At 65.6% G+C, this 48,024-nt stretch carries 46 protein-coding genes and 1 pseudogene; 28 read left to right on the top strand and 19 right to left on the bottom strand.

The annotated features are described in order from the left end of the window. Positions 1-1,805: phosphogluconate dehydratase (gene edd / locus E8F12_RS00295; RefSeq protein ID WP_280323283.1), on the bottom strand; the 1,805-nt coding region annotated here is incomplete at its 3' end. A 360-nt stretch (positions 1,806-2,165) separates the two neighbouring features. Here edd and E8F12_RS00290 point away from each other — a divergent pair. The 3 genes from E8F12_RS00290 (at position 2,166) to E8F12_RS00280 (ending at position 3,388) form a co-directional block, all read left to right on the top strand. Continuing rightward, a complete protein-coding gene (locus tag E8F12_RS00290) occupies positions 2,166-2,294 on the top strand; it encodes a hypothetical protein (RefSeq protein WP_280323282.1) in 129 nt (42 codons plus the stop codon). 57 nt (positions 2,295-2,351) lie between these two features. Further along, positions 2,352-2,777 carry an organic hydroperoxide resistance protein gene (locus E8F12_RS00285; protein ID WP_280323281.1) on the top strand — a complete coding sequence of 142 codons (426 nt, stop codon included), beginning with the start codon at positions 2,352-2,354 and terminating at the stop codon, positions 2,775-2,777. A gap of 293 nt (positions 2,778-3,070) precedes the next feature. Then, the gene (locus E8F12_RS00280) at positions 3,071-3,388 is read left to right on the top strand and encodes a heavy metal-binding domain-containing protein (protein WP_280323280.1); all 318 of its coding nucleotides are present in this window, start codon (positions 3,071-3,073) and stop codon (positions 3,386-3,388) included. Between the two features lie 37 nt (positions 3,389-3,425). Here E8F12_RS00280 and E8F12_RS00275 read toward each other — a convergent pair whose 3' ends face one another. The 5 genes from E8F12_RS00275 to E8F12_RS00255 all read right to left on the bottom strand — a co-directional run bounded on the left by E8F12_RS00275 (position 3,426) and on the right by E8F12_RS00255 (position 11,009). Beyond that, entirely contained in the window at positions 3,426-5,864 is a 2,439-nt protein-coding gene (locus E8F12_RS00275; protein ID WP_280323279.1) for an MMPL family transporter, read from the bottom strand. An 18-nt stretch (positions 5,865-5,882) separates the two neighbouring features. Continuing rightward, complete coding sequence (locus E8F12_RS00270) at positions 5,883-6,932, bottom strand: YCF48-related protein (protein WP_280323277.1); 1,050 nt, start codon at positions 6,930-6,932, stop codon at positions 5,883-5,885. 63 nt (positions 6,933-6,995) lie between these two features. Continuing rightward, positions 6,996-8,354: a DUF1329 domain-containing protein gene (locus E8F12_RS00265; protein WP_280323276.1), complete on the bottom strand. Its 1,359-nt coding sequence runs from the start codon at positions 8,352-8,354 to the stop codon at positions 6,996-6,998. Between the two features lie 39 nt (positions 8,355-8,393). After that, on the bottom strand, positions 8,394-10,310 hold the full coding sequence (locus E8F12_RS00260; RefSeq protein ID WP_280323274.1) for a DUF1302 domain-containing protein: 1,917 nt from the start codon (positions 10,308-10,310) through the stop codon (positions 8,394-8,396). Between the two features lie 135 nt (positions 10,311-10,445). Continuing rightward, positions 10,446-11,009: an alpha/beta hydrolase gene (locus E8F12_RS00255; protein WP_280323273.1), complete on the bottom strand. Its 564-nt coding sequence runs from the start codon at positions 11,007-11,009 to the stop codon at positions 10,446-10,448. 369 nt (positions 11,010-11,378) lie between these two features. Here E8F12_RS00255 and E8F12_RS00250 point away from each other — a divergent pair, with 369 nt between their 5' ends. Then, on the top strand, positions 11,379-12,392 hold the full coding sequence (locus E8F12_RS00250; RefSeq protein ID WP_280323272.1) for an AraC family transcriptional regulator: 1,014 nt from the start codon (positions 11,379-11,381) through the stop codon (positions 12,390-12,392). A 407-nt stretch (positions 12,393-12,799) separates the two neighbouring features. Here the strand turns inward: E8F12_RS00250 and E8F12_RS00245 are convergent, their stop codons facing one another. The 10 genes from E8F12_RS00245 to E8F12_RS00200 all read right to left on the bottom strand — a co-directional run bounded on the left by E8F12_RS00245 (position 12,800) and on the right by E8F12_RS00200 (position 23,650). Further along, positions 12,800-13,810 carry a putative sulfate exporter family transporter gene (locus E8F12_RS00245; protein ID WP_280323271.1) on the bottom strand — a complete coding sequence of 337 codons (1,011 nt, stop codon included), beginning with the start codon at positions 13,808-13,810 and terminating at the stop codon, positions 12,800-12,802. Beyond that, on the bottom strand, positions 13,792-14,142 hold the full coding sequence (locus E8F12_RS00240; RefSeq protein ID WP_280289780.1) for a Rieske 2Fe-2S domain-containing protein: 351 nt from the start codon (positions 14,140-14,142) through the stop codon (positions 13,792-13,794). The genes E8F12_RS00245 and E8F12_RS00240 overlap by 19 nt, the downstream gene beginning before the upstream one ends. After that, a complete protein-coding gene (locus E8F12_RS00235; protein ID WP_280323270.1) occupies positions 14,139-14,807 on the bottom strand; it encodes a DsbA family oxidoreductase in 669 nt (222 codons plus the stop codon). The genes E8F12_RS00240 and E8F12_RS00235 overlap by 4 nt, the downstream gene beginning before the upstream one ends. Next, complete coding sequence (locus E8F12_RS00230) at positions 14,804-16,111, bottom strand: MFS transporter (protein ID WP_280323269.1); 1,308 nt, start codon at positions 16,109-16,111, stop codon at positions 14,804-14,806. The genes E8F12_RS00235 and E8F12_RS00230 overlap by 4 nt, the downstream gene beginning before the upstream one ends. A gap of 112 nt (positions 16,112-16,223) precedes the next feature. Then, positions 16,224-17,276 carry a 3-keto-5-aminohexanoate cleavage protein gene (locus tag E8F12_RS00225; RefSeq protein ID WP_280323268.1) on the bottom strand — a complete coding sequence of 351 codons (1,053 nt, stop codon included), beginning with the start codon at positions 17,274-17,276 and terminating at the stop codon, positions 16,224-16,226. Positions 17,277-17,344: 68 nt separating this feature from the next. After that, positions 17,345-18,193, bottom strand: a complete 849-nt coding sequence (locus E8F12_RS00220; RefSeq protein WP_280323267.1) for a TauD/TfdA family dioxygenase — start codon at positions 18,191-18,193, stop codon at positions 17,345-17,347. A gap of 14 nt (positions 18,194-18,207) precedes the next feature. After that, positions 18,208-19,188 (bottom strand): quinone oxidoreductase, encoded by a 981-nt coding sequence (locus tag E8F12_RS00215; RefSeq protein WP_280323266.1) that lies wholly within the window; start codon positions 19,186-19,188, stop codon positions 18,208-18,210. Positions 19,189-19,322: 134 nt separating this feature from the next. Beyond that, a complete protein-coding gene (gene sulP / locus E8F12_RS00210) occupies positions 19,323-21,092 on the bottom strand; it encodes a sulfate permease (RefSeq protein ID WP_280323265.1) in 1,770 nt (589 codons plus the stop codon). A gap of 182 nt (positions 21,093-21,274) precedes the next feature. Beyond that, positions 21,275-22,099: a polyphosphate kinase 2 gene (ppk2, locus tag E8F12_RS00205; protein ID WP_280323264.1), complete on the bottom strand. Its 825-nt coding sequence runs from the start codon at positions 22,097-22,099 to the stop codon at positions 21,275-21,277. Between the two features lie 156 nt (positions 22,100-22,255). Then, positions 22,256-23,650 carry a cytosine permease gene (locus tag E8F12_RS00200; RefSeq protein WP_280323263.1) on the bottom strand — a complete coding sequence of 465 codons (1,395 nt, stop codon included), beginning with the start codon at positions 23,648-23,650 and terminating at the stop codon, positions 22,256-22,258. A gap of 352 nt (positions 23,651-24,002) precedes the next feature. On the opposite strand from E8F12_RS00200, the gene E8F12_RS00195 reads away from it, so the two are divergent. From E8F12_RS00195 to E8F12_RS00140, 12 genes are all read left to right on the top strand, one after another. Beyond that, positions 24,003-24,488: a flavin reductase family protein gene (locus tag E8F12_RS00195; protein WP_280323261.1), complete on the top strand. Its 486-nt coding sequence runs from the start codon at positions 24,003-24,005 to the stop codon at positions 24,486-24,488. 404 nt (positions 24,489-24,892) lie between these two features. Then, on the top strand, positions 24,893-25,936 hold the full coding sequence (locus E8F12_RS00190; RefSeq protein WP_280323260.1) for an LLM class flavin-dependent oxidoreductase: 1,044 nt from the start codon (positions 24,893-24,895) through the stop codon (positions 25,934-25,936). A 67-nt stretch (positions 25,937-26,003) separates the two neighbouring features. After that, entirely contained in the window at positions 26,004-26,159 is a 156-nt protein-coding gene (locus E8F12_RS00185; protein WP_280323259.1) for a hypothetical protein, read from the top strand. A gap of 128 nt (positions 26,160-26,287) precedes the next feature. Next, positions 26,288-26,974 carry an isochorismatase family cysteine hydrolase gene (locus E8F12_RS00180; RefSeq protein WP_280323258.1) on the top strand — a complete coding sequence of 229 codons (687 nt, stop codon included), beginning with the start codon at positions 26,288-26,290 and terminating at the stop codon, positions 26,972-26,974. A gap of 5 nt (positions 26,975-26,979) precedes the next feature. After that, a complete protein-coding gene (locus E8F12_RS00175; protein WP_280323257.1) occupies positions 26,980-28,344 on the top strand; it encodes a cytosine permease in 1,365 nt (454 codons plus the stop codon). Between the two features lie 374 nt (positions 28,345-28,718). Further along, positions 28,719-29,309 carry an amino acid synthesis family protein gene (locus E8F12_RS00170; protein WP_280323256.1) on the top strand — a complete coding sequence of 197 codons (591 nt, stop codon included), beginning with the start codon at positions 28,719-28,721 and terminating at the stop codon, positions 29,307-29,309. A gap of 26 nt (positions 29,310-29,335) precedes the next feature. Next, entirely contained in the window at positions 29,336-30,169 is an 834-nt protein-coding gene (locus E8F12_RS00165; RefSeq protein WP_280323255.1) for an alpha/beta fold hydrolase, read from the top strand. After that, a complete protein-coding gene (locus E8F12_RS00160) occupies positions 30,166-31,647 on the top strand; it encodes an aldehyde dehydrogenase (RefSeq protein WP_280323254.1) in 1,482 nt (493 codons plus the stop codon). The genes E8F12_RS00165 and E8F12_RS00160 overlap by 4 nt, the downstream gene beginning before the upstream one ends. Before the next feature lie 11 nt (positions 31,648-31,658). Next, complete coding sequence (locus E8F12_RS00155; protein WP_280323253.1) at positions 31,659-32,144, top strand: flavin reductase family protein; 486 nt, start codon at positions 31,659-31,661, stop codon at positions 32,142-32,144. Between the two features lie 82 nt (positions 32,145-32,226). Continuing rightward, complete coding sequence (locus E8F12_RS00150; protein WP_280323252.1) at positions 32,227-32,616, top strand: carboxymuconolactone decarboxylase family protein; 390 nt, start codon at positions 32,227-32,229, stop codon at positions 32,614-32,616. An 83-nt stretch (positions 32,617-32,699) separates the two neighbouring features. Beyond that, a complete protein-coding gene (locus E8F12_RS00145) occupies positions 32,700-33,452 on the top strand; it encodes a GntR family transcriptional regulator (protein WP_280323251.1) in 753 nt (250 codons plus the stop codon). A gap of 4 nt (positions 33,453-33,456) precedes the next feature. Further along, positions 33,457-34,020, top strand: a complete 564-nt coding sequence (locus E8F12_RS00140) for an NUDIX hydrolase (protein WP_280323250.1) — start codon at positions 33,457-33,459, stop codon at positions 34,018-34,020. 104 nt (positions 34,021-34,124) lie between these two features. On the opposite strand, the gene E8F12_RS00135 is transcribed toward E8F12_RS00140, so the two are convergent. Beyond that, on the bottom strand, positions 34,125-34,418 hold the full coding sequence (locus tag E8F12_RS00135) for a DUF1330 domain-containing protein (RefSeq protein ID WP_280323249.1): 294 nt from the start codon (positions 34,416-34,418) through the stop codon (positions 34,125-34,127). Between the two features lie 80 nt (positions 34,419-34,498). Here E8F12_RS00135 and ribBA point away from each other — a divergent pair, with 80 nt between their 5' ends. The 5 genes from ribBA to E8F12_RS00110 all read left to right on the top strand — a co-directional run bounded on the left by ribBA (position 34,499) and on the right by E8F12_RS00110 (position 39,915). After that, positions 34,499-35,608, top strand: a complete 1,110-nt coding sequence (ribBA, locus tag E8F12_RS00130) for a bifunctional 3,4-dihydroxy-2-butanone-4-phosphate synthase/GTP cyclohydrolase II (protein WP_280323248.1) — start codon at positions 34,499-34,501, stop codon at positions 35,606-35,608. Between the two features lie 358 nt (positions 35,609-35,966). Continuing rightward, positions 35,967-36,992, top strand: coding sequence for a polyamine ABC transporter substrate-binding protein (locus E8F12_RS00125; protein WP_280323246.1), 1,026 nt, complete (start codon positions 35,967-35,969; stop codon positions 36,990-36,992). Then, on the top strand, positions 36,977-37,936 hold the full coding sequence (locus E8F12_RS00120) for an ABC transporter permease (RefSeq protein WP_280323245.1): 960 nt from the start codon (positions 36,977-36,979) through the stop codon (positions 37,934-37,936). The genes E8F12_RS00125 and E8F12_RS00120 overlap by 16 nt, the downstream gene beginning before the upstream one ends. A gap of 3 nt (positions 37,937-37,939) precedes the next feature. Then, positions 37,940-38,749 carry an ABC transporter permease gene (locus tag E8F12_RS00115; RefSeq protein ID WP_280323244.1) on the top strand — a complete coding sequence of 270 codons (810 nt, stop codon included), beginning with the start codon at positions 37,940-37,942 and terminating at the stop codon, positions 38,747-38,749. A 17-nt stretch (positions 38,750-38,766) separates the two neighbouring features. Next, on the top strand, positions 38,767-39,915 hold the full coding sequence (locus E8F12_RS00110; protein WP_280323243.1) for an ABC transporter ATP-binding protein: 1,149 nt from the start codon (positions 38,767-38,769) through the stop codon (positions 39,913-39,915). Between the two features lie 172 nt (positions 39,916-40,087). Here the strand turns inward: E8F12_RS00110 and E8F12_RS00105 are convergent, their stop codons facing one another. Further along, complete coding sequence (locus E8F12_RS00105) at positions 40,088-40,372, bottom strand: hypothetical protein (RefSeq protein ID WP_280323242.1); 285 nt, start codon at positions 40,370-40,372, stop codon at positions 40,088-40,090. A 318-nt stretch (positions 40,373-40,690) separates the two neighbouring features. On the opposite strand from E8F12_RS00105, the gene E8F12_RS00100 reads away from it, so the two are divergent. Continuing rightward, a complete protein-coding gene (locus E8F12_RS00100; protein WP_280323241.1) occupies positions 40,691-40,831 on the top strand; it encodes a hypothetical protein in 141 nt (46 codons plus the stop codon). Between the two features lie 390 nt (positions 40,832-41,221). On the opposite strand, the gene rfaH is transcribed toward E8F12_RS00100, so the two are convergent. Next, positions 41,222-41,725 (bottom strand): transcription/translation regulatory transformer protein RfaH, encoded by a 504-nt coding sequence (gene rfaH / locus E8F12_RS00095; protein ID WP_280323240.1) that lies wholly within the window; start codon positions 41,723-41,725, stop codon positions 41,222-41,224. A 541-nt stretch (positions 41,726-42,266) separates the two neighbouring features. Between rfaH and E8F12_RS00090 the strand changes: the two genes are divergently transcribed. From E8F12_RS00090 to E8F12_RS00065, 6 genes and pseudogenes are all read left to right on the top strand, one after another. Continuing rightward, the gene (locus E8F12_RS00090; RefSeq protein ID WP_280323239.1) at positions 42,267-44,153 is read left to right on the top strand and encodes a phage tail sheath C-terminal domain-containing protein; all 1,887 of its coding nucleotides are present in this window, start codon (positions 42,267-42,269) and stop codon (positions 44,151-44,153) included. Positions 44,154-44,166: 13 nt separating this feature from the next. Further along, entirely contained in the window at positions 44,167-44,685 is a 519-nt protein-coding gene (locus tag E8F12_RS00085; protein ID WP_280323238.1) for a phage tail protein, read from the top strand. Positions 44,686-44,693: 8 nt separating this feature from the next. Further along, entirely contained in the window at positions 44,694-45,428 is a 735-nt protein-coding gene (locus tag E8F12_RS00080) for a hypothetical protein (RefSeq protein ID WP_280323237.1), read from the top strand. After that, positions 45,428-46,264 carry a hypothetical protein gene (locus tag E8F12_RS00075; protein ID WP_280323236.1) on the top strand — a complete coding sequence of 279 codons (837 nt, stop codon included), beginning with the start codon at positions 45,428-45,430 and terminating at the stop codon, positions 46,262-46,264. Before E8F12_RS00080 ends, E8F12_RS00075 begins: the two co-directional genes overlap by 1 nt. 2 nt (positions 46,265-46,266) lie before the next feature. Continuing rightward, positions 46,267-47,436, top strand: coding sequence for a Pvc16 family protein (locus E8F12_RS00070; RefSeq protein WP_280323235.1), 1,170 nt, complete (start codon positions 46,267-46,269; stop codon positions 47,434-47,436). Next, positions 47,433-48,024: pseudogene (locus tag E8F12_RS00065) on the top strand (ATP-binding protein); the annotation flags it as partial. The gene E8F12_RS00070 and the pseudogene E8F12_RS00065, both read left to right, overlap by 4 nt.

Genomic DNA, 48,024 nt, shown 5'->3' with positions numbered 1-48,024 from the left:
CGGGTGAAGGCACTGGCGCCCTGCTCCGCCGTGCTGAACGCCTCGCGCATGAAGGCGAACAGCTCGCGGCCGGTGCCGACGTTGGCCTCCAGGTCCCAGCGTGCCGGTTCGCGGGCGGCGAACTCGGCGGCATCCACCTGCAGCTCCAGGGTCCCGGCGCGGCCGTCGACGCGGAGGATGTCACCATCGCGCACCCGCGCCAGCGGGCCGCCGTCGAAGGCTTCCGGGCAGACGTGGATCGCCGCCGGGATCTTGCCCGAGGCGCCGGACATGCGCCCGTCGGTGACCAGCGCCACCTGGTAGCCACGGTCCTGCAGCACGCCGAGGAAGGGGGTCAGCTTGTGCAGCTCGGGCATGCCGTTGCTGCGCGGGCCCTGGAAGCGCATCACCGCCACCAGGTCGCGGTCCAGTTCGCCGGCCTGGAACGCCTCGGCCAGCGCCTGCTGGTCATGGAACACCCGCACCGGCGCTTCCACCACCTGGTGCTCGGGCGCCACCGCGGAGACCTTCATCACCCCGCGGCCGAGGTTGCCGACCATCACCCGCAGGCCGCCCTCCGCCGAGAACGGGTTCGCCACCGGGCGCAGGATGCTCGCGTCGAGGCTCTGGCCGGCACCTTCGCGCCAGACCAGCCGGCCGTCCTCGAGGAACGGCTCCTGGGTGTAGCGGCGCAGGCCGCGGCCCATCACGGTGTTGACGTCCTCATGGAGCAGCCCGGCGTCGAGCAGCTCGCGCACCAGGAAGGCCACCCCGCCGGCGGCGTGGAAGTGGTTGATGTCGGCCGTGCCGTTCGGATAGACGTGGGCCAGGGTCGGCACCACCGCGGACAGCTCGGCCATGTCCTGCCAGGTCAGCTGGATGCCGGCCGCCTGGGCGATCGCCGGCAGGTGCAGGGTGTGGTTGGTGGAGCCGCCGGTGGCGTGCAGGGCCACCACCGCGTTGATCAGCACGCGCTCGTCGACGAGCTCGCCGAGCGGCAGGAACTGCCCGCTCTGTTTGGTCAGCCGGGTGACCTGGCGCGCGGTCTCCACGGTCAGCGCCTCGCGCAGCGGGGTGTTCGGGTTGACGAAGGAGGCGCCCGGCAGGTGCAGGCCCATGATCTCCATGAGCATCTGGTTGGTGTTGGCGGTGCCGTAGAAGGTGCAGGTGCCGGGGCTGTGGTAGGCCTTCATCTCGGATTCGAGCAGCTCGTCGCGGCTGGCCTTGCCCTCGGCGTAGCGCTGGCGCACCTCGGCCTTGTCCTTGTTCGACAGCCCGGACGGCATCGGCCCGGCGGGGACGAAGATCGACGGCAGGTGGCCGAAGCGCAGCGCGCCCATCAGCAGGCCGGGGACGATCTTGTCGCAGATGCCAAGGAACAGCGCGGCGTCGAACATGTTGTGCGACAGCGCCACCGCGGTGGACAGCGCAATCACCTCGCGGCTGGCGATGCCCAGCTCCATGCCCGGCTCGCCCTGGGTGACGCCGTCGCACATGGCCGGCACGCCGCCGGCCACCTGCCCCACCGAGCCGATCTCGCGCAGGGCCTGGCGCAGCTTCTCCGGGTAGTCCTCGTAGGGCTGGTGCGCCGAGAGCATGTCGTTGTAGGCGGTGACGATCGCCACGTTGGCCGAGTCCAGCAGGCGCAGGCGCTGCTTGTCGCCGCCGCCGCAGCCGGCCACCCCGTGGGCGAAGTTGGCGCACTGCAGCTTGCCGCGCTGCGGGCCGTCGCTGGCGGCCTGCTGGATCATGGCCAGGTAGCGCGCGCGGGTGGCGCGGCTGCGCTCGACCACACGCTCGGTGACTTCTAGTACTCGGGGATGCATGGTTCGACTCCAGGTAGCGGCTTTGTTTTTATATAAACCACAATACTGCCACCGACAGCTTTAATTCACTAGGAGAAGGCAGATTTTTTGTTATTACAACAACAAAACAACCCTACCCTTGCTCTCTCCATATAGACCATGGCCAGGAGAAAGGCGCGCAGCATAGCGCCTGTCCGTCCTCGCCTCACCTTCCCGCAAGGTCAACGGGCATCGGCTTATGACCAAAATTGCAACTTATTAGTGCGAAATCTTCTAATAAATATCTTGCGCGCAAAATAACAAATCACTAAATTTCGCTTCACCAACTTACTTAGCGCACAAAACATTAACGAACAAACCAATTAGCACAGGAGAGTCGCCATGAAAGCCCTGATCACCTTCACCGCCGTCCTCGCGTTTTCCTCCGCCAGCTTCGCCGCGCAAGGCAAGCCGGACAGCAGCCGCAGCGGCGCGCTGTACCCGGAGTGGCTGATTCATCACGACGGCTGATCCACGACCCCGACCACCCAATCACACCACGCGAATCCCACTGAAAGGAAAAACATCATGAGCATTGAAAACGTTCTCTACCGCGCCTACGCAGAAGCCACCGGTGGCCGTGACGGCCGCGCCATCTCCTCCGACGGCGTGCTCGACGTCAGCCTGGCCACACCCCGCGAACTGGGCGGTGCCGGCGGCGAAGGCACCAACCCCGAGCAACTGTTCGCGGCCGGCTACTCGGCCTGCTTCCTCGGCGCCCTGAAGTTCGTCGCCGCCCGCGACAAGCACAAGCTGCCGGCGGACACCTCGATCGAAGGCGTAGTCGGCATCGGCGCCATACCCACCGGCTTCGGCATCGAAGTGGAACTGCGCATCGACCTCCCCGGCCTGGACCGCGAGGAAGCCCGCGCGATCGTCGACAAGGCCCACATCGTCTGCCCGTACTCCAACGCCACCCGCGGCAATATCGACGTCACCCTGACGCTGGTCTGAGTCGCCACAAACCAGACGGCGGGTGTCCCGAAAGGGGCACCCGCCGTTGGCGTTCGTGTGGACCATATACGGATGCAATCCGGGAAAAATCCCGGCCATTCCCCGGATTTCATCCGGGATACATGACTGTGGGGGCGAATTCATTGGCTAAGCAGGCCGCTGGCCTGCCCTGCAAGCTCCATGGGGTCTGCTGCGCAGCCCTTAGCGATTGAAATCGCCCCCACAAGGTCTGGCCTACCTCTGTCCCGGCAAGGCTATCCTTGCCTCCTCATCCCTCTATGCAGGAGCGCAGCATGATCCTCTCCACCACCCCCACCCTCGAAGGCAAGTCCATCCGCGATTACAAGGGCATCGTGGTCGGCGAAGCCATTCTCGGCGCCAACGTGTTCCGCGATCTGTTCGCCGGCATCCGCGACATCATCGGCGGCCGCTCGGGCGCCTACGAGAAGGAGCTGGCCAAGGCCAGGGAAATCGCCTTCGAGGAATTGTCCGAGCGCGCCGAGAAACTCGGCGCCAACGCGGTGGTCGGCATCGATATCGACTATGAGGTGGTCGGCCAGAACGGCAGCATGCTGATGGTGAGCATCAGCGGCACGGCAGTGGTGATCTGAACGAGGCGCCCGCCCCGGTCGGGGCGGGCACCTGCCATCAGGCCTTGCGGTCGTTCAGCAGGAAATGGGACAGCGCGGGGATCAGCAGCAGTGCGCCGAGCATGTTCCAGAGGAACATGAAGGTGAGCAGGATGCCCATGTCGGCCTGGAACTTGATCGGCGACCAGGCCCAGGTGATCACCCCTGCCGCGAGGGTGATGCCCACCAGGCCCACCACGCGACCGGTGAAGGACACGGCCTTCTTGTAGGCCTCCGCCAATGACAGCCCCTCGCGCTGGAACTGCAACTGCACGCTGAGCAGATAGAGCGCGTAGTCCACGCCAATGCCCACGCCGAGGGCGATCACCGGCAGGGTGGCCACCTTCACGCCAATGCCCATGGCCACCATCAGCGCCTCGCAGAGCACCGAAGTCAGCACCAACGGCAGGATCGCCACCAGGGTCGCGCGCCAGCTGCGGAATGTGATCAGGCAGAACAGGCTGACGGCGGCATAGACGAAGAACAGCATGGTCCTGTTGGCCGAGTGCACCACGCTGTTGGTGGCCGCCTCGATACCCGCGGTGCCGGCGGCGAGGAGGAACTGGCGGTCCGGCTCGCTGTGATCGGTGGAGAAGCGCTCGGCGATGGCGGCGACTTCCGCCAGCGTCTGGGCCTTGTGGTCCTTGAGGAAGGCGATCACCGGCATCAGCGAGCAATCGGTGTTGAACAGCTCCGGCGTGTTCACCGAGGCCTGCTGGGCGGCGTAGTTGAGCACGTCCTGGTTGCGCTGCAGGCTGAGGAACTTCGGGTTGCCCTCGTAGGTGCCGGCGGTGATCTGCCGCACGGCGTTGGTCAGCGACACAGTGGTCTGCACGTTGGGATGCTGCTGCAGAGCCCAGGCCAGGCGATCGGCCTGCACCAGGGTCTGGTAGTTCAGGCAGCCTTCGGCCGGGGTCTTCACCATCACCGCGAACAGGTCGCTGGACAGCGCGTAGTGGCTGGTGATGTAGGCGTTGTCGCGGTTGTAGCGGGAGTCGGCGCGCAGCTCGGGGGCACCGGCATCGAGGTCGCCGATCTGCAGCTGCAGGCTGACGGCGAAGCCGCCCACGCCCATCAGAGTGGCCACCCCCACCGCCGCCAGGGCCCAACGCCGTTCGGTGAAGCGGTCGAGGAAGTCCCAGATGCGACCGAAGCCCCGGTGCGCGGCGGCATTGTTGTCAATGCGCAGCGCGCGTTCGGCAGCCTTGGCGCCGACGCCGACATAGGACAGTGCCACCGGCATCAACAGCAGCGAGGTGAAGATCAGCATGGCGACGCCAATGCTGGCGGTGATGGCCAGGTCCTGGATCACCGGGATGTCGATCAGCAACAACACGGCGAAGCCGACGGCATCGGCCAGCAGTGCGGTGACCCCGGCGAGGAACAGGCGGCGGAAGGTGTTGCGCGCGGCCACCTGGCGGTGGGTGCCGCGGCCGATGTCCTGCATGATGCCGTTCATCTTCTGGGTGGCGTGGGACACGCCGATGGCGAATATCAGGAAGGGCACCAGGATCGAGTAAGGGTCGATGGCGTAGCCGAGCCAGGCAACGATACCCAGCTGCCAGACCACCGCCAGCAGCGAGCAGAGGATCACCAGCAGGCTGCTGCGCACGCAGCGGGTGTAGGCCAGGATGATGAAGAAGGCGGTGACCACGGCCATGCCAAAGAACATCATCACGCGGATGAGGCCGTCGATCAGGTCGCCCACCAGCTTGGCGAAACCGATGACACGGACCTTGATCGCGCCCTGCCCTTCCTCGCCCGAAGCCTGGGCCTGGCGGTCACCGGCGTACTCGAAGCGCAGGCGGAACTTGTCTTCCAGGGTGCGCGAGAACTGGTGGTAGTCCACGCCCTTGGCGCCGGCCGCGGCCTGGTCGAGCAGCGGCACCACCAGCATCGTGGATTTGAAGTCGTTGGCCACCAGGCTGCCGACTATCCCGGCACGGGCGATGTTCTGCCGCAGCTGTTCGATGCTCGCCGGTGAACCGTCGTAGCCGTCGGGCATCACCGGGCCGCCCTGGAATCCTTCCTCGGTGACTTCGGTCCAGCGCACGCCGGGCGCCCAGAGGGATTTCATCCAGGCGCGGTCGACGCCCTCGGTGAGGAACAGCTCGTCGTGCACCTGCTTGAGGGCATCGAGATAAGCCGGGTCGAAGATGTCGCCCTGGGTATTCTCCACCACTATCCGCACGCTGTTGCCCAGACCGCGCAGGGCTTTGCGGTTTTCCAGGAAGTTCTGGATGTAGGGGTGTCCCTGCGGAATCATCTTCTCGAAACTGGGGCGCAGTTCGAGGCGCGTGATGGCCATGTAGCCCAGCAGCATCGTGACCAGCAGGATGCCGACCATGAACGGCAGGCGGTGGTTGAACACCATACGCTCCAGCAGGTTGCCGCTGCGCGTATCGAAGTCATTGAGATCCTGGATAACTGGCATCACGCCTTCTTTCATGCCGCCCATGTCGGGTTCGCCTCTCTCTTATTCTTGTTTGCCAGGGGCCAGGGGCCGCTGACTCAGACCACGGGCGCCGACCAGCAGCAACTCGCCATCGGACACCAGGGCGCCGTAGACCGGGGTGCCGCGAGCGATATCCAGGGATTGGAAGGTCGCCCCCGCATCACGGCTGGACAGGACCTGGCCGGCCTGGCCGAACAGGTACAGGCGCCCCTCGGCATCGCGGGCGGATGCGGTGATGCTGGTGTTGATCCCGGTGTTTACCGGCGTCCAGCTGGCGCCGCTGTCGGTGCTGCGGAAGGCGTGGCCGCGCAGGCCATGCACGAGAAGCAGGCCAGGCTCGGCGCTGATGCCGAAGAAGCTGCCCTGGTAGGGCGAGGCCAGCGCCTGGAAACGTTCGCTGTCGTCGCCGAGCCGCAGGAGCAGGCCTTGCTCGCCGGCGATGAACAGGTCCTGTCCGTCGCTGGCGATGGCGTTGAGGTGATAGCCGGACGGATTGTCGCTGCGATCAGCCCAGGGCTCCCAGCTCTGGCCGCCGTCACGGGTACGGAAGATCAGGTTGAAGGCGCCGACCACGAAACCGTTGCGCTCATCGCTGAACCAGAGGTCGAGGAAGGGCTTGTCGGCTCCCTCTGCCTCGATCCGCTTGCCCTCTTCCAGCCACTGTTCGGCGTCGGGCCGGGCACTGTAGTAGTCCTGCATCAGGCGGCCGAGCTGGCGGCCGTCGAGCTGCTTCCGCCAGGTGCTGCCGCCATCGCTGCTGTGCAGAACCACGCCGTCATGCCCCACTGCCCAGCCGTGGCTCGGCGTGGGGAACTGCACGGCGTTGAGGTCGGAGCTGACCGGCACGCTGGCTTGGTTCCAGCTCTTGCCGCTGTCATCGGAATACAGGATGTGGCCGCGCTGGCCGACCGCGACCAACCGCTGGCCCGCTCTAGCCAGGTCGAGTAACGAGCTGTGCACAGCCAGTTCGCTGCGCTGCGCCGGCAGGTCGAGCACATCCACCAGGGGCGCGGCACCACAGCTTCCGGCCGCCAGGGACAGGCCCAGGGCGATGAACTTGAACAAAAACATGGGGCGTCCTCAAAAAAGGGGGTTGCCGCCCCCACTCTCGGAAGGGGCGGCAACCAGCCTGGCTCAGCGAATGCCGGCGCCAGCCAGGGACTCGGCCGTCCACTGGGCCTTGGTCAGCGGATCGATGTAGTGGATGCCGCCGTACGGGCCGACGACTCCGTTGATGTTGTAGGAGTTGCCCACCAGGTCGTAGATCACGAAGGGCGTGGTGTCCGGGACCTGCTTGTCGTAGCTCTGGCTGAGGAAGGCGAAGGAGCCGCGATAGATCTGGCCACGGGCGTCGTACTGGTCGGACGCCAGGGCGACCCAGCTGTCCTCGTCCAGGTAGAAGCGGCGCTTGGCGTAGATGTGACGGGCGCCGGCCTTGAGCGTGCCCTCCACCACCCAGACGCGGTGCTTCTCCCAGCGCACGTAGTCAGGCGACAGGTGGTTGGGGGTGGTCAGGGATTTCGGGTCCTGGGCATAGGTCAGCTTATAGGTGTTGTAGGGCACGACCATGTCCTGCTTGCCCACCAGCTTCCAGTCGTAGCGGTCCAGCGCGCCGTTGAAGACGAACACGTCGTCGTAGGTGCCGGCGCCGGCGGTACCCGGGTTGGGCGTGTCGTAGGCCAGGCTCGGCGCCAGCTTCACGCGGCGCTGGCCGGGCAGGTACTGCCAGGCGCGGCGCGGTTGCTCGACGGCGTTGGCGGCATCCTTGAGCATGATCGCCTCGCCGGCGCGGCGAGCCGGGCCGGTGTATTGCAGCTTCATCTGGTAGTAGACGCCCGAGCTGTCGATGGTTTTCGACAGGTCCTCGTAGATCGGGTAGTTGATGAACGCCTGGCCGGTGGTGGCCAGGGTCGCCACGCCAGCGGCATCGACGTTCCAGGAGTCGTACTTGGAGTTGATGGTCACGCCCTGGTAACGCAGCAGGTGGTTCCACATCGCCTCGGCGCCCGATTGCGGGATCGGGAAGGGCACACCCGGCAGCACGTTCTCGATGGCCAGGCCGCCGTTGCTGGAGCTGGCGCCGGTGGCGTTCTTCACCGCGTTGTCCAGCACGCCCTGGGGCATAGCCACGGTACGGTGGGTCGGGAAGACATCGATGCGGAAGCCCGGATAACGCTTGGCCAGCTCTACCGTCGTGGCGCTGAGCATGCCTTTGTACTGGTCGACGTTCTTGCCGTCGATCACCAGCACTGGTTTCTCGCTGGCGAAGGGGTCCGGGCGCATGCTGTCGCCCGACTTGAAGCCGGCCGGCGCGGTGGTCAGGCCGCCCTCGTAGGCGGGAATGGAGCCATCGGCGCTAGCGGCCTTCTCAGCGCCCACCAGGGTCAGGCTGCTGCCCAGCTTGGCCGCCTCGGCGGAGGATACGGCTGCATGAGCGGTACCAGCCATGGCCACCGCGAGGGAAGCCGCCATCAGGGTTTTCACGAATTTCATCTTGTAACTCTCCTGCTCGGGTCTCGAGCGAAGCGGAATTTAGAAGGTGGTCTTGAGGGTCAGGTAAACCGCGCCACGGTCTTCCGTGGTAGCCCCGCCGCCGGAGAAGGAGGAGTAGCCCCCGGCGAAGCAGGTGTAGCGCTGCGTGGCGTCCAATGCGTTGGGTGTGGAGCCGTCAGTGGCACCGTTTTCACACTTCTCGGCATCGCCGAAGGAGTCCACGTACTTCAGGTCGACGAAGTACTGGTTGTAGATCGCCGCGCCGACACCCACCGAGTAGGTGCCGGTGTCCTCGGCGCCGCCGCCCTGGACCGGGGAAACGCCGTCCAGGCCGACGTTGACCGACATCGGGGCGGAGAGGTCCACGCCCGGGAACACCTGGTACCAGGTCGGCGTGAAGTTGACCGCCAGGCCCCAGTTGTCGCGGGTGGGCTTGTCGATACCGCGGTAGGTGCTCTTGCCCTTGTAGAGCGCCTCGTTGTCGCCATCGAGCTCCAGCAGGTTGCTGTAGTACAGCTCGCCGAGCAGGGTCGCCGCGTCGAACACCGGCGTATCGCCGATGGCCATCAGGCCGTTCAGGGTCCAGTGCAGGGTGTCGCCGGTGGCGCTGAGGCTATCGCCGTCACTGGGCACGTCGGTGATCACGCCAGTCCCCGGAACGCGGGGCGGCAGCAGGCCGAGGCCCGCCGCCAGGCCACCGTTGCCGGGAGCGCTGAGGATCGCCGGGATGCTCGCCAGCGGCATGTTGTGGCGCACGTTCAGGTCGCTGGCCACGCTGATGCCGGCGATCTCCTTGGACAGGCTCAGGCCGAAGATGTCGATGTCGTCGCCATAGGCGAACTTGTAGTTGGTGGTGCGGATGGAGTTCTGCACGTTGGCGATGGGGCCGTTGGCGCCGCGCGCCGTCAGCCCGGTGCCATCCAGCACGGCCTGCGGAAGGATTTCCGAGGTGTTGCGGTAATACGCGCCGAGGGTGCCGTCCAGCCACTCCGGCGACCACTTGAGCATCAGGCCCCAGTCGCCGCGCTTGTCCGGGGTGATGTCATGGCCACGCCGGATGGTGGTCAGGGTCCCGCTCGGCCCCGCCAGCCCCGGGCCACCGGTGTGGCCGAGGAGGAAGGACTGCGCTCCATCGCCCACCAGGTCGGAGCTGCCGTAGTAGGTGCCAGCCTCGGGCAGGCGGGCGTTATCCCATTCCAGGAAATACTGCGCGGCCACCGTCAGCTCGGGGTTGATGGTGAATGAGGTGGAAATCTGGTTACGCGGGACGAACAGCTCTTTGGCTTCGGTACCCGGCGCGGCGGACAGCTTGGCCAGGTCCAGGCCGGACTGGCCGTAGCTGATCCCGTGCACCGGGTTGAGGATGGTCTCGCCCCAGTAGACGTTGTGCTGGCCGGCCTTGATGCTGAACATCGACTCGTCGCCCACCTCGGTGCTGTAGAACACAAAGGCGTCGAGGATTTCGCCGGACGGGCCGCTGTAGTAGCGCTGGGCATAGTTGCTCAGGTGCGGGCTGCCGAACGCAGGGTTTGTGGTGCTGGGCTGGCCGACGATGGTCGAGAAGGCATCGTTGCCGTTGACGAAGGGGTTGGAGTTGGAGCCCGTGTTGTCATAGGCCTTGTCGTACCAGCTGGCGGCACTGACGCGGAACCCCATGCTGTTGCGATAGATCACATCCAGCTCGGTCAGCAGGTCGACACGGTTGGTGATGTTGGTGCCGGCCTTGCGGAAGTTGTAGTCGCCGTCGTTGTTGTTCGGCGTGCGCAACATGGTCTTGTCCGCACTCTCGGTGCGTACGCCATAGTTGTACTTCACGGTGTTGTCGAAACGCAGGGCCCAATCCGGATTGCCGGTGTCGAACTCGAAGGCCTGCACGCTCGGCACTCCCATCCCGGCGGCAATGGCCGAGGCGAGCATGCACCTGCGCAGGTTCAGCTGGTGGTTATTGTTTTTCATGCGTTGGCTCCGCTTCTTGTTGTAATGGCTGCAGCAACTCTAGTTCGCGCTCCCTGCTCTGGCTGCGCGTAGCCGGTTGCATGGCTACGCGCTCAGCTCGCCGGTCTCCCTGGCTGAATTCGTTGGAATCTCGCCTCAGCGATCCAGCATCTGGATCAGCTCATGGGCACCCGGCCATTCGCCGAAGCCCGATGCCGGGTTGAGGTGGCCGACAGGGCCGAGCTCGGCCACGCTGCTCTCCCAGTCCGAGGCCATGCGGCGCACCGCCTCGAGGCTGGCCAGGTGATCGTCGTCGCTGGCGCATACCAGGCTGGGGAACGGCAGCTGCTTGCGCGGCAGGGGGGTCCAGCCGTTGGCGCTGAGGGACTCGGGGGTCGGATAGTTCGCCGGCCAGGTGGCGTCGAGGTCCGGCGGGGTCGCCAGCAGCGCACCTTTGATCGGCCGGCTGTAGCGGGCCGCCCAGTGCACCACCATGAGCACGCCGGCGCTGTGGGCGACGATGATCACCGGCCCGTCGATCTGCTCCAGCTCGCGCTGGATGGCGTCGACCCTGGCGGCAAGGCTCAGCTTGTCGTGCTCCAGCGGCGGTACGGTGCGCACCTTGGGCAGTTGCTCGGCCAGGAGGGTCTGCCAGTGCTCGGGCACGTGGTCTCGCAGGCCGGGAACAATGAGGATGGTTGTGCTGTTGTTGTTGGTCACGTCATCACCCTGTTGCGTGCGATGGGATCGCCATCGCGGCTTTAGGAACTTGGTGATGCAAACAGTAGAGGTGCAAGGGAGGAGTCGCTTTTCATAGGGCGTCAGCAGCTTCGCATTTCATGACAGGGTCGCCCTGCCCGGCCAGACGGCCCTCCCGGCGGCCATGCCCGCCGTCCGTGGCGTGGGCCGATTTTCAGGAATTGGCTTTACTTCCATCTGGCTTGGTTGAGGAATGAGGCCGGCGTTGTCATGAAAGACAAATTCTAAGACCATCATCGGCGTATTCTTCACTTCGCTTTCTGCGACAAAATAACAACCGTGACCGGTGTCTGCGGCACTTACCGGCACAACAACAGCGTGGCGATCGATATGACACCAATGGTTCGCGCAGCGGCCCTGACCAACTACATCGAAGTGTCCGAGCACCTTGGACTCAACCCACAGCAACTCCTGCGTCAGGTGGGGCTCAGCAAGACCCTGATCGACAATCCCGATCAGCGCCTGCCGACTTCCGCCGTCGCCGCCCTGCTGGAGGAGTCCGCCCGCGCCGCCAACTGCCCCACGTTCGGACTGCGCATGGCTGAGTCGCGCCAGCTGTCGGATTTCGGCGTAATCAGCCTGCTGCTCTCCCACCAGCCAACCCTGCGCGACGCGCTGGACATCATCGTGCAGTACCGCCATCTGCTGAACGAATCGCTGGCGCTCTACGTGGACGAAGTGGGCAAAACGGTAATCCTGCGGGAAGAGATCATCACTGACACGTCGGCGCCCATGCGCCAGGGCATGGAGCTGGCCATCGGCGTGCTGTTTCGCATGTGCAGCGCCCTGCTGGGGTCGAACTGGCGCCCGCTGAGCGTGAACTTCAGCCATGACGCCCCGCCGGAACTGCAGCTGCACCGACGCGTGTTCGGCTGCAAGGTGGAATTCGGCAGCGAGTTCAACGGCATCGTCTGCCACGTCGCCGACCTGGACAAACCCAACCCCCTGGCCGACCCGGCCATGGCACGACATGCGCAGCGCCTGGTGGAAACCCTTCCCGGTGCCGCACGGCAGTCGACGCTGAACGATGTGCGCAAGGCCATCTACCTGCTGCTGCCCATGGGCCGCTCCACCATCGAGCAGATCGCCCAGTCCCTGGGGATGAACGTGCGGACCCTGCAGCGGCGACTGGAGGACAGCGAGTTGACCTTCTCCGACCTGATCAACGAAGCGCGGCGCGACCTGGTGCTGCGTTACATGGAAAACCCGCGATATAGCCTCAGCCGCATCGCCGATCTGCTGGGCTACTCGGTGCCCAGCTCCTTCACGCGCTGGTTCACCACCCAATTCGGCATGGCCCCCGCCGCCTGGCGGCGGGAGCATCAGGTCAAGCCCGAGGAGTGATGAAGGACCAGCGCAGACTCGTCCTCCCAAGGGTGGACCACGCTTCACCGGTCCACCATCTGCGCTCGACCCTCGCCACGTCCGGTGGACATGAAAGGCGATGTCCACCCTACGTAATCGAAGCATCAGGGCAGTACGACGTGCCACGGCGGCTTCGTGGTGATCCCATAAAAAAAAACCGCGCCAGAAAGCTCGTCCTAAGCTTCGGCGCGGTGAAAGCCCGCTGTGGCAGGCATCGATGACCCCTCACGGGAGTACCGCAGGATGGGCCGGGCAGCGCTCCGCACGTGCAGCCATGCCCATCGCTTGAAAAAAAACGCCGCGCCATGGAACCCGACGGTAAAAGAGTTCCCGCGCGGCTAAAGGCCTTACTCACGTAAGGCGTCGATTACCCCAACCACAGGGTTCTAGAAGCCCCAGTGCAGCATCGCCAGCACCAGGGCAGCGAGGAAGGCCGTCTCCCCCACCATCAACAGAATCGGTTTGATGCCCACCGACGCCAGCTCCTTGAGCTGGGTCTTCATGCCCAGGGCACTGATGGCGATCACCAGGCACCAGCGCGACAGTTCGTTGCCGGCCTGCTGCACCGCAGGGGGGATCACGCCCGTGCTGTTCGTCGCGGCGAGGACCACGAAGCCCACGGCGAACCAGGGCAGCAGCGGCGGCCGCTTGCTGCCGGGCTCGGCGCCACGGGCGCGGGTGATCAGGGCGGCGCAGAGGATCACCGGGAGCAGCATGGCCACGCGCATCAGCTTGACCACCGTGGCGCTGTCACCGGTCTCCGGCGACATGCTGTAGCCAGCGCCGACCACCTGGGCCACGTCATGGATGGTGCCGCCGATGAACAGCCCGGCGTGCAGCGGCGAAAGGCCGAAGGCCTGGGCGATCATCGGGTAGAGGATCATCGCCAGGGTCGAGAGCGCCGACACGCCGATGACGGTGAACAGCGTCGCCCGCTCCTTCTTCTCATGGCTGGGCAGCGCCGCCGCCAGGGCCAGGGCCGCCGAAGCGCCACAGATGGCCGTGGCGCCCCCGGTGAGCAGGCCGAACAAGGTGTTGAAGCCCATGGCGCGGGCCGCGACGATGGACACCAGGATGGTCACCACCACCAGCGCAACCACCATGGCCACCGGCTGCCAGCCGAGGGAGGCGATCTGCTCCAGGGTGATGCGGATGCCGAGCAGCGCCACGCCCACACGCAGCACTTCGCGGGCGGTGAATTCGATGCCCGGCTTGCACACGCCATCGGCCGCCAGGAAGTTGACCGACAACCCCAGCAGCAGGGCGAAGAGCATCACCGGCGCGCCGTAGTGCTCGGAGAGAAAGGTAGCCGCCGCGGCGACCATGGCGCTGACGATCACGCCGGGCATCAGTACCCGGCTGCGCGATCCCAGCGTGCTTATTGCAGTTGCGTACATTGGGAAGATTCCTGGGCCCTGGGCCGGGATAGATCGATGAAGCAGCGGCCCTGGCGTTGCTCCAGGGCATAGGTGGCGACGCCGAAGCCGCTCACGCCGGGAACGCAGCCACTGGCCAGGTCGAAACGCAGGCCGTGGGCCGGACAGCGCAACAGGCGCCCTTCCAGCTTGCCGGTGAACAGCGAGGCGCCGTTGTGCGGGCAGCTTTCGTCAATGACGTAGAGGCTGCCGTCCTGGTTGAACAGCACCAGGGATTTCTCTTCGAGACGGATCAGGCTGCGACCGCCCACCGGCGGTATTTTCTCCGCCGGGATTTCCACCAGGCGAGTCATGCCAGGCACTCCGCAACCGGCATCGCGGGCTCCAGGGCGCGCTGCAGCTGGGCAAGGATCAGCCACGGCGGCTGAGCGCCGACCAGGGGAATACGCTGGTCGATGACGAAGGAAGGCACGGCCGTGCCGGCCAGGTCCGCGTCATCAGCCACATAGGGGCGGCCGTCGTCGAACAGGGCGCCTTCCAGGCGACGCTCGTTGTAGCCGCAGGACCGCGCCAGGCGCAGGAGCAGCTCCCCTTGCCCGATGTCGTAGCCCTGCTGGAAGTAGCTGGCGAACAGGCGCTCCAGCAGGCTGTTCAGCTGCCGGGCACTGCCCTGCTCCGCGGCGAGCGCCAGGAGGCGGTGGGCATTGGCCGTATTGGGCATGACCTGGATCTGTTTCAGGTCCAGGTTCACCCCGGCGTGGGCCGCCGCTTCCCGTACCTGGGCCTGGCGAGCCTGGACCATCTCCGCACTGCCCAGACGCTTGAGGTAGAACGCTTCGAACGGCACCCCTTCGGCCGGCAGGTCGGGCAGCAGCTGTACGCCCTTCCACCGGAGCCGTACGGGAACGTCCGGCCGGCTGCGGGCCAGGGAGCTCAGGGCCTTTTCCAGGTTGCGCTTGCCGATCAGGCACCAGGGGCAGATGAAGTCGAACGTCATCTCGATGAGCAGCGGTTTCATGGGTGGCCCTCGTCTTTCATCAGCGGCGCCAGTTTCTGGATATCCCGGTGGTAGTGGCGCTTGGCATGGAAGAACACCAGGGCCGCGGCGATGCTGATCAGCGGCACCAGCTGGAAAGCGCGGTCCAGACCCATGGCGTCGGCGAGAACACCGGTGACGTAGGGGCCGGGCGCCAGGCCCAGCAGGTTGTTGGCCAGGGTCAGGGTGGCGAAGGCGGTGCCATGCACCGAGTAGTGCGTGAGGTTGGCCACCATGGCGCCGGCCGGTCCGGAGGTCCCGGTGGCGACCAGCATGCCGAACGCGATGACCACCAGCTGCGGCAGGCCGGGCGCCATCTGGAAGGCCAGGGACAGCAACAGGCAGCTGATCAGGCAGTAGGCGATGGCCAGGACGATCTTGCGGTCGGGAGAGTTGCGGCACAGGCGGTCGCTGAGGATGCCGCAAAGGATCATGCCGGCGCCGCCGGTGAGGACGATGATCGCCGAGACCACGCCGGCCTTGTCCGTGCCCATCTGGTAGTAACGGTTCAGGTAGCTGGGGAACCACACCATCACGGCAGCGCCGACGAACAGTTGCAGGCCGCTGCCGATATAGGCGCTGATCACCGAACGGCTGGCGAAGAGCGTCTTCAGCGGGCGACGGCAGGAACGCCCATCAGCGGCAACCGCCGCGCTGCGGGCCGGGCGGCCAATCAGGTTCTGCTTGACCACCAGGGGATAGAGGAGCGCCAGGACCAGGCCGAAGACCGCCATGCCGGCGAAGGACCAGCGCCAGCCCAGGTGCTCGGCGAGTATGCCGCCGAAGGCCATGCCCAGCACCGAGCCGAACATGCCGCCGGCCATGAAGGCACCGGTGAGGGTCGCACGCATGCTCTTTGGGAACACCGAGAGCACCACGGCAATGCCGACGCTGCCATAGGCCGCCTCGCCTACCCCGACGAAGAATCGGGCCACGAACATGTGCTGGTAGTTTTCCGCCAGGCCGCAAGCCAGGGTCGCCAGGCTCCAGAGCATGGCCATCAGTGCCAGGCTCTTGACCCGGCCGAAGCGGTCGGCCAGCAGCGACAGGGGGAAAGTGAGCAGGCCGACCATCAGGGCGACTATGCCGCTGAGCAGGCCGAGCTGGGAGTCGCTCAAGGCCCATTCGGTCTTGAGCAGCGGGAAAACGGCGTTGAGTACCTGCCGCGACATGTAGTCGGAAATCAGCAGGCCGAACGTCAGGGCGAATACCACCCAGGCGTAGTTGCGGGAGATGTTGACGGCCGAATCATCGAAATCGGCGGTGGCTGCGGTATGGAAAGCCATGGCAATACCTGGGTTCTGTGCGTCTTGTTGTTCTTGTCACGCTAGCTGGCGGAGCGACGGATCGCCGCTCCGCCCGAGCCGGCCTTGTGGGCCGGCCCTTTGCTACGTAAGGTCAGGCACGCAGGGGAACGTGCTTCTGGCCCGGCTGGCGGTTGGGCGCCATGCCGTTCATGCGCAGGGTTTCTTCCACATCCTTGTATTGCACGCCGATCTTGTAGATCTCGCGCGCTTCCTTGCCAGAGGCGATCTCGCGGCCCAGTTCGTGGGCGATGCGTACCGTCTGCTGGATCTGCTGCACCGAGGTGAAGCGCTTGCCGTGCTGGTCGATGATGGTGTCCTCGATGCCGACACGCGGGTGCAGGCCCATGGCCAGGGCCATGGTGTTGAAGGGCAGCACGTTCTTCAGCAGCGACTCGGCGGTGAGGGTGCCGCCGTTCGGTGCGCGGTGGATGAAGTTGAAGAAGTTGAACGGGTTGGGGCCGTCGAAGCCGCCGCCGATGCCGATCCAGGTCAGGTTCAGCGGGCCCTTGTAGACCCCCTTGCGCACCAGGCGCTCGAGGGTTTCCAGGGCGTGCATGCCGGTCAGCTGGAAGTGCGGCTGGATGCCGGCGGCCTGCAGGCGCTTGAGGTGCTCCTCGACCCAGGCCGGGCCGGCGGGAACGGTCATCTCGCTGTAGGCGGCCTGGTAGAGCGGGTTCTCCAGGGAGGTGCCCTTCAGGTACTCCGGATAGAGCAGCTCCATGATGTTCATCTGGGTGGTGTTGATGGCCACGGTGACCTGGTCCGGCTTCGGGGTCAGCTCGGCCAGCATGTGGCGGGTGTCGTCGGACAGCCACTTGGCGGCTTCACCATCGGATTCCGGAGCGAAGGAGATCGAACCACCGACCTGGATGATCATGTCCGGCACCGCTTCGCGTACACCGGCGATCAGCTCGTTGAACTTGGACAGGCGCTTGGAACCCTTGCCGTCCAGCTCGCGCACATGCAGGTGCAGAACGGTGGCGCCGGCTTCGTAGCACTCCACGGCCTTCTGCACCTGCTCGTCCATGGTCACCGGGATGTCTTCGGGGAAGTCTTCCGGCATCCACTCGGGGCCGTAGGGAGCGACGGTGATCACCACCTTTTCCATGTTTTCGGGGTGCAGGGAATCGTCCAGGAATTGCATGAGAATGTCCTCGGTCTGTATTTGTTCTGGAACCTGGCCGGGTCAACCCCGGCCGGGCGGGTCGGTGGTCAGAAAGGCTTGTCGCCGATGATCCCGGCGCGCTCCATCTTGCGATGGCACGGTGGGTAATCCATGACGGCGTAGTGCTGGGTGGAGCGGTTGTCCCAGATCGCCATGCTGTTTTTCTTCCAGCGCCAGCGCACCTGGTACTCCGGGATGTAGGCCTGGCTTACCAGGTAGCGCAGCAGGTCACTGCTGCCCATGGTGTGATCCTGGCCGTAGCGAACGCGATCGGGCGTGTGGAAGTTGGTGAAGTGGGTGGTGAAGGCATTGACGAAGAGCACCTTCTCACCGGTTTCCGGGTGGGTGCGCACCACCGGGTGCTCGGCGTCGGGGAACTGGGCCTTCAGCGCCAGACGCTTCTCGATCGGCATGGCCGCGCCGAAGCTCCACTCGATGCTGTGGCGGGCACGAAGGCCCTCGATGCGCTCCTTGACGTCAGCCGGGAGCTTCTCGTAGGCCAGCGCCATGTTGGCCCACATGGTGTCGCCACCCACCGGCGGGCACTCCACGCAGCGCAGCACGCAACCCATGGGAGGCGCTTCACGCCAGGTGGCATCGGTGTGCCAGGCGTTCTCGTAGCGGTCGTTGGGCTGGTCCGGATTCTTGTAGATGCGCACCAGGCCAGGGTTCTCCGGATCGCTACCGGCCACCGGGTGGTCTTCCAGCTCGCCGAATCGACGGGCAAAGGCCACGTGGTCGGCGCGGCTGATGTCCTGGTCGCGCAGGAACAGGACCTTGTGCTGGAGCAGGAGCTGGCGGATCTCCGCAAAGAGATCGTCGCTGCGGGCGGCATCGCCCAGGTTCACACCACTGATTTCGGCGCCGATGGCACAAGTTAATTGTTCTACTTTCATGGCCAGCCCCATCCTCAGATGACGAAAATCGACGAACCGGTGGTCTTGCGCGACTCCAGGTCGCGATGGGCCTGCACCGCATCCTCCAGCGCGTAGTGCTGGTTGATGTCGATGCTGATGCGGCCGCTGCCGACGTGGTCGAACAGCTCCCCGACCAGCTCGGCCTTCTCGGCCGGGTCAGCGATGTAGTCGGCCAGGGCCGGACGCGTGACGAACAGCGAGCCTTTCATCGCCAGAAGCACCGGATCGAAGGCCGGGATAGGACCGGAAGCGGTACCGACGCAGACCAGCAGGCCGCGGCGCTTGAGCGAGTCCAGGGAGGCCATGAAGGTGTTCTTGCCGACGCTGTCGAATACCACGTCGACGCCGCGGCCGCCGGTCAGCTCGCGAACGCGCTTGGCGATGTCTTCATCGCTGTAGTTGACGACATGGTCGCAACCATGGGCGCGGGCGACTTCCGCCTTGGCTTCGGAGGACACAGTGCCGATCACGGTCAGGCCGAGCAGCTTGGCCCACTGCGAGACGATCAGACCCACGCCACCAGCGGCGGCGTGCAGGAGGATGCTGTCGCCTTCCTTGAAGTCATGGATGCGGCGCATCAGGTAGGCCGAGGTCAGCCCGCGCATGGTCATGGCGGCCGCGGTCTCGAAGGAGATGGTCTCGGGCAGGCGGATCAGCGGCGCTGCCGGCACCAGCCGCTCGGTGCTGTAGGCGCCGAGGGTGTTGAGGAAACCGGTGTAGGTGACACGGTCGCCGAGAGTGACATTGGTCACGCCCTCGCCCACCGCCACCACCACGCCGGACGCCTCGACGCCGATGCCATTGGGCAGCGGAATGGGATAGGTGCCATTGCGGAAGTAGGTGTCGGCGTAATTCAGGCCGACGGCAACGTGCCGGAGGCGGACTTCGCCGGGGCCCGGGTCCCCGACTTCGACCTCTTCGTAGCGAAGCACTTCCGGTCCCCCGGCTTCATACATGCGGACGGCTTTGGCCATGCCTTTTCTCCAATCTTCGTTCTTGTGGTCGGGTCACGGACCCATGGATTGGACTCTAGGCACCTGCCCTCGCGCATGCTTCACATCGCACGACAGCGGCTTTTCATTTCATGACAGGGAGTGCGGCCGCCTCCTTACGGGGTCCAGTCCACCCCGTGCGCTTCGAGGTAGGCATCGACCGCGGCCCCCACCGTGGGGTGGAAGACGTCGTGACCCAGCGACTCGAGCAGGCCGAAGCGCTCCAGCTTGTCCTTGACCGGGTCTTTCATCTCGGCGAAATGCAGCTCGATCCGCGCCTCGCTCAGGGTCCGCTGAAGCTCGGCGAGCATGTCCGCCGAGGTCACGTCGACACTGGTCACCGGCTCGGCGGCAACGACGAGCCGCCTGACCGACATCGGCGACTGCTCCAGCGCCTCCAGCACAGACTCCTGAAACCACTCGGCATTGGCGAAGAACAGCGGCGCGTCCCAGCGGAAGAGCACCAGCCCCGGCACCCGCCGCGCCTGGGGATAGCGCTGGATATCGTGATAGCCGCGGATACCGTCCACCCTGCCCAATACCGCGAAATGCGGGCGCCAGCCGTCCCAGAGAAACTCGATTACCGCGACCACCACGGCGATGCAGATGCCAGGCACCGCGCCGAACGCGGCCACCCCCACCAGGCAGGCGACGGACAGCCAGAACTCCCAGGGCTGGATACGGTAGATGCGCCACAGATCCTTGAACTCGAACAGTCCGATGGCCGCGGCGATCACCACGGCGGCCAGCGCGCTGCTGGGCAGATGGCGCAGCAGCTCGGGGGCGAAGAGCAGCAGCAGGGCCACGCCGCACGCCCCGATGACGCCACTGAGCTGGGTCTGCGCGCCGGCCGCCTCGGCAACCGGTGTGCGGGATGAGCTGCTGCTGACCGGGAAGCCCTGGAAGAAACCGGCCGCCAGGTTGGCCGCCCCCAGGCCGATCATTTCCTGGTTGGGGTCGACGTAGCTTCCGGTCCTGGCCGCGTAGGTGCGGGACAGCACGCTGGTATCGGCAAAGGAAACCAGGGCGACGGCGCATCCGCCAAGGATCACCGAACCCAGCTCCACCGGCGTTATCCAGGGCAGGACGAACGACGGCAAGCCCTGGGGCAACGAGCCGAGGACCTTGACCCCGGCGCCACCGCCGAGATCGAGCAGGCCGACCGCCAGGGTCGCCGCCACCACTGCGATGAGGATACCCGGCAGGCGGGGGTAGCGCTTGAGCAGCAGGATCGCCACCAGTGTGCCGCCCCCCACCGCGAAGGTCGTCCAGTTGGCCTTACCGGCAAGCAGGGCCTCGGCCAGGCCGCGGATATCGCGCAATGGCCCTTCACTCTTGACGGAGATATCGAACAGCTTGGGCAACTGGCTGATCAGCACGGTGAGCGCGATGCCGTTCAGGTAGCCGTAGCGAATCGGCTTGGACAGGAGTTCGGTGATGAACCCCAGCCGCAGCAAGCCGGCCAGGATGCACACCAGTCCCGACACCACCGCCATCATGCTGGCCAGCACCACGGCGCGTTGCGGATCGCCATTGGACTGCGCCAGCACCACGGTGAGGATTACCGCCACCAGGGCGGAATCCGGTCCCAGCACCAGGATGCGGCTCGGGCCGAACAGGGCGTAGACCAGCAGCGGCACTATGGTGGCGTACAGCCCGTAGATGCCCGGCACCCCCGAAGCCTCGGCATAGGCGATGCCCACCGGCACCAGCATGCTGGTCAGCACCAGCCCGGCCACGAGGTCGCGCGCCAGCCAGTGCGGCTGGTACTGATGCAGGAGTTGCAAGCCCGGCAACCAGCGCCGCCAGGCGGAAGCGCCAGCGGAACGCGCACGCGCCACTCGGCCAGGTTCGGACTTGAGGCGGGTCGGGTCGTCGTCGCTCATGCTGGCCTCATCAAGGCGATGGTGGCGCTCCCTGGGGGCGATGGAACGGGACGATGCAACACTTCCAGGCGGCCATCGTCAGGAGCACCTTGCGCATCACCGCCAGGGTGATGGAAACGCTCGCTGCGAAGCGCCGCCTGGCCTTGGGAGCCGTCCAACGCTCGCCGGTAGCGGCTGCGCTATCAGAAGCGCTCCTCGACCATCTTGAAGGGATAGGGCACGGCCTTGTACTTGCCGATCTTCCCACGCTTGGGCAGCGCCACCTTCTGGTCGTGGGTCAGGTCCTTGTAGGGAATCTGCTTGAGCATGTGGCTGATGATGTTCAGCCGCACCCGCCGCTTGTCCTCGGAGCGCGCCATGTACCAGGGTGCCCAGGAAGTATCGGAGGCGGCGAACATCTCGTCGCGAGCGCGGGTGTAGTCATCCCAGCGGGCATAGGACTTGAGGTCCATGGGTGACAGCTTCCACAGCTTGCGCCCGTCCTTGATGCGGTCCTGCAGGCGCCGCGTCTGCTCTTCGGCGCTCACTTCCAGCCAGTACTTCAGCAGGATGATCCCGGACTCCACCATCAGCTTCTCGAGCAGCGGCGTCACCGCCAGGAACTTGCGCGACTGATCCTCGGTGCAGAAACCCATGACCCGCTCGACGCCGGCGCGGTTGTACCAGCTGCGGTCGAAGATCACCACTTCCCCGGCGGCCGGCAGGTGCGTCAGGTAGCGCTGCGCATACATCTGGGTCTTTTCGCGATCGGTGGGCGCGGGCAGCGCCACCACGCGGAACACCCGCGGGCTGACTCGCTCCGTGATGGCCTTGATGGTCCCGCCCTTGCCGGCGCCGTCGCGCCCTTCGAAGACGATGCAGACCCTGAGCCCCTTCTCCACCACCCACTGCTGGACCTTCACCAGCTCCACATGCAGGCGCTTGAGTTCGCTTTCGTACTCCTTGCGGCCGAGTCTTTCCTGTTCCGCCGCCTCGTTGGCGGCTGCCTTCGTCTTGCCCTTTGCCATGACCCACTCCCTCGCAGAGAAATCCCGATCACTAAAAGCTAGCTGACGGATTTCGATTTGCAGGGAAGCACGCGTCCCCTGGTCGGCAGTCCCCCAAAAAGCAAAGCGCCCCGCCTGCAGAACAGGTCGGGGCGCAATGAGCGGAAAGCCTGGGCGTCAGTCGGCCATGCGCAGCGCGCCGACCGGCTCCTTGCCGCGAGTGGCCAGGCAGTAATAGAGCGGACAGGTCACCAGCAGCCCCACCAGCCAGGACAGGTCCACGCCCTCGATGTAATTGGCATAGGGCCCGACATAGAGCGCGGTGTTGGCGAAGGGCAGTTGCACCAGGATGCCAAGGAAGTAGGCGGTGATCGCATGCGCGTTGAAGCGCCCATAGATGCCGCCATCGGCGCTGAAGATCGAGGCAATGTCGTAGCGGCCGCGCTTGATCAGGTAGAAGTCGATCAGGTTGATCGAGGCCCAGGGCACCAGGACCAGCAACAGCGCCAGGATCAGACCGATGAAGTGGGAGATGAAGTTGGCCGAGGCGACCAGCGCCATCAGGCAGCTGCCGGCCAGCACCACGGCGGAAAGGACCACCCGCACGCGGATGCTCGGCGTCCAGCCGCCGGCGAAGGTCTGGATCGAAGTGACGATGGACAGCACCGCGCCATACAGGTTGAGGGCGTTGTGGCTGATGATGTTGAGCAGGAACAGCAGCATCAGGACCGGGCCGAGCACGCCGGTGGCCTGCTTCACCGCAGCCATGGCCTCGGTGCCTTCCGGCGTCGCCAGCACGGCCACCGCACCGAAGCTGAAGGACAGGATGGTGCCCAGGCAGGCACCGAAATAGGTGGCCCAGAACGGCTTGGCGATGCCAATGCTGGCCGGCAGGTAGCGCGAGTAGTCCGACACGTAGGGCGAGAAGCTGATCTGCCAGATGACACCCAGGCAGATGGTGGCCAGGAAGCCCGACAGGTTGAAGGCGCCACGGCTGAAGAAGTCCGCCGGCAGCTCGCTGCAGAAGATCCAGGCGAAGCCGGCCAGCAGCGCGCCGCCCATCACCCAGGTGCCGATGCGGTTCAGGGTGTGGATGAAGCGATAGCCGATCACCCCGATGGCGGTGGCGCTGAGGGCGCCGATGATGATCGCCGCCGGCAGCGGCACGGTGGGGGCGATGCCATGGATCGACTCGCCCGCCAGGACGATGTTGGAGATGAAGAAGCCGACGTAGATGATGGCGGCGAAGAACACGATCAGCAGCGCGCCGTAGCGGCCGAACTGGCCACGGCTCTGGACCATCTGCGGGATGCCCATCTGCGGCCCCTGGGCCGAGGCCAGGGCGATGAAGACACCGCCGATCATATGCCCCAGCACTATGGCCAGCAGACCCCAGAAAAGGTCGAGGTGGAATACCTGGACCACCATGGCCCCGGTGACGATCGGCAGCGGCGCGATATTGGTGCTGAACCAGAGGGTGAACAGGTCGCGGGCCCTGCCGTGGCGTTCGGCGGGCGGCACATAGTCGACGGTATGGTTCTCGATCAGCGTCTGCTGGGTATTCTCGGACATCGTCTTGCCTTGCTTATTGTCTTTGTAAGGAAAGCCACGCGGGCCTGTGCATTCGGGCTTGTGGAAAGGCGACAGCCGCCCGATATCGCGGCACCATATTATGGTATTCCAAGACTCAGACAAGGATTTTTTCCGGGTATCAGATGGGCGACGACTGCTGCCATCACTAGCTGAATCGTTCAACCAGACCACCTGAACGCCCCGTAATTACTGGGCTTCAACGAGAAGATCAACGTTCGTCGGCTGGCGTTCAACCACCGAAAATTAGTGCTTGCAATGACAATATTACGGTATACCATCAGACGCAAATGTGCTGCCGGTCGCAGCCAGGCCACACCGATAGGTACCCGAAATGATCGACACCAATGCCTACAAACAAGTCATGGGCTCCTTCCCCTCCGGCGTCACTGTCATCACCACCCTGGATGACGACGGCCAGATCGTCGGGCTGACCGCCAGCGCCTTCAGCTCCCTGTCCATGGACCCGGCCCTGGTGCTGTTCTGCCCCAACTACAGCTCCGACTCCTATCCGGTGCTGATCAAGAGCAAGCGCTTCGCCATCCACCTGCTCTCCGCCGACCAGCAGGGCGAGGCCTACGCCTTCGCCAAGAAGGGCAAGGACAAGGCCCAGGGCATCGAATGGAGCCTGAGCGAACTGGGCAATCCGATACTGGCCAATGCCACCGCCATCATCGAATGCGAGCTGTGGCGCGAATACGAAGGCGGCGACCATGCCATCCTGGTAGGCGCCGTGAAGAACCTGATCGTCCCCGAGCAGCAAGTGACCCCGATGATCTACTGCCGCGGCAAGATGGGCGCCCTGCAGGCGTTTGCCTGACACCCGGTTCATGTGGGCTGTGTGAGCCCCCTCATGGGGGCTTTTTTTTGTGATTCCCAAGGGCAGACCTGCGGCCTGCTCTGCGATTGAAATCGCCCCCACAAGGAGGCTGCCACCTTCGGCGCGGATTCCGCTTTTCCTGTGGGGGCGAATTCATTCGCGAAGGGCTCCGCAGCAGCCCCTGCGCGCTATCCAGCCCCTGGTGCTGCGCTCGGTCGCCCTGGCTACCGTAGTGTCTGTCAGAAACACCTTGCAGATATTCCATATTATGGTATACCAATATCCAGCAAGCCGCCCAGCCCGTCCGCGGACGCTGGCGGAGTCACCCCAGAGGGCGTGCGACGCACGCCACACAGCATCCGGCCGGTCCCTGGCCCGACAGAAAAAGGTTCGAGGTAAGCGACATGAAATTCTCTTTGTTCGTGCACATGGAGCGCTATGACGAGCAGGTCAGCCACCGCCAGCTCTTCGAGGATCTGACCGAACTGACCCTGATGGCGGAAGCCGGCGGTTTCAGCACCGTGTGGATCGGCGAACACCACGCCATGGAGTACACCATCTCGCCGAGCCCCATGCCGCTGCTCTCCTACCTGGCCGCCCGTACCAGCACCATCCGCCTGGGCGCCGGCACCATCATCGCGCCCTTCTGGCACCCCATACGCGTGGCCGGTGAATGCGCGCTGCTGGACGTGATCAGCAACGGCCGCATGGAAGTGGGCCTGGCCCGCGGCGCGTACCAGTACGAGTTCGACCGCATGGCCGGCGGCATGCCCGCTTCCTCCGGCGGCCAGCACCTGCGCGAAATGGTGCCGGTGGTCAAAGCCCTGTGGCAGGGCGACTACGCCCATGAAGGCGAAATCTGGAAGTTCCCCACCTCCACCTCCTCGCCGCGCCCGATCCAGCAGCCCGGCCCGCCGATCTGGATCGCCGCCCGCGACCCGGATTCGCACAACTTTGCGGTGAAGAACGGCTGTAACGTGATGGTCACCCCCCTGATGAAGGGCGACGAGGAAGTGGTGGACCTGAAGAACAAGTTCGAGGCCGCCCTGGCCAACAACCCCGAGGTGCCGCGCCCGCAACTCATGGTGCTGCGCCACACCCACGTGCACAGCGTGGAAGACCCGGAAGGCTGGAAGGTCGGCGCCGCCGCCATCTCGCGCTTCTACCGCACCTTCGATGCCTGGTTCGGCAACAAGGAAACCCCGGTCAACGGTATTCTCCAGCCGAGCCCGGAAGAGAAGTTCAAGGACCGCCCGGAATTCGAACTGGAGAACATCCGCAAGAACACCATGATCGGCACCCCCGAAGAAGTCATCGCACGCATCCGCCACTACCAGGAGCTGGGCGTGGACGAGTTCAGCTTCTGGGCCGACAACAGCCTGTCCCACGCCGAAAAGAAGAAGTCCCTGGAACTCTTCATCAAGCACGTGGTGCCGGCGTTCAACTGAGTCATCGCTGCACGTGGCCGGATCGGGCGATCCGGCCACGCTTCCCATGAAGATGGTCGACAGCCCCATGAACCAAGGCCTGATCACCTGCAACGCCCAACCACTGCCCGGAGCCGCAATGGCTTACCTGCGCGGCAAGTGGACACCTGCGCACGTTCACCTGAAACGCCTGCGCGCCTCTGTCTCGGCCAAGCAGAACGGCTTCTGGCAGATAGTCTCCTGAGCGACTCTCCCCGCTGAACTCACCTGGCAGCCGGCTCGATCCCTCGAGCTCCCGGCCCTGGCATCTGGGCATTTTGGGTGCCATGGCGCGGGCTGCCGGCATTTTCCGCACAAGAACAAGAGTTGCCCATGAGAAACGATATCGCCTACCTGATCATCGACATGCAGCAGGAGGATGGCTTCCGCCTGCATGACATCGAGAACGTGATCGACAACAGCGCCGCCTTGATCGCCTCCGTGCGCTCCGCCGGCATTCCCCTGATCTACACGCGACATATCAACGATGCAGAGGCCACCGACCTGCCGCCCGGCGAGCCGCTGGACGCCAACGGGCGCCCGGCCAGCTATTGCGCAGGGACCCGCCAGGTGCAAATCCTTCCGCGCCTGGCGCCACAACCTGGCGACTGCGTCATCGACAAGCCGCGCTACAGCGCCTTCCACCGCACCGACCTGGACGCTCAGCTGAAACGCCTCGGGATAGGCCGTTTGATGATCTCCGGCGTGCTAACCGACGCCTGCGTCCTGGCGACGGTGCTCGACGCCTTCGCCCTCGGCTACCGGGTCGACCTGATAGTCGACGCCTGCACCACCACCACCCGCGCGGCGCACTACGCCGCACTGCTGATCCTGGCCAACTGGGTCTACGCCATCGAACTGTTCGCCACCGAGCAGTACCTGCGCGCCTTGCGTGGCGAGCCGTTCACATCCTGCCGCCCGCAGGTGCCGGACCAGTTCGCCCACCAGCCCACGCAGTTCGTCGAAACCATCGCCCTTTTTGAATCCAGCCTCGGCCTGCAGCGCCGGGATCAGGAGTGACCGCCATGAACGTCGAGAAACGCAGCATCGATTTCATTCCCGAAAGCGAGCGCTACGGCAAACCCGGCTCGCTGTTTTACATCTGGTTCGGCGCCAACATGAACATCACCACCATCGCCTCCGGCGTGCTGCCGGTGGTCATCGGCCTGAACCTGTTCTGGAGCGCCATGGCGATCATCCTCGGCTCGCTGATCGGCGCCCTCTTCATGGCTTCGCACTCGGCCCAGGGGCCGAAGCTCGGCATCCCGCAGATGATCCAGAGCCGCGCCCAGTTCGGCGTGATCGGCGCCGTGCTGCCGCTGCTGTTCGTGATGCTCATCTACCTGGGCTTCTTCGTCAGCAACACCTTGCTGGCCGCCCAGGCCATCGAATCGGTCAGCCCCCTGGGCGGCGACGGCAACATCTACCTGATCGGCGCGCTGTGCTTCGTGGTGGCGCTCTACGGCTACCGGTTGATCCACCGCCTGCAGAAAGTGCTGTCGATCCTCTCGATCCTGGTGTTCCTGGTCGCCACGGCGCTCGCCCTGGGCCTGCCAATCCCCGCCGGGCAGTGGTCGCCGGCCGGCTTCTCGCTGTCCAAATTCCTGGTGGCGGTGAGCATCGCCGTCACCTGGCAGCTCTCCTATGCTCCGTATGTGGCGGACTACTCGCGCTACCTGCCGGGCAGCACGCCCATGTCCCGGGTGTTCTGGTTCAGCTACGCCGGCACCGTGGCCGGCGGGGCCTGGATGATGATCCTCGGCGCCATGCTCAGCGTCGCCATCGGCGGCTTCGCAGGCAACGTCGGCAGCCACCTGGCGCAGTTGTTCGGACCTGGCGCGATACTGCTGTTCGCATTCATCGTCTATGGCCAGGTGGCGATCAACGTGTTCAACCTCTATGGCGCATTCATGTCCACGGTGACGGTGATCGAGCCATTCGCGCGCCTGCGGGTCACGCCTCTGGTCCGGGGGCTGTTCATGCTGGCCATCAGCATCATCGCCACCGCCCTGTGCACCATCAGCCAGGAGGACTTCATCGCCTTCTTCCTCAACTTCATCTTCTTCATGAGCTACTTCCTCATCCCCTGGACCGCCATCAACCTGGTGGACTACTACTGCCTGCGCAAAGGCGACTACTGCGTGCCCGACATCTTCGACATGGACGGCCGCTACGGCCGGGTGAACCTGGTGGCGTGCGGCAGCTTCGTGCTGGCCATCCTGCTGGAAGTACCCTTCATGAACACCACCCTCTACGTCGGCCCCGTCGCCAATGCCCTGGATGGCATCGACTTGGCCTGGGTGGTGGGCCTGCTCGTACCGGCGATCACCTACTACGGGCTGATGCGACGCAAGGGCGCAAGCGCGACTGAACGGTCCCTGGCGCAGTAGTCGCACAGGCACCTGCCCAGGGTGGAACTGCCGTTGTGGGGGCGAATTCATTCGCGAAGGGGCGCACAGCGCCCCCATTGGAACCGTCGGACGGACCTGCGGCCCGATTAGCGAATGAATTCGCCCCCACAGGAAAGGCACCTGACTCTGCCTCCCCCTTTATGCCCTAACGGAATTTCGTATTACGGTATTCCATGTTTTCCCTTATCCTTCGCGCCCCCGCCGCGCGCCATGCGCGGCATGTCTGGCCTTCCTTCTCCCCTCCACGACCTTCCGTCGCCAAGCCCCGCCCTCCCCAGGCAGCTGGCTCTTGCATATTCAATATTATGGTATACCATCAGACAGCAAGAAGATTCCCCAACCAGGAGAGCCCAATGAGTTTCGAAATCCGCAAGATCGTCAGCTACGTCGAAGAGACCTTCATCGAGGGCGGCAAGGCCACCGACAAGCCAGTGACCATGGTGGGCCTGGCCGTGGTGATCAAGAACCCCTGGGTCGGCCGCGGTTTCGTCGAGGACCTCAAGCCCGAGATCAAGGCCAACTGCTCCGACCTCGGCGCCATGATGGTCGAGCGCCTGACTGCCGCCATCGGCGGTGCCGCGAAGATCGAAGCCTATGGCAAGGCCGCCGTGGTCGGCGCCGATGGTGAAATCGAACACGCCTCCGCCGTGATCCACACCCTGCGCTTCGGCAACCACTACCGCCAGGCGGTGAATGCCAAGAGCTACCTGAGCTTCACCAACAAGCGCGGCGGTCCGGGCACCTCGATCCAGATCCCGATGATGCACAAGGACGACGAGGGCCTGCGCTCCCACTACATCACCCTGGAAATGCAAATCGAGGACGCACCGCGCGCCGACGAGATCATCGTTGTGCTGGGCGCTGCCGACGGTGGCCGCCTGCACCCGCGCATCGGCAACCGCTACATCGATCTGGAAGAACTGGCCGCCGAGCAGGCCCAGTGATCCCGAGGCCCGTGCAGGAGCGATCCATGATTCGGCTCACCGCTGAACGCACCCCGGCCGGCACCAGCTATCTGGCGACCGGCCAAGGCCACCCCGTGGTACTGATCCACGGCGTGGGCCTGAACAAGGAAATGTGGGGAGGCCAGATCGTCGGCCTCGCTCCGCACTTCCAGGTCATCGCCTACGACATGCTCGGCCACGGCGCCAGCCCGCGCCCGGAACCGGGCACCGGACTGGCCGGTTATGCCGCGCAGCTGAAGGAGTTGCTCGACCACCTGCAATTGCCGCAGGCCACGGTCATCGGCTTCTCCATGGGCGGCCTGGTGGCACGGGCCTTCGCCCTGCACTTCCCGCAGCAACTGGAAGGTCTGGTGATACTCAACAGCGTGTTCAACCGCAGCGCCGAGCAACGCGCCGGAGTGATCGAACGCACCCGCCAGGCCGCCGAACACGGACCGGACGCGAACGCCGAGGCGGCCCTGTCGCGCTGGTTCAGCCGCGAGTACCAGGCGGCCAACCCGGCGCAGATCGCCGCCATCCGCCAGACCCTTGCCAGCAACGACCCGCAGGGCTATCTGACTACCTATGAGCTGTTCGCCACTCAGGACATGTACCGCGCCGATGACCTCGCCGGCATCCAGGTGCCGACCCTGGTCGCCACCGGCGAGCTGGACCCCGGCTCGACGCCCGAGATGGCCCGGCAGTTGGCCGAACGCATTCCCGGCGCCCAGGTCGCGGTGCTCGACGAGCAGCGCCACATGATGCCGGTGGAGTCGCCGCGCCTGGTCAACCAGGTGCTGCTGGACTTCCTCCACCAGGCGCAGACTATCCAGAACACGACAAAGGGGATCGTCGCATGACCCTCGCACGCTTCCAGATGTGCATCGACGGCCAGTGGGTCGATGCACTGTCCGGCAAGACCTTCGAAAGCCTCAACCCGGCATTGGCCGAGCCCTGGGCGGAGCTGCCCGACGCCGATGAAGCGGATGTCGAGCGCGCCGTGCAGGCCGCCCAGAAGGCCTTCGAGAATCCGGCCTGGCGCGGCCTTTCCGCCACCGCGCGGGGCAAGCTGCTGCGCCGCCTGGGTGACCTGATTGCCGAGAACAAGGAGCACCTGGCCCAGCTGGAAAGCCGCGACAACGGCAAGCTGATCCGCGAGACTCGCGGCCAGGTCGGCTACCTGCCGGAATTCTTCCACTACACCGCGGGCCTCGCGGACAAGCTCGAAGGCGGCACCCTGCCGCTGGATAAGCCCGACCTCTTCGCCTACACCGTGCACGAACCGCTGGGCGTGGTGGCCGGGATCATCCCCTGGAACAGCCCGCTCTATCTGACTGCGATCAAGCTGGCCCCGGCCCTGGCTGCGGGCAACACCATCGTGCTGAAACCCTCAGAACACGCCTCGGCAACCATCCTCGAACTGGCACGCCTGGCGCTCGAAGCCGGCATTCCGGCGGGCGTGGTCAACGTGGTCACCGGCTTCGGCCCGACCACCGGCGCGGCGCTGACCCGCCATCCGCTGGTGCGCAAGATCGCCTTCACCGGCGGCGCAGCCACCGCCCGCCACGTGGTACGCAGCAGCGCGGAGAACTTCGCCAAGCTGTCCCTGGAACTGGGCGGCAAGTCGCCCAACATCATCTTCGCCGACGCCGACCTGGACAGCGCCATCAACGGCGCCGTGGCCGGCATCTACGCGGCCTCCGGGCAGAGCTGCGTGGCCGGCTCGCGCCTGCTGGTGCAGGACGAAATCTACGACGAATTCGTCGAACGCCTGGTGGCCCGCGCCCAGCGCATCCGCATCGGCAACCCGCAGGACGAAACCAGCGAGATGGGCCCCATGGCCACCGCGCAGCAGCTGGCGGTAGTCGAAGGCCTGGTGGCCGATGCCCTGGCCGAGGGTGCGCGCCTGCGCCTGGGCGGCAAGCGTCCGGCCATCGACGCGCAGGGCTGGTACTACGAGCCGACCCTGTTCGAGTGCGACCGCAATTCGATGAAGATCATGCAGGAAGAGGTCTTCGGCCCCGTGGCTTCGGTCATCCGTTTCAAGGACGAGGCCGAGGCCCTGGCGATCGCCAACGACTCCCAGTTCGGCCTCGCCGCCGGCATCTGGACCCGCGACCTCGGCCGTGCCCATCGCATGGCTCGCGACGTGCGCTCCGGAATCATCTGGGTCAACACCTACCGCGCGGTCTCGGCCATGGCGCCCATCGGCGGCTTCCACAACAGCGGCTACGGCCGCGAGAGCGGCATCGATTCGGTGCTGGCCTACACCGAGCTGAAAACGGTGTGGATCAACCTCTCGCAGGCGCCCATGCCTGACCCCTTCGTGATGCGCTGAGGAGACCCGCGATGATCGAACCCGGCATCTACAAAGAAGTGATGGGCTCCTTTCCCTCTGGCGTCACGGTGGTCACCACCCTGGACGGCGACGGGGAGATAGTCGGCATCACTGCCAGCGCCTTCAGCGCCTTGTCCATCGACCCGGCCCTGGTGCTGTTCTGCCCCAACTACGCCTCGGACACCTACCCGATCCTGCGCGACAGCAAGCAGTTCGCCATCCACCTGCTGTGCGCCGACCAGCAGGCCGAGGCCTATGCCTTCGCCAAGAAGGGCAAGGACAAGGCGCAGGGCATCGAATGGCACCTGAGCGAGCTGGGCAACCCGCTGCTGACCAAGGCCACCGCCATCATCGAGTGCGAACTGTGGCGCGAGTATGACGGTGGCGACCACGCCATCATCGTCGGCGCGGTGAAGAACCTGATCCTGCCCAAGGACGAGGTCACGCCCATGGTCTACCACCGGGGCAAGCTCGGCGCCCTGCCGGATATCGCCTGAGTCACCCTTCAGGGCCGCCCGTCGCCACTCTCGGCAGCGGCCCTTTTTTATTGCTGGAGTCACCGAACAGGAGTAGCCCTTCATGAGCAACGACAAGTACGCCAGGGGCCTGGAGATTCGAACCCAGGTGCTGGGCGAGGCCTATGTGAACAAGTCGATCCAGAACGCCGACGATTTCACCCGCCCACTTCAGGAACTGGTCACCGAATACTGCTGGGGCCACGTCTGGGGCCGGGACGGCTTATCGCTGAAGGAACGCAGCATGATAAACTTGGCCATGATTTCGGCGCTCAACCGCCCCCACGAATTGAAGCTTCATGTTCGTGGCGCGCTGCGCAATGGCCTTAGCCGCGAGCAGATCCGCGAGATCCTGCTGCAAGTCGGCATCTACTGCGGTGTACCGGCAGCGGTGGACAGCTTCCGCATCGCCCGCGAAGCCTTCGCCGAGGCCGACGCTGAGGCCCAGGATTGAGCGCCAGCAAGAACTGACGAGGGAGCATCCGGTGGTGCTCCTTCGTTGTTTTTCTACGGACAGCCATAACCAGAGCGGACCACATGAAACGCTTGCCCCTCGATGACAGCTTCAAGGTCAATCGCAACCCCGTCACCCTGCGCGAGATCGTCCTCGACAAGCTGCGGGGCGCCATCCTGAACTTCCAGTTGCTTCCCGGCGACCGCCTGGTTGAGCGCGACCTCTGCGACCGCCTCGGCGTCAGCCGCACCTCGGTGCGCGAGGCCCTGCGCCACCTGGAATCCGAGGGCCTGGTGGAGTTCGCCGACGCCAAGGGTCCGCGCGTGGCCATCATCACCCTGGAAGACGCCTGCGACATCTACGAGCTGCGCTGCGTGCTCGAAGGCCTGATCGTCCAGCTCTTCACCCTCAACGCCAAGGCCAAGGACATCCGCGCCCTGGAGCGCGCCCTCGAAGAAAACCGCAAGTCCCTCGAAGAAGGCGAGCTGCAGCAGGTGCTGGAATCCGTGCAGGGCTTCTACGACGTGCTGCTGGAAGGCTCCGGCAACCACATTGCCGCCACCCAGTTGCGCCAGCTGCAGGCACGCATCAGCTACCTGCGCGCCACCTCGGTGTCACAGGCGAACCGCCGTGGCGCCAGCAACAAGGAAATGGAGCGCATGGTCGAGGCCATCAAGAGCGGCGACCCCCTGGCCGCCCACCAGGCCTCGGTGGACCACGTCCGCGCCGCCGCCAAAGTGGCCCTGGACTACCTCAAGTCCAAGCAGGACGAACCGGGCAAGGTGCGCGACATCGCCACGCCCATCGCCCTCAAAGAGCCACGCATAGGGCGCTGACGAGATGCCCGCCCCGCGCTTCTGTCCCAGCTGCGGCAGCGGTGGCCTGAGCCGCCAGCGCCCTGCCGGGGACACCCACGAACGGCTGGTCTGCGCGGGCTGCGGCTACATCCACTACGAAAACCCGAAGGTCATCGCCGGCTGCATCATCGAGCAGGACGGCAAATACCTGCTGTGCCAGCGCGCCATCCCACCGCGCCCCGGCACCTGGACCCTCCCCGCCGGCTTCATGGAGAACGGCGAGACCACCGAAGAGGCGGCGCTGCGCGAAGTCTGGGAAGAGAGCGGCGTGCGCGCCGAGATCGTCTCGCCCTACTCCATCTTCAGCGTGCCAAAGATCAGCGAGGTCTACATCATCTTCCGCGCCACCGCCCTGGAAGTGACCGGCCAGCATGGCCCGGAAACCCTCGCCTACCGCTTCTTCGCCCCGGAGGAGATTCCCTGGGACGCCATCTACTATCCCGCCATCCGGCAGATCCTCGAACGCTATATCGAGGAACGCCAGGCCGGGGTGTATGGCATCTACATGGGCAATGACGATACCGGGAAGATTCACTTCATCCGGTAGGTTGGCGTTCCTGTAGGTTGGCGCTGAGCGAAGCGAAGCCCAACGACCAGGACTCCAGCTCCGTGCGTTGGGCCTCGTTCCTCGGCGCCAACCTACGAGCGTCCCTACGGCTCCACCCCCTCCACGATGATCACCTCCGCCCGCGCCACGCCCTGGCGATAGCCGCAGGCTTCTTGGTACTCCGCCGAGCGGTAGCACGCCAGCGCCTGCTCGTAGGAGGTGAACTCGATCACCACGCTGCGCTGCGGCGTCTCCCGTCCCTCCAGCGCCTCGGAGCGGCCGCCCCGAGCGAGGACCTTGCCGCCATACCTGGCAAAAGCGGCCGGTGCGTGACGGGTGTATTCGCTGTAGCGCTCCGGGTCCGTCACATCGACGTGGGCGATCCAGTAAGCCTTCATGCTGACCTCTGCTGTTTCGGCTAAATTGGTATTATGGTATACCAGATTACCTATCCTTCAATCCAGCCAGGTACCGCACCATGCCGTTCAATCGCATCGAAGAAATCATCGAAGACTTCCGCCAGGGCAGGATGGTCCTGCTGGTCGACGACGAGGACCGCGAGAACGAGGGCGACCTGCTCCTGGCGGCGGAAATGTGCACGCCCGAAGCGATCAACTTCATGGCCCGCGAAGCCCGCGGCCTGATCTGCCTGACCCTGACCGACGAGCACTGCCAGCGCCTCGGTCTGGAGCAGATGGTGCCCGCCAACGGCAGCGCCTTCGCCACCGCCTTCACCGTCTCCATCGAGGCCGCCAGCGGCGTGACCACCGGCATTTCCGCCGCCGACCGCGCCCATACCGTACTCACCGCCGTCGCTCCGGAAGCTTGCGCCGACGACCTGGTGCAACCCGGCCACATCTTCCCCCTGCGCGCTCGCGAAGGTGGCGTGCTGACCCGCGCCGGGCACACCGAAGCCGGCTGCGACCTGGCTCGCCTGGCCGGCTTCAGCCCGGCGGCGGTGATAGTCGAGGTGATGAACGACGACGGCAGCATGGCCCGCCGACCGGACCTGGAAGCCTTCGCCGAGAAGCACGGGATCAAGATCGGCACCATCGCCGACCTGATCCACTACCGCCTCAGTACCGAGCACACGGTCACCCGCATCGGCGAGCGCGAACTGCCCACGGTGCACGGCACCTTCCGCCTGGTCACCTTCGAGGACCGCATCGAGGGCGGCGTGCACATGGCCATGGTGATGGGCGACATCCGCCGCGACGAACCGACCCTGGTGCGGGTGCATGTGATCGACCCGCTGCGCGACCTGGTCGGCGCCGAATACACCGGGCCGAAGAACTGGACCCTCTGGGCCGCGCTGGAGAAAGTCGCCGAGGCCGGCCACGGCGTGGTGGTGGTGCTGGCCAACAACGAAACCTCCCAGGCCCTGCTGGAGCGCGTGCCGCAACTCACCCAGCCGCGCCGCCAGTTCACCCGCTCGCAGTCGCGCATCTATTCCGAAGTCGGCACCGGTGCGCAGATCCTCCAGGACCTGGGCGTCGGCAAGCTGCGCCACCTGGGCGCGCCGCTGAAATACGCCGGCCTGACCGGCTACGACCTGGAAGTGGTGGAGACCATTCCGTTCGAGGGCTAACCCCGCCTGCCCGGTCCATTTCCTGTAGGGGCGAATTTATTCGCCAAGGGCTGCGCAGCAGCCCCCTTGGCCTTGCAGGGGCAGCCCTTCGGCCTGCTTTTTGAATGAATTCCCCCCTACAAGAAGGCACCACCACTCTCCATCACCTCCAGGCAATTAGCGGCACGGCGACAACCGGCAAGGCGGAGTACTTGCAGAAAGTTTGGAATACCATAATATGACATTCCGTAGGCCGAGATATTTCCCGGGAACTGCCTCCCGGCCCGGCCGCCCTTGATGGCCCCACGGGGCCCCTGCTCCTGATAAGCGGGTAAGGCAAGCCCGCTTGCGTACAAACACAACAATGAGGGCAAGCAAGATGGTGTTTAAGAAACGCGCTACCGCGGTACTCGCCGCAGCATTCCTGGCCGCGACCGGCACCGCCGCCATCGCCGCCGAAAACATCAGCTTCGTCAGCTGGGGTGGCACCACCCAGGACGCACAGAAGCAGGCCTGGGCCGAGCCCTTCAGCGAGGCCAGCGGCATCCGCGTGGTGCAGGACGGCCCCACCGACTACGGCAAGCTCAAGGCCATGGTCGAGAGCGGCAACGTGCAGTGGGACGTGGTCGACGTCGAAGCCGACTTCGCCCTGCGCGCTGCCAGCGAAGGCCTGCTCGAGCCCCTGGACTTCAACGTGATCCAGCGCGACAAGATCGATCCGCGCTTCGTCTCCGACCACGGCGTCGGCTCCTTCTACTTCTCCTTCGTGCTGGGCTACAACCAGGGCAAGGTCGGCGGCAAGACCCCGCAGGACTGGACCGCCCTTTTCGACACCGCCAACTACCCGGGCAAGCGCGCCCTCTACAAATGGCCGAGCCCCGGCGTGCTGGAACTGGCCCTGCTGGCCGACGGCGTACCGGCCGACAAGCTCTACCCGCTGGACCTGGACCGCGCCTTCAAGAAGCTCGACACCATCAAGCAGGACATCGTCTGGTGGGGCGGCGGCGCCCAGTCCCAGCAACTGCTCGCCTCCGGCGAAGCCAGCCTGGGCCAGTTCTGGAACGGCCGCGTCTATGCCCTGCAGCAGGATGGCGCGCCGGTCGGCGTGAGCTGGAAGCAGAACCTGGTCATGGCCGATTTCCTGGTCATTCCCAAGGGCGCCAAGAACAAGGAGGCGGCCATGAAGTTCCTGGCCAACGCCAGCAGCGCCAAGGGCCAGGCCGATTTCGCCAACCTCACCGCCTATGCCCCGGTGAACGTCGACAGCGTCGGCCAGCTCAAGGGCGACCTCGCCCCCAACCTGCCCACCGCCTACGCTAAGGATCAGATCACCCTCGACTACGCGTACTGGGCCAAGAACGGCCAGGCTATCGCGGCTCGGTGGAACGAATGGCTGGTCAAGTGAAGATGGCCGCCATCCAGCCCAACTCGCCGGCCAAGGCCACCGGAAGCGCATCCCGCGCTTCCGGCAACCTCCAGTCCAAGGCTGTGCCGATGAAGCAAGACAACCAGGCCGCGCTGCGCTGGCGCGGCGCCCGCAACCTGATCCCGGCCCTGCTGTTCCTCGGCCTGTTCTTCCTCGCGCCGCTGATCGGCCTGCTGCTGCGCGGCGTGCTGGAACCCACGCCGGGCCTGGGCAACTACGAGCAGCTGTTCGCCAACTCGGCCTATGCCCGCGTGCTGTTCAACACCTTCGCCGTCGGCGGCCTGGTGACCCTGATCAGCCTGCTGCTGGGCTTCCCCCTGGCCTGGGTGATCACCCTGGTGCCGCGCGGTTGGGGCCGCTGGCTGCTGAACATCGTGCTGCTGTCGATGTGGACCAGCCTGCTGGCGCGCACCTACTCCTGGCTGGTGCTGCTGCAGGCCTCCGGCGTGATCAACAAGGCGCTGATGGCGCTGGGCATCATCGACCAGCCGCTGGAGATGGTGCACAACCTCACAGGCGTGGTGATCGGCATGAGCTACATCATGATCCCCTTCATCGTGCTGCCGCTGCAGGCGACCATGTCGGCCATCGACCCCATGGTGCTGCAGGCCGGCTCCATCTGCGGCGCCAGCCCCTGGACCAACTTCTTCAAGGTGTTCCTGCCGCTGTGCCGGCCTGGCCTGTTCTCCGGCGGCCTGATGGTCTTCGTCATGTCCCTGGGTTACTACGTCACCCCGGCCCTGCTGGGCGGCGCGCAGAACATGATGCTGCCGGAGTTCATCGTCCAGCAGGTGCAGTCCTTCCTCAACTGGGGCCTGGCCAGCGCCGCCGCCGCGCTGCTGATCGCCATCACCCTGGCGCTGTTCTACGTCTACCTGAAGCTGCAGCCGGAATCGCCGGTGGCTTCGAGCACTGCGAGGTAAGCCATGCTGCTGTCACCCAACGCCATGGGCCTGCGCCTGCGCATCGGCCTCTACCTCACGACAGGGACGATCGCGGCCTTCCTGCTGCTGCCGATCCTGTTCATCGTGCTGCTGTCCTTCGGTTCCTCCCAGTGGCTGGTGTTCCCGCCGCCGGGCTGGACCCTGAAGTGGTACGAACAGTTCTTCTCCAACGCCGAGTGGATGGAATCGGCCCTGGCCAGCCTCAAGGTCGCCGTGCTGACCACCATTTGCTCCGTGGCGCTGGGCCTGCCCACCGCCTTCGCCCTGGTGCGCGGCAAGTTCCCCGGACGGGAGATGCTCTACGGGCTCTTCACCCTGCCGATGATCGTGCCGCTGGTGATCATCGCCGTGGCCGTCTACGCCCTGTTCCTCAAGCTGGGCTACACCGGCACGCTGTTCTCCTTCGTGGTCAGCCACGTGATAGTCGCCCTGCCCTTCACCATCATCTCGATCATCAACTCGCTAAAGCTGTTCGATCAGTCCATCGAGGATGCCGCGGTGATCTGCGGGGCCTCGCGGCTGCAGGCGGTGATCAAGGTGACCTTCCCGGCGATCCGCCCCGGCATGATGGCCGGCGCCCTGTTTGCCTTCCTGGTCTCCTGGGATGAGGTGGTGCTGAGCGTAATGATGGCCAGCCCGACCCTGCAGACCCTGCCCGTGAAAATGTGGACCACCCTGCGCCAGGACCTGACCCCGGTGATCGCCGTCGCCTCGACGCTGCTGATCGGCCTGTCCGTCCTGGTAATGGTGATCGCCGCCGCCCTGCGCCGGCGCAACGAAGTCAGCGCCTGAGCGCCGAGGTAAACGAAATGAGTGCCGTGATCCAAGACACCCGCGAAAACAAGACCCTGGTCAGCCTGCGCAACCTGAACAAGCACTACGGCGACTTCGCCGCCGTGGACAACATCTCCCTGGACATCCAGGACGGCGAGTTCCTCACCTTCCTCGGCTCCAGCGGCTCGGGCAAGAGCACCACGCTGTCGATGCTGGCCGGCTTCGAGACGCCCAGCTCCGGGGAAATCCTGGTGGAAGGCAAATCCCTGGTGAACGTGCCGCCGCACAAGCGCGACATCGGCATGGTGTTCCAGCGCTACTCGCTGTTCCCGCACCTCAACGTGCGCGACAACATCGGCTTCCCGCTGGACATCCGCAAGCAGGCCGCCGGCGAGCGCGAGCGCCGCGTCGAAGCCATGCTCAAGCTGGTGCGCCTGGACCCGTTCGCCCACCGCCGTCCGGCCCAGCTCTCCGGCGGCCAGCAGCAGCGCGTGGCCATCGCCCGGGCGCTGGTCTACGAGCCACGCATCCTGCTGATGGACGAACCCCTGGGCGCCCTGGACAAGAAGCTGCGCGAAGACCTGCAGGACGAACTGCGCCACCTGCACCGTCGCCTCGGCATCACCATTGTCTACGTCACCCACGACCAGGAAGAAGCCATGCGCCTGTCCCAGCGCATCGCCATCTTCAGCCACGGACGGATCGTCGGCCTGGGCAGCGGTTATGACCTCTACCAGAACCCGCCGAATGCCTTCGTCGCCTCTTTCCTGGGGAACTCCAACTTCCTCAAGGTGAAGGCCCAGGGCAATGCCGCCGCCAGCTTCGAGAACCAGTCCCTGGCCATCCGCCCCACCGCCGGCCTGCACACCGGCCAGGACCTGGTGCTGATGGTCCGCCCGGAAAAGGCCCAGGTGCTGACCCCGGACCAGGCCGCCCGGGAACCCCTGGCCGCCGGCTGGAACCAGATCCAGGCCAAGGTTGCGGAAACCGTGTTCCTCGGCGAGTGCCTGACCTGCAGCGTGACCACCGCCAGCGGCGCCAGCCTGACGCTCAAGGAGCTTTCCGGCTCCACCGCACCGCTGCAACTGGGCGCGCCGGTACTGGTCCGCTGGGCCGCGGCGGACGCCTGCGTCTACACGGAGTGGAACGAAAGCGACCTGACCAAGGGCGCCGGAGCGCATTGAGGAAATGGCCAGGCATCCCCTGTCACCAGGGGATGCCTGACCGAACTCCGGACAAGACGGTAGGGTGCGCCGCGCGCACCGAATATGATGCCCAATCCTGACACCGAGCCCGCCGACGCCAATGCCGGTGCGCGCAGCGCACCCTACGTGAAGCGTCGATGCAAAAGGGGACTCAACCCGCTTCCTCGGCGTTCTTCTCCGCCTCATCCAGCTCCTTCAGGCGCTTGTCATACATGGCGCATTCGTCCTCGCCGGCCTTGGTCGAGGTCTCGGGTTTCAGTTCCTTCATTTCCTGGTTGATCTCGCGCGCCTTCTCCGGATTACTCTCGGTGACCTGCTTGACCTTGGCGGCCAGCAGCTTGGACTTGGCCGCGGCTTCGTCGGTGGTGCAGGCGCCATGGACCCACAGGGGGGACAGCAGGAAGAGGCAGGCGCCCAGGACGCAGGGCATTTTCATGGCGTGATCCTCGCGTTGCGAACAGCCCGTACCCTTTGGTGGATGGCTCCCCGCCTGGGAAAGTTCAGGTGGAATCGCCACCGTCGCCCTCGAAAACTCACCGCCAATCCACTACCGCAGACCACGTCTGGCCAAAGGAAACGCCCGGCGTCCGGGCCTGTACCGCCCATGCCAGGGTTTCGACCTTTCGTTGGGTGAGCACGCCATGCGCATTGACACAGGGGGCGTCGCCGAAAAGGATTGAACCGAGACCGCGCCAACTGTGCCTGCGCCGGTGGCGTGCCCCTGCGTGCTGCTCTTCTCGATAGCGAGGTGGATATGTCTACCCCGAATGCGCGTGAGAAAGTCCTGGCGAGAGTCCCGCCCCTCTTCAAGTCCTCCAGCATCTACGTCGGCATGCTGATGGCACTGGCCCTCTATGCCGCAGTCGCCATTCCGCTGGACCTCTTCGGCCCATAGCCGCTCAATCAAGTTTCACTGTCCCACCAGATAACTCGCCAATTGGCCCTGCCCCGCCAGGGCCTCGACGAGTCTGATATCCCGATACAAGAAAAACTCAACTACGACGAAATCCGGCGACAGGCGAAAAGTAGTGGGAACGGATAAGAATCAGGCGACGACGGCAGAATTAATCCGGATCGCACAGGCAACTTCACAAACCCTCTCAAGTGCATTGATCCTGCAAAGATCCGGCTGAAATCCGTGAGATAAATGCACCAAACAGAGAGCGTCAAAAAAAGCTCACGAGAAAAATTCAAACAATCTTCATCACAACGCCATACAAAAACAAAAGAACACCCAAAAACAAGACTCGACAAATGTTGAGCACCAGCTGATAACAATCTTTATTCAAGCTACAAGATGGGAAATGGGAATACTCACTTGCTGGTGGCGATTGAGGATATTCAACAAGAGCATCACTCGTTGTTCTCCGTCCATGGCCAGGAAGATCGCATCCATCTCCGCATAGGGCCCGACCCGGACCTGAACCCTGTCCCCGGGGTTCAGTGCGGCGCATTCACCCGCCTCGTCGCAGCGCTGCCTGAGGTGTTCGACGATACTGTCCGGCACCCGCGAGGGCGTTCCCGAGAAGCTGACGACCCGCGTCACGCCTCGCGTTGAGCGCAATGCGGTCCAGTTGTCCTGGGCATGGAAGTGGACGAAGAGGTAGCCGGGGAACATGGGCAGGGCGAGCCGCCTGAGCTTGCCACCCTTGAGGCTTTCCACCTTGAGGGTCGGGCAGAAGCAGTCGAAGCCCTGGCGCAGCAGGTGCTCCCGCGCGCGCTCGTCCTGGCGTGCTTTGCATTGCACGAGATACCAGGCGATGTCAGGGAGAAGTACGTGCTTATTCATGGCCGTCCCTAGCGCGAATTGATCTCTAACTGACGCTAGTTCTTCCCTGAGTTTCGCGCCGCCGGGCAAATCGGCTCGCCGACTAATGGTAGGAGCAGCCCCGGGAGTTTGCCGTGCAACTTGCCCGCTGGTCGGAAAGAGCCAGCCACCCACGCAGAAAGACTGTGCGCCTTAAATGGCGAACTATCCTGATTTTCTGTCTCCTGACAGCACTCATTGAAGGCACTCTGCCATCAATTACTGCACATGGAATTGTGATCCCAAGTTAGTACACAAGTTCCAGACAAACAAACTTTCGCCAAACTTGTTGAAGGCGAGTGGCGGTAGCATTGTGTCCAGTTGAATAACTGCACGGTCGACAAGGAAGCGGCTCGATCATTCCCCTCCCCCCCCCGTGCCTTGCCGCTCCAGCGTCCTGCTGGCGACGGCAACCGTTCCAGCCCTGCCCCGAAGTCGAACCGAGTCACCCAAGAGTCCACCAGGGACGCCTCCCGGCGCCTCCCCGGCTGGGTCCCCTGCACAGCGCAAAGGAGTCGGCGTCATGGTCCAAGTCAGCTATCCCGGTGTCTACATCGTCGAAAAGGCCAGCGGGGTACGCACCATTACTGGTGTCGCGACCTCCATCGCCGCCTTCGTCGGCTATACGCGCAAGGGCGTGCCCGACAAGGCTGTGGCCATCACCAGCTTCGCCGATTTCGAGCGCAGCTACGGCGGCCTCGACCGCGACAGTCCGCTCTCCTACGGCGTGCGGCAATTCTTCCTCAACGGCGGGACCCAGGCCCTGATCGTGCGGGTCGCGGTCGGTCACGGCACCAGTGCCTGGGTGCTGGAGAACGGCGCCGGCGACCCGGCCCTCGAAGCCAACGCCGCCAGCCCCGGCACCTGGGGCAACGGCCTGCGGCTCAGCGTGCAGCACACCGGCGTACGCAACCCCGACAGCGACTTCAACCTGGTGGTCTCGCAATTGCAGGCCGACGGTACCACCCTGGTACCGGTGGAAACCCATCGCAACCTCAACCTTGACTCGAACTCGGCGCAGTACGCCGTCTCGGTGATCAACAACGCCTCGGCCCTGATCCGCGTCGTCCGCAGCGGCGGCCTGACCTTCGACGCCGGGCGCGCGGTCAGCGGCGAGATCAGCAGCTTCCCCCTCGACCCGGCCGACACCACCATAGGCGGCACCCTGGACGGCACCACCCCCTTCCTGCTGAACCTCCAGGGCGGGCCCTGGAACAACATCGGGGACCTGGTCACCTCGACCAACGACGCCATAGTCGACGCGGGACTGGCAGCCCAGTTGCAGGCCCTGGAAACCGGCGCCGACGGTGAGACCGGCAACGACCACCTGACCCTGGAAGCCCTGGTCCCCGGCGAGTCCTCCAGCGTAACCATCGCCGCCGGAGCTTTCGGCGGTCTCAGCGCGACCATCCACCTCGGGCTGGTCAACCAGGGCCGCGAATTCACCGCCGCCGCCGAGCACCGCCCGGCGCTGGTCGGCAACCTGGCGCCGGCGACACCGGGCGTGGACGGCACTCCCGGCGACGGCACGGCGGTAGTGGGCAACGAATTGGCCAAAACCGGCATCCACGCCCTGTTGGATGTGGACCTGTTCAACATCCTGGCGATTCCGGAAACCTTCACCATGAACGCCCTCGAGCAGGCCTTTGTGATCCCCGCCGCCACGGCCCTCTGCGAAACCCGGCGCGCCTTCTACATAGTCGACGCGCCGATCGACAGCACCCTGGCCACCATCGGCGCCTGGGCCGGTACGGCCTCCAAGTCGCGCAACGCCGCCACCTACTTTCCCGCCGTGCGTATCGTCGATCCGCTGGACGGCCTGCGGCCAAGGGCGATGGCCCCCTCCGGCACCCTGGCCGGGGTCTATGCACGCACCGACGCCACCCGCGGCGTGTGGAAGGCCCCCGCCGGCACCGATGCCGTGCTCAACGGCGTACTCGACCTGGCCCTGCCGGTCAACGACCTGGAGAACGGCCAGATCAACCCCCTGGGGGTCAACGTGCTGCGCAGCTTCCCCGCCTACGGCCGGGTTTCCTGGGGTGCCCGCACGATGAAGGGCGCCGACGCCCAGGCCGACGAATACAAGTACATCCCCATTCGCCGCCTCGCCCTGTTCATCGAGGAGAGCCTGTACCGGGGCACCCAGTGGGTGGTCTTCGAACCGAACGACGAGCCACTCTGGGCGCAGATCCGCCTGAACATCGGCGTCTTCATGAACGGCCTGTTCCGCCAGGGCGCGTTCCAGGGCAAGACGCAGCAGGAAGCCTTCTTCGTCAAGTGCGACAAGGAGACCACCACCCAGGCCGACCGCAACCTCGGCATCGTCAATATCCAGGTCGGTTTCGCCCCGCTGAAACCGGCGGAATTCGTCGTCCTCACCATCCAGCAGATCGCCGGCGATCTGCAATAAAGGGAGTCGGATCATGGCCCAATTCGCCGTCAACACCCATCGCTTCGATCCCTACAAGAACTTCAAATTCCGCATCAAATGGGATGGTCGCTACGTCGCCGGGGTGAGCAAGGTCGGCGCGCTCAAGCGCACCACCGAAGTGGTCGAGCATCGCGAAGGCGGCGACCCTTCCACCTCGCGCAAATCCCCCGGACGCACCAAGTACGAGGCCATCACCCTGGAGCGCGGCGTGACCCACGACCTGGAGTTCGAGGCCTGGGCCAACAAGGTCTGGCACGTGGGCACCGGGCTGGGCGCCGAGGTGAGTCTCAAGGACTTCCGCAAGGACCTGATCCTCGAGGTCTACAACGAGGCCGGCCAGGTGGTGCTGGCCTACAAGATCTACCGCTGCTGGGTCTCCGAGTTCCAGGCGATGCCCGACCTCGACGCCAATGCCAACGCCATCGCCATCCAGACCCTGAAGCTCGAGAACGAGGGCTGGGAGCGCGATCCGGAGGTTTCCGAACCCACCGAACCGGTCCTGGCGGGCTGAGCCGAGCCATGCACCCGCTTCCCTCGCGCATCGCCCTGCGGCCCTTCGGCGAACTCCCGGACCTGGACCTGGATTTCGCCGACCGCGACCGGCCGCGCCTGGTCACTGACCTGCTGGCCCAGTGCGCTGCCGGCGCCGACGCCGCGTTCTGGTGGGCGCAACCGGTGGCTGCGCGCAGCGCCGCCCTGCTGCGCCTGGTGGCCGTCACCGACGGCATCCAGGAGCTGCCCTTCAGCGCACACTGCCCGGCCTGCGCCGAGGCGTTCGAGTTCGAACTCGAGCTGGCGACATTGCTGGCCGGAGCCGACGACAGCGGGCCGATCCGCATCTGCCTCGACCCGGGCAGCGAACTGGCCCTGCGCCGCCCCACCGGCGACGACCTGCGCCGCTGGCGTTGCGCGCAGCCCGCCACCCGCGCCGAGGCCTTGCGGCTGATGCTCGACGACCTGCTGCTGGAGGGGCAGGTGCGGCACGAGGACGAGGCCCGGCTTTCCGCAGCCGTGGCGGCGGCGGACCCGCTGGTGGCCCTGGCCGTGGCCTGCGACTGCCCGGCCTGCGGCGCTGCCAGCGAAGTCCCCATCGCCCTCGACGACGCCGCACTGACGCGCCTCGCCGCGCGCCAGCGGAGGCTGCTGCGCGAGGTGCACTGCCTGGCCTCGCGCTATGGCTGGAGCGAAGCCCAGGTCATGGCGCTGCCGCCCACGCGCCGCGCCCAGTACCTTGCCCTGATCGAGGCCTCATGATGAGCGACTACTTCGCCGCCCTGATGCGCGCAAGCAACCTGTTCGCCAGCAGCGCCGCCCCCACCCCGGAGGCCCCGCTGGAGTTCGGCGTGGAGGTACCGGCGCCGCCTCTGTCCGCTGCGCCCGCGCCGCATCCCGTCCGCTCGGAGACGCGAGCCACAGTGGCCGCCAGCGAGCAATCGACGCCCGTCGCCCCGGTAGCGCAGCCAGCGCCTGCCCGCCAGCGCCACGACGACCGCCATCCTGCCACCAGCGCCATGCCGGCCCCCGTCGCGCCGGGACCGCGTGCAGAACCCGCTACCCTGTCACCAGCCACTTCGCAGTCCGGGCAACCCGGCGTCGAAATGCCGGACGGCGACCCGCCGCGCCGTCCCCGGGCTGACGAACTGGTCCAGGCAGCCATGCGCTGGGTGGCGAGCGACCCACAGCTGGTACCGCCGGGGCAGCAAGTGCCCATGCACGGCCACGCAATGGCGCACATGCCGGACAGCGGCCTGACGCCCTTCGCGGCCATCCCGCCTCAGGTCATCGCGCCGCTCGATCCACCACGGCCGCCGCTGGGCGCCGACGCGGCCAGTGCTCCGCTGCCCGCGCCAGTGGCATTGCCGATCCAGGCAACGGAACCCGCCAGGCGCCACGCCGAGCCCGAGGCACAAGTCTCGGAGGCCGAAGAGCTCCTGGAGATTTCCATCGGCGCCATCCACCTGCGGGTCGAGGCCCCGGCACCGCAAACCCTGGCCCGACCGGCCACGCCAGCGGCACCCGCACAGCAGCCGGCGGCATCCGCGTCTCCCACTCGCAGCGGCCTGTCGCGCCGCGCACTGCGGCGGCTCTGACCATGGCCCTCGCGGATTCCGGCAAGGCCATAGGCGCGGTCACCCGCCTGATCCAGGATCACCTGATCAGGCGCGGCTTCGATGTCTCCATCGGCAAGCCCGAGGATGCGGCGAATATCGATTCCAACGAGAAGCTCAACCTCTTCCTCTACGAAACCGCCTTCGATCCGCAGCTGCGCAACCTGTCCCTGCGCGACGGCGAACCGCCGCCGCTGTGGCTGGTGCTGAAGTTCCTCCTGACCGCCTTCGACGTCGGCGAAAGCAGTGACACCGCCGCCGCCCACGACCTGCTCGGGCGCGGCATGGCGGCGCTGCACGAACTCGGCTTCCTGCCGCTGGACACGCTGGTGGCGATGGACGTACGCCTGGCCCTGGAGCACAACCCGGAGCCGCTCAAACTGAGCTTCGACGAATCCGGCGCCGACCTCCTGGCCAAGACCATGCAGGGCGCCGAGGAGCGCTACCGGCTTTCAGTGGCCTTCCAGGTGCGGCCGGTGATGATAGTGCCGGCCAGCCTGCCGCGCGGCGCGCTGCTGGTGGGCGTGGACTACAGCACCACGCCCGAGACCCTGATCGGCCGCGAAGGCGTACAGGTGGCCGTGATCCCTTCCATGGGCTCGCGCCTGGACCGGGTCGAGCCCGCCCGCTTTGAAGCCGGCGCCACCCTCACCCTTTATGGCGACGACCTCAACCCGAGCAACCTGGAAGTGCTGCTGGGCAACGTCCAGCTCAGCGTGGTCGAACGCCAGCCGCAACGGCTGGTGGTGACGGCCGAAGGCAGCCCCGGCAACCCGATCGCCTCGGGCACCACCCTCTCCGCCGGGGAAATGCCGCTGGTGGTGCGCCGGCGCCTGTCGCCCACCCGCACCCGCTCCAGCAACCTGCTCGCCGCGCGCCTGCTGCCGACCCTCGACAGCGCCGCACTGGTGGGCGGCGACCTGCACCTGCAAGGCACCCTGCTGGGGACCGACAGCGACGACCTGATGGTGCTCTTCTATCGCGAAAGCGATGGCGTGACCCTGCACCTGTTCGACGAGGCCACCACCGCCGCCGACCAGCACAGCCTGGTGGTTCCCGGCGCCGCGGCGGCGGTGCCGGCCGGCAGCTACCGGGTGATCCTGCGGGTGAACAACCAGCAGGCCAAGGCCAGCCCGCGGGTGGTGGTGCCATGAGCAATCCGCTCAACGTCCAGGCCCTGGCCGACCCGGTGGCCTTCCTCCCCGGCGTGCACGGCCAGGATGCCCAGGCGCGCTACTGGCTGGCCCAGGTCACCCTGCGCCTGCGCCGCGAGATCTGCTGGCTGTGGCGCGAGCGGCGGCTGCAGGGTGGCGACGAGGCCGCGTGGCCGCCGACGGTGGACAGTACCCTGGCGGCCCTCGACCTGTTGCGCTACGAGCACGACAAACGGGCCTTCTTCGCCGAAGACGTCACCGCCCGCTACCTCGGCGAACGCATCGCCGCCGCACCCCCGGATACGGCCAGCGCGCCGCGCGGCTCCTTCGGCTGGGTCGCCCGGCAGTTGGAGCTGGCGCCGGTGGAGCGCTTCGTCCTGGCGCTGGCACTGCTACCGGGCATCGACAGCGCCGCCGGGCCGGTGATCGCCAGCTGCCTCAACGACCTGTCGCGCACCAGTCCCAACCTGGCCCTGGCGCAACGCCTGTGGGACGCGCCGGACGAACTCCTGCGCTGTTTCGACCCGGCGCACCCGCTGTTGCGCCATGGCCTGCTGACCACGACCCAGCCCCATGACTGGCACAGCG

Origin of the sequence: Pseudomonas sp. BN102 (assembly GCF_029871245.1) — a bacterium.
GTDB lineage: Bacteria > Pseudomonadota > Gammaproteobacteria > Pseudomonadales > Pseudomonadaceae > Metapseudomonas.
The sequence above is the reverse complement of the archived record's forward strand: the minus strand, read 5'-3'. Positions and strand labels throughout refer to the sequence as shown.

Excerpts from the sequence above, each read along its gene's own strand:
- E8F12_RS00215 (WP_280323266.1), bottom strand. The coding sequence starts at position 19,188 with ATGGCCAAAGCCGTCCGCATGTATGAAGCCGGGGGACCGGAAGTGCTT.
- E8F12_RS00280 (WP_280323280.1), top strand. The coding sequence starts at position 3,071 with ATGATCCTCTCCACCACCCCCACCCTCGAAGGCAAGTCCATCCGCGAT.
- E8F12_RS00090 (WP_280323239.1), top strand. The coding sequence starts at position 42,267 with ATGGTCCAAGTCAGCTATCCCGGTGTCTACATCGTCGAAAAGGCCAGC.
- E8F12_RS00265 (WP_280323276.1), bottom strand. The coding sequence starts at position 8,354 with ATGAAATTCGTGAAAACCCTGATGGCGGCTTCCCTCGCGGTGGCCATG.
- rfaH (WP_280323240.1), bottom strand. The coding sequence starts at position 41,725 with ATGAATAAGCACGTACTTCTCCCTGACATCGCCTGGTATCTCGTGCAA.
- E8F12_RS00290 (WP_280323282.1), top strand. The coding sequence starts at position 2,166 with ATGAAAGCCCTGATCACCTTCACCGCCGTCCTCGCGTTTTCCTCCGCC.
- ribBA (WP_280323248.1), top strand. The coding sequence starts at position 34,499 with ATGCCGTTCAATCGCATCGAAGAAATCATCGAAGACTTCCGCCAGGGC.
- E8F12_RS00195 (WP_280323261.1), top strand. The coding sequence starts at position 24,003 with ATGATCGACACCAATGCCTACAAACAAGTCATGGGCTCCTTCCCCTCC.
- E8F12_RS00230 (WP_280323269.1), bottom strand. The coding sequence starts at position 16,111 with ATGGCTTTCCATACCGCAGCCACCGCCGATTTCGATGATTCGGCCGTC.
- sulP (WP_280323265.1), bottom strand. The coding sequence starts at position 21,092 with ATGAGCGACGACGACCCGACCCGCCTCAAGTCCGAACCTGGCCGAGTG.
- E8F12_RS00165 (WP_280323255.1), top strand. The coding sequence starts at position 29,336 with ATGATTCGGCTCACCGCTGAACGCACCCCGGCCGGCACCAGCTATCTG.
- E8F12_RS00180 (WP_280323258.1), top strand. The coding sequence starts at position 26,288 with ATGAGAAACGATATCGCCTACCTGATCATCGACATGCAGCAGGAGGAT.
- E8F12_RS00105 (WP_280323242.1), bottom strand. The coding sequence starts at position 40,372 with ATGAAAATGCCCTGCGTCCTGGGCGCCTGCCTCTTCCTGCTGTCCCCC.
- E8F12_RS00070 (WP_280323235.1), top strand. The coding sequence starts at position 46,267 with ATGGCCCTCGCGGATTCCGGCAAGGCCATAGGCGCGGTCACCCGCCTG.
- E8F12_RS00220 (WP_280323267.1), bottom strand. The coding sequence starts at position 18,193 with ATGAAAGTAGAACAATTAACTTGTGCCATCGGCGCCGAAATCAGTGGT.
- E8F12_RS00140 (WP_280323250.1), top strand. The coding sequence starts at position 33,457 with ATGCCCGCCCCGCGCTTCTGTCCCAGCTGCGGCAGCGGTGGCCTGAGC.
- E8F12_RS00170 (WP_280323256.1), top strand. The coding sequence starts at position 28,719 with ATGAGTTTCGAAATCCGCAAGATCGTCAGCTACGTCGAAGAGACCTTC.
- E8F12_RS00150 (WP_280323252.1), top strand. The coding sequence starts at position 32,227 with ATGAGCAACGACAAGTACGCCAGGGGCCTGGAGATTCGAACCCAGGTG.
- E8F12_RS00240 (WP_280289780.1), bottom strand. The coding sequence starts at position 14,142 with ATGACTCGCCTGGTGGAAATCCCGGCGGAGAAAATACCGCCGGTGGGC.
- E8F12_RS00225 (WP_280323268.1), bottom strand. The coding sequence starts at position 17,276 with ATGCAATTCCTGGACGATTCCCTGCACCCCGAAAACATGGAAAAGGTG.
- E8F12_RS00160 (WP_280323254.1), top strand. The coding sequence starts at position 30,166 with ATGACCCTCGCACGCTTCCAGATGTGCATCGACGGCCAGTGGGTCGAT.
- E8F12_RS00275 (WP_280323279.1), bottom strand. The coding sequence starts at position 5,864 with ATGGGCGGCATGAAAGAAGGCGTGATGCCAGTTATCCAGGATCTCAAT.
- ppk2 (WP_280323264.1), bottom strand. The coding sequence starts at position 22,099 with ATGGCAAAGGGCAAGACGAAGGCAGCCGCCAACGAGGCGGCGGAACAG.
- E8F12_RS00120 (WP_280323245.1), top strand. The coding sequence starts at position 36,977 with ATGGCTGGTCAAGTGAAGATGGCCGCCATCCAGCCCAACTCGCCGGCC.
- E8F12_RS00250 (WP_280323272.1), top strand. The coding sequence starts at position 11,379 with ATGACACCAATGGTTCGCGCAGCGGCCCTGACCAACTACATCGAAGTG.
- E8F12_RS00085 (WP_280323238.1), top strand. The coding sequence starts at position 44,167 with ATGGCCCAATTCGCCGTCAACACCCATCGCTTCGATCCCTACAAGAAC.
- E8F12_RS00200 (WP_280323263.1), bottom strand. The coding sequence starts at position 23,650 with ATGTCCGAGAATACCCAGCAGACGCTGATCGAGAACCATACCGTCGAC.
- E8F12_RS00100 (WP_280323241.1), top strand. The coding sequence starts at position 40,691 with ATGTCTACCCCGAATGCGCGTGAGAAAGTCCTGGCGAGAGTCCCGCCC.
- E8F12_RS00115 (WP_280323244.1), top strand. The coding sequence starts at position 37,940 with ATGCTGCTGTCACCCAACGCCATGGGCCTGCGCCTGCGCATCGGCCTC.
- E8F12_RS00285 (WP_280323281.1), top strand. The coding sequence starts at position 2,352 with ATGAGCATTGAAAACGTTCTCTACCGCGCCTACGCAGAAGCCACCGGT.
- E8F12_RS00175 (WP_280323257.1), top strand. The coding sequence starts at position 26,980 with ATGAACGTCGAGAAACGCAGCATCGATTTCATTCCCGAAAGCGAGCGC.
- E8F12_RS00260 (WP_280323274.1), bottom strand. The coding sequence starts at position 10,310 with ATGAAAAACAATAACCACCAGCTGAACCTGCGCAGGTGCATGCTCGCC.
- E8F12_RS00075 (WP_280323236.1), top strand. The coding sequence starts at position 45,428 with ATGAGCGACTACTTCGCCGCCCTGATGCGCGCAAGCAACCTGTTCGCC.
- E8F12_RS00135 (WP_280323249.1), bottom strand. The coding sequence starts at position 34,418 with ATGAAGGCTTACTGGATCGCCCACGTCGATGTGACGGACCCGGAGCGC.
- E8F12_RS00245 (WP_280323271.1), bottom strand. The coding sequence starts at position 13,810 with ATGTACGCAACTGCAATAAGCACGCTGGGATCGCGCAGCCGGGTACTG.
- E8F12_RS00110 (WP_280323243.1), top strand. The coding sequence starts at position 38,767 with ATGAGTGCCGTGATCCAAGACACCCGCGAAAACAAGACCCTGGTCAGC.
- E8F12_RS00155 (WP_280323253.1), top strand. The coding sequence starts at position 31,659 with ATGATCGAACCCGGCATCTACAAAGAAGTGATGGGCTCCTTTCCCTCT.
- E8F12_RS00270 (WP_280323277.1), bottom strand. The coding sequence starts at position 6,932 with ATGTTTTTGTTCAAGTTCATCGCCCTGGGCCTGTCCCTGGCGGCCGGA.
- E8F12_RS00125 (WP_280323246.1), top strand. The coding sequence starts at position 35,967 with ATGGTGTTTAAGAAACGCGCTACCGCGGTACTCGCCGCAGCATTCCTG.
- E8F12_RS00235 (WP_280323270.1), bottom strand. The coding sequence starts at position 14,807 with ATGAAACCGCTGCTCATCGAGATGACGTTCGACTTCATCTGCCCCTGG.
- E8F12_RS00185 (WP_280323259.1), top strand. The coding sequence starts at position 26,004 with ATGAACCAAGGCCTGATCACCTGCAACGCCCAACCACTGCCCGGAGCC.
- E8F12_RS00080 (WP_280323237.1), top strand. The coding sequence starts at position 44,694 with ATGCACCCGCTTCCCTCGCGCATCGCCCTGCGGCCCTTCGGCGAACTC.
- E8F12_RS00145 (WP_280323251.1), top strand. The coding sequence starts at position 32,700 with ATGAAACGCTTGCCCCTCGATGACAGCTTCAAGGTCAATCGCAACCCC.
- E8F12_RS00190 (WP_280323260.1), top strand. The coding sequence starts at position 24,893 with ATGAAATTCTCTTTGTTCGTGCACATGGAGCGCTATGACGAGCAGGTC.